The 56,357-nt window shown below is 70.3% G+C and carries 51 protein-coding genes and 2 pseudogenes (2 of these 53 cut by a window edge); 20 read left to right on the plus strand and 33 right to left on the minus strand.

The window, feature by feature from the left end:
- Positions 1–305, plus strand: partial view of a TetR family transcriptional regulator gene (locus L3Q65_RS05965; RefSeq protein WP_182891967.1) — the final stretch only. Its footprint begins 433 nt before the window's first position; the window shows 305 of its 738 coding nt (coding positions 434–738); its start codon lies off the left edge, out of view; it ends in the stop codon at positions 303–305.
- 278 nt (positions 306–583) lie between these two features.
- On the opposite strand, the gene L3Q65_RS05970 is transcribed toward L3Q65_RS05965, so the two are convergent.
- Positions 584–1,477 (minus strand): NAD(P)H-binding protein, encoded by an 894-nt coding sequence (locus tag L3Q65_RS05970; RefSeq protein ID WP_237598983.1) that lies wholly within the window; start codon positions 1,475–1,477, stop codon positions 584–586.
- A gap of 80 nt (positions 1,478–1,557) precedes the next feature.
- On the opposite strand from L3Q65_RS05970, the gene L3Q65_RS05975 reads away from it, so the two are divergent.
- Positions 1,558–2,193 (plus strand): TetR/AcrR family transcriptional regulator, encoded by a 636-nt coding sequence (locus L3Q65_RS05975; RefSeq protein ID WP_182891965.1) that lies wholly within the window; start codon positions 1,558–1,560, stop codon positions 2,191–2,193.
- Positions 2,190–2,321, plus strand: coding sequence for a hypothetical protein (locus tag L3Q65_RS47305; protein WP_255751339.1), 132 nt, complete (start codon positions 2,190–2,192; stop codon positions 2,319–2,321). The genes L3Q65_RS05975 and L3Q65_RS47305 overlap by 4 nt, the downstream gene beginning before the upstream one ends.
- 79 nt (positions 2,322–2,400) lie before the next feature.
- Here L3Q65_RS47305 and L3Q65_RS05980 read toward each other — a convergent pair whose 3' ends face one another.
- From L3Q65_RS05980 to L3Q65_RS05995, 4 genes and pseudogenes are all read right to left on the minus strand, one after another.
- Complete coding sequence (locus tag L3Q65_RS05980; RefSeq protein WP_182891964.1) at positions 2,401–3,573, minus strand: glycoside hydrolase family 64 protein; 1,173 nt, start codon at positions 3,571–3,573, stop codon at positions 2,401–2,403.
- A gap of 188 nt (positions 3,574–3,761) precedes the next feature.
- Complete coding sequence (locus L3Q65_RS05985; RefSeq protein WP_182891963.1) at positions 3,762–4,280, minus strand: lytic polysaccharide monooxygenase auxiliary activity family 9 protein; 519 nt, start codon at positions 4,278–4,280, stop codon at positions 3,762–3,764.
- 796 nt (positions 4,281–5,076) lie between these two features.
- A pseudogene (locus L3Q65_RS47560) lies at positions 5,077–5,643 on the minus strand (aldo/keto reductase); the annotation flags it as partial.
- 94 nt (positions 5,644–5,737) lie between these two features.
- Positions 5,738–6,307: an ABATE domain-containing protein gene (locus L3Q65_RS05995; RefSeq protein ID WP_182891962.1), complete on the minus strand. Its 570-nt coding sequence runs from the start codon at positions 6,305–6,307 to the stop codon at positions 5,738–5,740.
- Between the two features lie 285 nt (positions 6,308–6,592).
- Between L3Q65_RS05995 and L3Q65_RS06000 the strand changes: the two genes are divergently transcribed.
- Positions 6,593–7,018 (plus strand): Ohr family peroxiredoxin, encoded by a 426-nt coding sequence (locus L3Q65_RS06000; protein ID WP_237598984.1) that lies wholly within the window; start codon positions 6,593–6,595, stop codon positions 7,016–7,018.
- Positions 7,019–7,135: 117 nt separating this feature from the next.
- Here L3Q65_RS06000 and L3Q65_RS06005 read toward each other — a convergent pair whose 3' ends face one another.
- Positions 7,136–8,068, minus strand: a complete 933-nt coding sequence (locus L3Q65_RS06005; RefSeq protein WP_182891960.1) for a LysR family transcriptional regulator — start codon at positions 8,066–8,068, stop codon at positions 7,136–7,138.
- 84 nt (positions 8,069–8,152) lie between these two features.
- Here L3Q65_RS06005 and L3Q65_RS06010 point away from each other — a divergent pair, with 84 nt between their 5' ends.
- Together L3Q65_RS06010 and L3Q65_RS06015 are read left to right on the plus strand one after the other, a co-directional pair.
- Positions 8,153–9,364 carry an MFS transporter gene (locus tag L3Q65_RS06010; RefSeq protein ID WP_370648175.1) on the plus strand — a complete coding sequence of 404 codons (1,212 nt, stop codon included), beginning with the start codon at positions 8,153–8,155 and terminating at the stop codon, positions 9,362–9,364.
- Entirely contained in the window at positions 9,361–9,783 is a 423-nt protein-coding gene (locus L3Q65_RS06015; RefSeq protein WP_237598986.1) for a PPOX class F420-dependent oxidoreductase, read from the plus strand. Before L3Q65_RS06010 ends, L3Q65_RS06015 begins: the two co-directional genes overlap by 4 nt.
- A gap of 3 nt (positions 9,784–9,786) precedes the next feature.
- Here L3Q65_RS06015 and L3Q65_RS06020 read toward each other — a convergent pair whose 3' ends face one another.
- The 9 genes from L3Q65_RS06020 to hpnC all read right to left on the minus strand — a co-directional run bounded on the left by L3Q65_RS06020 (position 9,787) and on the right by hpnC (position 21,332).
- Positions 9,787–11,568 carry a hypothetical protein gene (locus L3Q65_RS06020; protein WP_182891957.1) on the minus strand — a complete coding sequence of 594 codons (1,782 nt, stop codon included), beginning with the start codon at positions 11,566–11,568 and terminating at the stop codon, positions 9,787–9,789.
- Between the two features lie 13 nt (positions 11,569–11,581).
- Positions 11,582–12,607: a phenylalanine--tRNA ligase subunit alpha gene (locus tag L3Q65_RS06025; RefSeq protein ID WP_220507319.1), complete on the minus strand. Its 1,026-nt coding sequence runs from the start codon at positions 12,605–12,607 to the stop codon at positions 11,582–11,584.
- 249 nt (positions 12,608–12,856) lie between these two features.
- The gene (gene hpnH, locus L3Q65_RS06030; RefSeq protein WP_009076658.1) at positions 12,857–13,858 is read right to left on the minus strand and encodes an adenosyl-hopene transferase HpnH; all 1,002 of its coding nucleotides are present in this window, start codon (positions 13,856–13,858) and stop codon (positions 12,857–12,859) included.
- Between the two features lie 3 nt (positions 13,859–13,861).
- Positions 13,862–15,331, minus strand: a complete 1,470-nt coding sequence (gene ispH, locus L3Q65_RS06035; RefSeq protein ID WP_237598987.1) for a 4-hydroxy-3-methylbut-2-enyl diphosphate reductase — start codon at positions 15,329–15,331, stop codon at positions 13,862–13,864.
- Entirely contained in the window at positions 15,328–17,238 is a 1,911-nt protein-coding gene (gene shc / locus L3Q65_RS06040; protein ID WP_237598988.1) for a squalene--hopene cyclase, read from the minus strand. Before shc ends, ispH begins: the two co-directional genes overlap by 4 nt.
- Positions 17,238–18,269 (minus strand): polyprenyl synthetase family protein, encoded by a 1,032-nt coding sequence (locus tag L3Q65_RS06045; RefSeq protein ID WP_237598989.1) that lies wholly within the window; start codon positions 18,267–18,269, stop codon positions 17,238–17,240. Before L3Q65_RS06045 ends, shc begins: the two co-directional genes overlap by 1 nt.
- Entirely contained in the window at positions 18,266–19,603 is a 1,338-nt protein-coding gene (hpnE, locus tag L3Q65_RS06050; protein WP_237598990.1) for a hydroxysqualene dehydroxylase HpnE, read from the minus strand. Before hpnE ends, L3Q65_RS06045 begins: the two co-directional genes overlap by 4 nt.
- Entirely contained in the window at positions 19,600–20,469 is an 870-nt protein-coding gene (gene hpnD / locus L3Q65_RS06055; protein WP_182891952.1) for a presqualene diphosphate synthase HpnD, read from the minus strand. The genes hpnE and hpnD overlap by 4 nt, the downstream gene beginning before the upstream one ends.
- The gene (hpnC, locus tag L3Q65_RS06060; RefSeq protein ID WP_237598991.1) at positions 20,466–21,332 is read right to left on the minus strand and encodes a squalene synthase HpnC; all 867 of its coding nucleotides are present in this window, start codon (positions 21,330–21,332) and stop codon (positions 20,466–20,468) included. Before hpnC ends, hpnD begins: the two co-directional genes overlap by 4 nt.
- A gap of 150 nt (positions 21,333–21,482) precedes the next feature.
- Between hpnC and L3Q65_RS06065 the strand changes: the two genes are divergently transcribed.
- Positions 21,483–22,679, plus strand: a complete 1,197-nt coding sequence (locus tag L3Q65_RS06065; protein WP_182891951.1) for a CdaR family transcriptional regulator — start codon at positions 21,483–21,485, stop codon at positions 22,677–22,679.
- Positions 22,680–22,769: 90 nt separating this feature from the next.
- Here the strand turns inward: L3Q65_RS06065 and L3Q65_RS06070 are convergent, their stop codons facing one another.
- The gene (locus tag L3Q65_RS06070; RefSeq protein ID WP_237598992.1) at positions 22,770–23,519 is read right to left on the minus strand and encodes an SDR family oxidoreductase; all 750 of its coding nucleotides are present in this window, start codon (positions 23,517–23,519) and stop codon (positions 22,770–22,772) included.
- Positions 23,519–24,184, minus strand: coding sequence for a VC0807 family protein (locus L3Q65_RS06075; protein ID WP_237598993.1), 666 nt, complete (start codon positions 24,182–24,184; stop codon positions 23,519–23,521). The genes L3Q65_RS06070 and L3Q65_RS06075 overlap by 1 nt, the downstream gene beginning before the upstream one ends.
- A gap of 98 nt (positions 24,185–24,282) precedes the next feature.
- On the opposite strand from L3Q65_RS06075, the gene L3Q65_RS06080 reads away from it, so the two are divergent.
- Positions 24,283–25,263 carry a DMT family transporter gene (locus tag L3Q65_RS06080; RefSeq protein ID WP_237598994.1) on the plus strand — a complete coding sequence of 327 codons (981 nt, stop codon included), beginning with the start codon at positions 24,283–24,285 and terminating at the stop codon, positions 25,261–25,263.
- 26 nt (positions 25,264–25,289) lie between these two features.
- The gene (locus tag L3Q65_RS06085) at positions 25,290–27,884 is read left to right on the plus strand and encodes a WS/DGAT domain-containing protein (RefSeq protein WP_237600854.1); all 2,595 of its coding nucleotides are present in this window, start codon (positions 25,290–25,292) and stop codon (positions 27,882–27,884) included.
- Here the strand turns inward: L3Q65_RS06085 and L3Q65_RS06090 are convergent, their stop codons facing one another.
- From L3Q65_RS06090 to L3Q65_RS06100, 3 genes are all read right to left on the minus strand, one after another.
- Positions 27,885–28,616: a DUF427 domain-containing protein gene (locus L3Q65_RS06090; RefSeq protein WP_237598995.1), complete on the minus strand. Its 732-nt coding sequence runs from the start codon at positions 28,614–28,616 to the stop codon at positions 27,885–27,887.
- A gap of 3 nt (positions 28,617–28,619) precedes the next feature.
- Complete coding sequence (msrA, locus tag L3Q65_RS06095) at positions 28,620–29,117, minus strand: peptide-methionine (S)-S-oxide reductase MsrA (protein ID WP_237600855.1); 498 nt, start codon at positions 29,115–29,117, stop codon at positions 28,620–28,622.
- Positions 29,118–29,196: 79 nt separating this feature from the next.
- The gene (locus tag L3Q65_RS06100; RefSeq protein WP_237598996.1) at positions 29,197–30,102 is read right to left on the minus strand and encodes a LysR family transcriptional regulator; all 906 of its coding nucleotides are present in this window, start codon (positions 30,100–30,102) and stop codon (positions 29,197–29,199) included.
- 107 nt (positions 30,103–30,209) lie between these two features.
- Between L3Q65_RS06100 and L3Q65_RS06105 the strand changes: the two genes are divergently transcribed.
- Positions 30,210–31,433, plus strand: coding sequence for an MFS transporter (locus L3Q65_RS06105; protein ID WP_237598997.1), 1,224 nt, complete (start codon positions 30,210–30,212; stop codon positions 31,431–31,433).
- A gap of 108 nt (positions 31,434–31,541) precedes the next feature.
- Here L3Q65_RS06105 and L3Q65_RS06110 read toward each other — a convergent pair whose 3' ends face one another.
- Positions 31,542–32,348: an ABC transporter ATP-binding protein gene (locus tag L3Q65_RS06110; protein WP_237598998.1), complete on the minus strand. Its 807-nt coding sequence runs from the start codon at positions 32,346–32,348 to the stop codon at positions 31,542–31,544.
- Positions 32,345–33,016 (minus strand): FadR/GntR family transcriptional regulator, encoded by a 672-nt coding sequence (locus L3Q65_RS06115; protein WP_182891944.1) that lies wholly within the window; start codon positions 33,014–33,016, stop codon positions 32,345–32,347. Before L3Q65_RS06115 ends, L3Q65_RS06110 begins: the two co-directional genes overlap by 4 nt.
- Positions 33,017–33,201: 185 nt before the next feature.
- Between L3Q65_RS06115 and L3Q65_RS06120 the strand changes: the two genes are divergently transcribed.
- Positions 33,202–34,821: a choice-of-anchor A family protein gene (locus tag L3Q65_RS06120; RefSeq protein ID WP_237598999.1), complete on the plus strand. Its 1,620-nt coding sequence runs from the start codon at positions 33,202–33,204 to the stop codon at positions 34,819–34,821.
- A 236-nt stretch (positions 34,822–35,057) separates the two neighbouring features.
- Here the strand turns inward: L3Q65_RS06120 and L3Q65_RS06125 are convergent, their stop codons facing one another.
- Both L3Q65_RS06125 and L3Q65_RS06130 read right to left on the minus strand, forming a co-directional pair.
- Positions 35,058–36,260 (minus strand): NAD(P)/FAD-dependent oxidoreductase, encoded by a 1,203-nt coding sequence (locus L3Q65_RS06125; protein ID WP_237599000.1) that lies wholly within the window; start codon positions 36,258–36,260, stop codon positions 35,058–35,060.
- Positions 36,261–36,342: 82 nt separating this feature from the next.
- Positions 36,343–36,960 carry a TetR/AcrR family transcriptional regulator C-terminal domain-containing protein gene (locus tag L3Q65_RS06130; RefSeq protein ID WP_237599001.1) on the minus strand — a complete coding sequence of 206 codons (618 nt, stop codon included), beginning with the start codon at positions 36,958–36,960 and terminating at the stop codon, positions 36,343–36,345.
- A 59-nt stretch (positions 36,961–37,019) separates the two neighbouring features.
- Between L3Q65_RS06130 and L3Q65_RS06135 the strand changes: the two genes are divergently transcribed.
- Positions 37,020–38,429: an FAD-dependent monooxygenase gene (locus tag L3Q65_RS06135; RefSeq protein WP_182891941.1), complete on the plus strand. Its 1,410-nt coding sequence runs from the start codon at positions 37,020–37,022 to the stop codon at positions 38,427–38,429.
- Here the strand turns inward: L3Q65_RS06135 and L3Q65_RS06140 are convergent.
- The 3 genes from L3Q65_RS06140 to L3Q65_RS06150 are packed head-to-tail and all read right to left on the minus strand — an operon-like array spanning position 38,426 to position 42,403.
- Positions 38,426–40,528 carry an iron ABC transporter permease gene (locus tag L3Q65_RS06140; RefSeq protein WP_237599002.1) on the minus strand — a complete coding sequence of 701 codons (2,103 nt, stop codon included), beginning with the start codon at positions 40,526–40,528 and terminating at the stop codon, positions 38,426–38,428. The two genes, L3Q65_RS06135 and L3Q65_RS06140, sit on opposite strands and share 4 nt — an antisense overlap.
- Positions 40,529–40,532: 4 nt before the next feature.
- A complete protein-coding gene (locus L3Q65_RS06145; RefSeq protein ID WP_237599003.1) occupies positions 40,533–41,543 on the minus strand; it encodes an iron-siderophore ABC transporter substrate-binding protein in 1,011 nt (336 codons plus the stop codon).
- Between the two features lie 29 nt (positions 41,544–41,572).
- On the minus strand, positions 41,573–42,403 hold the full coding sequence (locus L3Q65_RS06150) for an ABC transporter ATP-binding protein (RefSeq protein ID WP_237599004.1): 831 nt from the start codon (positions 42,401–42,403) through the stop codon (positions 41,573–41,575).
- Positions 42,404–42,591: 188 nt separating this feature from the next.
- Between L3Q65_RS06150 and L3Q65_RS06155 the strand changes: the two genes are divergently transcribed.
- Positions 42,592–43,941: an aminotransferase class I/II-fold pyridoxal phosphate-dependent enzyme gene (locus tag L3Q65_RS06155; protein WP_237599005.1), complete on the plus strand. Its 1,350-nt coding sequence runs from the start codon at positions 42,592–42,594 to the stop codon at positions 43,939–43,941.
- Positions 43,941–44,609 (plus strand): annotated as a pseudogene (locus tag L3Q65_RS06160) (GNAT family N-acetyltransferase); the annotation flags it as partial. The gene L3Q65_RS06155 and the pseudogene L3Q65_RS06160, both read left to right, overlap by 1 nt.
- A gap of 260 nt (positions 44,610–44,869) precedes the next feature.
- On the opposite strand, the gene L3Q65_RS06165 reads toward L3Q65_RS06160, so the two are convergent.
- From L3Q65_RS06165 to L3Q65_RS06180, 4 genes are all read right to left on the minus strand, one after another.
- Entirely contained in the window at positions 44,870–45,859 is a 990-nt protein-coding gene (locus tag L3Q65_RS06165; RefSeq protein ID WP_237599006.1) for a transporter substrate-binding domain-containing protein, read from the minus strand.
- Positions 45,856–46,641 carry an amino acid ABC transporter ATP-binding protein gene (locus L3Q65_RS06170; protein WP_237599008.1) on the minus strand — a complete coding sequence of 262 codons (786 nt, stop codon included), beginning with the start codon at positions 46,639–46,641 and terminating at the stop codon, positions 45,856–45,858. The genes L3Q65_RS06165 and L3Q65_RS06170 overlap by 4 nt, the downstream gene beginning before the upstream one ends.
- Positions 46,638–47,612, minus strand: coding sequence for an amino acid ABC transporter permease (locus tag L3Q65_RS06175; RefSeq protein ID WP_182891933.1), 975 nt, complete (start codon positions 47,610–47,612; stop codon positions 46,638–46,640). Before L3Q65_RS06175 ends, L3Q65_RS06170 begins: the two co-directional genes overlap by 4 nt.
- A 151-nt stretch (positions 47,613–47,763) precedes the next feature.
- Positions 47,764–48,999, minus strand: coding sequence for an FAD-binding protein (locus L3Q65_RS06180; protein WP_237599009.1), 1,236 nt, complete (start codon positions 48,997–48,999; stop codon positions 47,764–47,766).
- A gap of 64 nt (positions 49,000–49,063) precedes the next feature.
- Between L3Q65_RS06180 and L3Q65_RS06185 the strand changes: the two genes are divergently transcribed.
- From L3Q65_RS06185 to L3Q65_RS06210, 6 genes are all read left to right on the plus strand, one after another.
- Complete coding sequence (locus L3Q65_RS06185) at positions 49,064–49,921, plus strand: NAD(+)/NADH kinase (RefSeq protein WP_237599010.1); 858 nt, start codon at positions 49,064–49,066, stop codon at positions 49,919–49,921.
- A 149-nt stretch (positions 49,922–50,070) separates the two neighbouring features.
- A complete protein-coding gene (locus tag L3Q65_RS06190) occupies positions 50,071–50,727 on the plus strand; it encodes a hypothetical protein (RefSeq protein ID WP_237599011.1) in 657 nt (218 codons plus the stop codon).
- Positions 50,728–50,837: 110 nt separating this feature from the next.
- Positions 50,838–52,151 carry a M14 family zinc carboxypeptidase gene (locus L3Q65_RS06195; RefSeq protein ID WP_237599012.1) on the plus strand — a complete coding sequence of 438 codons (1,314 nt, stop codon included), beginning with the start codon at positions 50,838–50,840 and terminating at the stop codon, positions 52,149–52,151.
- Between the two features lie 62 nt (positions 52,152–52,213).
- The gene (locus L3Q65_RS06200) at positions 52,214–52,762 is read left to right on the plus strand and encodes an SMI1/KNR4 family protein (protein WP_237599013.1); all 549 of its coding nucleotides are present in this window, start codon (positions 52,214–52,216) and stop codon (positions 52,760–52,762) included.
- Positions 52,763–52,903: 141 nt separating this feature from the next.
- On the plus strand, positions 52,904–54,262 hold the full coding sequence (locus tag L3Q65_RS06205) for an MFS transporter (protein WP_182891927.1): 1,359 nt from the start codon (positions 52,904–52,906) through the stop codon (positions 54,260–54,262).
- Complete coding sequence (locus tag L3Q65_RS06210) at positions 54,259–54,717, plus strand: MarR family winged helix-turn-helix transcriptional regulator (RefSeq protein ID WP_182891926.1); 459 nt, start codon at positions 54,259–54,261, stop codon at positions 54,715–54,717. The genes L3Q65_RS06205 and L3Q65_RS06210 overlap by 4 nt, the downstream gene beginning before the upstream one ends.
- 316 nt (positions 54,718–55,033) lie before the next feature.
- Here the strand turns inward: L3Q65_RS06210 and L3Q65_RS06215 are convergent, their stop codons facing one another.
- Together L3Q65_RS06215 and L3Q65_RS06220 are read right to left on the minus strand one after the other, a co-directional pair.
- The gene (locus L3Q65_RS06215) at positions 55,034–55,891 is read right to left on the minus strand and encodes an LLM class flavin-dependent oxidoreductase (protein ID WP_237599014.1); all 858 of its coding nucleotides are present in this window, start codon (positions 55,889–55,891) and stop codon (positions 55,034–55,036) included.
- 32 nt (positions 55,892–55,923) lie between these two features.
- Positions 55,924–56,357: the end of an amidohydrolase gene (locus L3Q65_RS06220; RefSeq protein WP_182891924.1), read on the minus strand. 1,159 nt of this gene lie beyond the right edge of the window; only the last 434 of its 1,593 coding nucleotides appear in the window; the start codon falls outside the window, past its right edge; its stop codon occupies positions 55,924–55,926.

Here is a 56,357-nt window from a genome sequence, read left to right on the forward strand (position 1 = left end):
AGGACCGCTTCGCCGCCGCTGGGGACGAGTCCGCGACGCTCCGGGCCGCCGTGGCCGCGGCGGCGATCGCGGCGGCCAACAACCATGTCCTGCGGCGCTGGCTGCGCAGCGGCGGCCGGGACGACATCGAGGCTGCGGCGACGGAGGCGTTCACCCTGGTCGCGGACGCTTTCCGGACGTCCGGCGGGAAGTCCCCCGCCGAAGCGGAGCCGGGCACGGTGGTGGCGGTGCTCAGCACCGCGACACCGTTGCACGAGGTGGTGACCCGGATCGGCGCCGCGCTGCGCGACGCCGATCCCCGGTGAGATGCTTGCCGGTCGGCAAGTGAAGTGCACTGAGTGCCATTGAAGGTGAAGTGCGGCGGGCGCGGGGGAGGCGCGTTGCCGACCGCCAGTGGCGCGATTCGAGTCAGGCTCGCACCGGCGCTCAGATGCGGATGGCCGCCGCTGTCGTTGATCAAATCGCCGTACTGCGCCTGCGTTGCCGACCACGGTCGACGAAGCATCGCACGGGGGCGTGCTGACCCCGATCTGGGCTGGGACCGCGTCCTGGCCGGGCTGGCGCGCAGCGAGCGATAGGAGAATCAGGCCTTGTCCACCGCGGGCTTGAGGACTTCTTCGCACCACTGCCGGAAAGTCGTCGGCGTTTCCACGGCATTCTGCGGAGTGCGGACCACGCCCTCGTCCAGATGGTTCAGCTTCGCGGTCGCCATGTCCATCATGGACTGTGCCATCGCCTCGGAGTGGCCGTGTGCGAGCACCTGTTCGCCGAGTGCGGAGACCGGGATTTGCTGATACTTGACCGAAATCCCCAGCACCTCGCTCAGCATCTCAGCTTCCTGGTCGGGCGACAGATCTTCCGGTCCGAGCACGGGGACCTCCTCCCGGCCGGTCCACAATGGATCGAGCAGCAGCCGGGAAGTGACCGCGGCGATGTCGCGCGTGCAGGCGGTCGGGGCGGCGTAATCGGGGGGCAGGACGTCGTAGAAAGTGCCTTGTTCTTTGATCGCCGAGGTTTGGCGCAGCAGATTGTCCATAAAGGTCGGATTTGCCAGTGCGCGGAAGGCGACGCCGGTGTCGGCGATGAGGTCGTCCATCGCCAGGGTGGCGGTCACGTGTCCGGCTCGTTCCGCGGACGCGGTGCCGCGGCCGAGGGCGCTGACTGACACCACCCGGCGGACGCCGTGGGTGCGGATTGCGTCGACGGCGGGGCGGGCGAAACCGGAGTAGGCCTCGTCGACGCTCGCGGCTCGCCGGTCGGGCGGGACTAGCCAGAAGACGGTGTCGGCGCCGTCGAAGGCGCGGGCTAGTACTTCGGGATCGCTGTGTGAACCAACGTGGATGTCGACGCGTTCACGCAGGTCAGCGGGTATTTTCGCGGGGTCGCGGACGATCGCGCGGACGGGACGCGCACCGTCGGCGATCTCGGCGAGGACGCGGCTGCCGATGTTCCCGGTGGGGGCGGTGACGACGATCATGCGGGCACTCCAGGAGACTGTCGCAGAGGTGGAGCAGGAAGTAAACTCCACCGTACCGTTTACTTTTGGCGGAGGCAAGGATGGCGCGTGAAGGCGGTTCGCAGCTGAGGGGTGCGGAGCTGCGCAACCACATCCTGCTGGCGGCGAAGAACGTGTTCCTCGAAACCGGCTTCGAGCGGGCGTCGATGGATGCGGTCGCGGCCAGCGCGGGGACGTCCAAGCGGTCGCTGTACGCGCACTTCGAGAGCAAGGACAAGCTGTTCCTCGCGGTGCTCGACCTGGTCCGCGAGCTGTACCTCGGCAAGCTGATGACCCCGGACGCGTACGCGGACGACCCGGTCGAGGCGGTCGCGCTGTACTGCGGGCGGTTCCAGCAGTTGCTGACCTGGGAGTCGCAGGCGCGGACGTGCCGGCTCTGCATCTCGGCTGCCGAACGGTTGCCGGACAGCGCGAAGGCGTACTACGACGCGATGTTCGCGGTGATGTACACGCGGCTCGCCGGGTATCTGGCCGCGCAGTACACAATGGACAATTCGGAGGCGGCTGCGCTCGCGGAGGATCTCGTCGGGCGGACGGTGTTGCCGCGGGTGTTTCGGGTGTTGCTGAACGCTGAACCGGCGATCGAGGAAATGCCGGGGGCTGACGCGGTGGTGGAAAACGTTGACCTGGAACCGATTCGGCTGGTTGTTTCGGCGGCGTTGCGGCCGCGGGCATGAAGATCGCGCGGGAGCTGGGGAGCGCGTTGCCGAAGGTCGGGTTGCGGGTCGATCCCAATGCCGCGTCGTCGGTGCCGGCCGGGCCGGGACTTGGGGTGGAAGCGGACGAGGAGAAGCTGGCTTTCTAGGCGGCGAAGAACGAACGGGAAGGCGATCTCACCGCATGACAGTGCCGCGGTCCGAAATGGACCGCGGCACGTCGTTGGCTCAGCGCAAGGCGTTTACCGTGATGGTGAGCGTGTCCGGGTCGCCTGCCTGGACCGCGCCGCTGAAATCGGGGCCGGGGGAGACGTCGTCGTACGGGAAGGCGTATCCGCGGTTGTCCGGCAGTTTGCTGTGCACGATTCGCGCGTAGTGGTTGGTTTCCGGGTTCTGGTAGAACTTCGCCGGGTCCTCGCCGGTCGGCTGTTTCGGATTGTCGCGCAGGGTGGTGCGGTTCAATGCCGCTGCCAGCCGGGGGATGATCGCCTTGCGGGCGTCGCTGTCGCCTTGTTTGATGGCGAACGGTCCGCTGTCGCAGCTCCATACGTCCGGTGTGGCGGGCTTGCCGAAGCGTTCGCCGTTGTTGAAGGCGAGCACGCCGTCCGCGCCGACCTGGCCGGTGAACGCGCCGAGGCCGGGCACCTGGGTGTCGACGGTGAGTGTCTCGCCGGCGTATTTCTTCCACACCTCGTCGATGTAGCCGTCGAGGTATCCGCCGAATTGGTCGGCGCGGTAATGCGCGGACAGTGCGCGCAGCGGCTTTCCGTCGCCCCCGGTTTCGATGAGCGTGCCCCATTTGCCGCCCTGGGCGTTGAGGGCGTCGCAGATCGGGTCCAGCGAGCGCGCGGGCAGTCCTGGCACGGTCTGGTCGCCGGAGCCGGTCGTGGTGAGGTGCAGGCCGATCGGGATCGCGACGAAGTCGACGTAGCTGATGTTGGCGAAGAGCACGTCGTTGTTGAAGGTGAATTCGCAGAACGACCAGTTCCGGTTGTAGTTCGGGTCGTCGGCGGCGAGGAAGCTCGGGTGCACCAGCGCCGGGCCCTTGTTGACGAAAAAGTCCAGTTTGCTGTCGAGCGCGACATAGATCCGGGCCGCGTACATTTTCGGGACGGTGACCTGGGAAAGCGACTTCAGCGGGATCGCGCAGTCCTCGCCGAGCGGCGTGTGGTCGCTGCCGGGGGACGGCGGATAGTAAGGCGTGCCGTCGGCTTTCAGGATGACGAGCCGGTTGTCCAGCGTCGTTCCGGTGATGTACGCGTAGGTCTGGCCTGCCCCGGACTTGTCGTCGAAAGCGACCTTCGCGGTATCGGGGGTGGTCGCGGAGGCGAACGCGGAGTTCCAGAGTGGAAATGTCGCGGCTGCCGCGGATGCGCCGAGGAATGCCCGCCGGGAAATCAAGGAAAACCGCCTCCTGGAGTCGTGCCCTTTTCCGGTGACCGGCACGCTAGTCACGGCCGGGAAAGCGGGTCAACGAATGCGGGGGAAATTGGCTGGTTTTGTCATTTCCGGCTGATGCCCTGGACGCGCGCTGAGGCACGGGCCGCCGCCACGGCCCGTGCCTCAGTGTCTGGTGCGGACTTCCCGGGTCAGCTCACTTGCAGGTCGATGCAGGCGTAGAAGGCGTTCGCGGTGTCCGCGATGTTCCAGACGGCGAGCACCGTCTGCCTTCCGGTGTGCCCCTTGAGGTTCACGTTGTGGGTGACCGTCGCCGGGGGCTGCTGGCCGCCGCCGTCCACGGTGGCGATCTTGTCGTTGCCGATCCAGTACTCGTAGTTGGACGTGCGGTGCCGGGCGGTGAACTTCCAGGTGAAGGCCACCGAAGAGCCGACCGAGGTCGCCTTCCAGCCCTTGTTGTTGTCGTTCAGCTCGGCGAACTGGGCGTTGCCGCCGCTGCAGCTGTGCAGCCCCTTCGGTCCTTCGACGCTCTGCGGTTCCCACTTGATCTGCCCGCAGGGAACGACTCCCTGCGCGCATTGGGCCTGCCGGCTCGCCGGCGCGTTGACGTACCCGTGCGCGCTGGCGATGCCTGCCGGGCTGATCAGCACGAGCACCGGGGCGATCGCCGTGCCGACCGCGGCCGCGACGAGTTTCCGGTTCGCTTTCATGGACAGCTCCTTCGGGGAATGCTCGTTTCCCGGTGCGGGTACGACAAAGCGACGCACCGGCTTTCCGGGAGCCGGCCCGCACGGGGGGTGAGCGAAGGGGGTGGGCTTCTTGGTCTAGACCATACGCCCGAGATTCGGGAAAGGTCAACAGCTGGCAAAGAAAGGCGGGGGCGGGGTTATCCGTCAACGTTGTCACACAAGACCACTGTCGCTTGTGGTGCTTGCCGGACAGCTTCCTTGGATTGCGCCGGACGGGTGGCCCGGCGCGGATCAGGGTCGCCCAGCGTGATTTCGTCTGCTCTGGACTGTCTATAGTGGACGGTGAGAAGCTGCGCGGGCGCACGGAATGCGGCCGGTCCGGGTGGTCTGGTGCAGCGATTCTGCCCGGTCTCCGAAATCCCCGACTTCCGGAGGGTTGAACGGATTCGATCGGAAATGCTGAACTGGACGGTTCGGGTGTTCGCGCTTTCGCAGTGCCGGCCGCGCTATTTCGCGCAGCCGGCAGCGGCCGGACGGTCAGCGGCGGTCCTCGATGGCTGGATCGCCCCGGGCCGCCGTGCGGATGCGGTCGCTGGCGAGCAGGCCGTGCGGGATGCCGAGCTGGATCGTGCTGGCCGCGGCGAGCCGGGCCAGGTGCGGGTCGGCGAACTCGACGCTCAGCGCGGCCAGATCGTCTTCCAGTTGCTCCGGCGTGCGGGCCCCGACGATCGGCGGGGTTTCGCGGCACCCGGGCGAGTCCGGCTTGGGCAGGAGTGCAGCCGATTTCCCTGGCGACGCCGGCCAGAATCTCGGCGATGCCGGGATTGCGTTCGGTGACCGCGCCGAGGGCGAGGTTGAAGCACTTGCGGGCGCTCTTGCCGGGGGCGGGCCCGGCCGCGGTCAGGTCGGCTCGGGTGTACTTGCCGGTCAGGACGCCGCCGGCCAGCGGAGAGCAGGGGACCATGCCGAGGCCCATCTCGCGGCCGATCGGGGGCGGATCGCGTTCGCCGGTGCACTCGACGAGGTCGTGCTCGGCCTGCAACGCGGCCTGCGGCGCCCATCCGCACAGGTCGGCGATGGCTTGCATGCACGAGATCTGCCAGGCCGGGGCGCTGGACATCGCGACGTAGTGGATTTTGCCCTGCCGGGCGAGGCTGTCCATCCCGCGCGGGATCTCCTCGACCGGCGTCGTGAAATCCCAGACGCGCAGGTCGAGATAGTCCGTGTTCAGCGGCCCGCAGGCTGGCGTCCGCCGAGGCGAACAGCCTTTCGCGGTGCGGCCCGCCGGAGTTCGGGTCGCCGGGACGGCGCAGGTTCGTGTATTTCGACGCGAGGACAAGGCTTTCGCGGCGGGGCGGGCGACCTTGCCGAGCAGGCGCTCGGCGGTGCCGTCGGCGCAGGCCGGCGCGGTGTCCGCGAAGTTGCCGCCGCCGACGACAGCCGGACGGCGCTGAACCGCTTGTTCGCTCGCTGAACGCTCAGGATTGCCGGGAAGGGGTCAGCGGCGGATTTCCTCGCCGTCGTGCCCGGTAAGCCGCTGCCTTCATTTTGTTTCCGCAGGTGGCCATCGCGCACCATTCGCGTCGTGATCCTCGCGAATGGTCCAGGTAAACCTGCGTGCATTCCGGCCGTCCGCATTCCTTCAGCAGATCGGCGTCCGGTCCGCCCAGGATCGTGATCGCGGCCCGGGCCACGGTGGACAACGCCTGTGCCGCGGTCGCCCGGACTTGCCGTCCGGTGCGGGTCAGCTGCGGGACCGCGTCCGGCTGCGCGGCTGCCTCGTTGAGCAGCGTCAATGCCTCCGGGTCGTACTCGTGGCCGACGAGCCGGGCCGCGACCAGGGCGTAAATCGCCTCCCGGACCGCGATCGCCCCCGCCAGGTCCGCTGCCGTGCTCGCCGGATCGGCGCCGGTGACCCCCGACTCGCGGAACCAGGCGTCCAGGCTGCGCGGCGACCCCAGCATCTCGGCCGGCTCGTCGTTGCGGCGGGCCCGCAGCGTGCCGACGAAGTCCAGCGCCGGGTTTCCGCAAGGGAAGGCGTGCTCCATGCGCACCAGTCTGACAGGTGATGAATCGCAACGCAAGGAACTCTAACCGGCCTAGCGGGTTATGAGTAGCGGATCACATAAATACGTAACCTCCTTGACTGGTGACGAATGTGCGTGCGAAGGTTCTCTCGTCGCCGAGACCGGAGGACAGCGGCCCGGTCGCCTGCCGAAAGGCCAAGTCCCATGGACGCGATCACGATGGTGTTCCGCGATGTTCTCGGCGCACTGGCGGCGCTGACCGGCACCGTCCTCAGCGGATTCTGAAAATTTCCGGAAAGGAAAGTCATGTCTGAAACCACTTACACCGCCGTCGTCACCACTACCGGCGAAGGCCGCAACGGGGGACGCGCGGTTTCGTCCGACGGTGCGCTCGACCTGAACTTCGCCATCCCGAAGGAACTGGGCGGCAACGGCGGGGCGACGAACCCGGAGCAGTTGCTCGCGGCCGGGTGGTCGTCGTGCTTCATGGGCGCGGTGCGGATCGCGGCGGCGCAGCGGAAGGTGAAACTGGCCGACCTGGCGGTGGTCGCGGATGTGACGCTGCACCACGACGAGGCGAACTTCTGGCTCAGCGCCGCGCTGCACCTGGAGTTGACGGGGATCGATCAGGAGACCGCGGACGCCCTGGCCGCGGCCGCGCACCAGAACTGCCCGTATTCGAAGGCGCTCGGCGGGAGCATCGAGGTCACGGTGGACGCGACGGTCGCCTGATCCGATCGGGTGGTCGAGGGGGTGATGGGTGCCCTCGACCCGGCGGGATCGCGCGGGATTTCGGTGCTGCCCGCCGCCGCGGGCCACGGCCGGGTCGGCGGGCGGCTGGTGCGCTGGTCAGGGCAGAGCGGGCGGGGCCTGCTGCGCCAGTTCCCGCGCCACTTCGACAGCCACCTCGACGGTCCGCGCCACGAGAGGGGACTCGGCGGCCCGGCCGCGCGGCCAGTGGAGGCAGATCGAGCGCGCCGGGGCCGGGTCGAGGTCGTGGACCTGCAGATCCGGCCATCCCTCCGGTCCGTGGATCGCGCCGCAGTCGCGGCAGACGACCTGGTGGATCGCCAGCCAGGGCAGGACCGCGAGGCCCATTCCGGCGCGCACCATCGACAGGATCGTTTCGCTGCCCGCGGAGCGGAACACGATGCGCGGGCGGGCTCCGGCGTCCGCGAGGGATTGTTCGAGGCGGGGCTGGTCGAAGGTTGACGGCCAGGCCACCATCGCCTTGCCGTCCAGTTCGCGGGCGGGCACCGGGCCCGCCGGCAGGGCGCCGGGCGGGGCGACGGCCAGGTAGGGGTCTTGCATCAGCCGGACATGCTCCGTGTCGTCGCTGATCAGGCCGTCGTGGAACAGCAGGTCGAGTTCGCCCAGCCGAGGCTCGTCGGGTTCGGAGAGCCGGATCTCGCAGCGGGGGTGTTCCTCGCGGAGCAGACGCAGCACGGTCGGCAGGATCGCGTGCGAGACGCTTTGCAGGGTGCCGACGTCGATGCGGCCTTCACCGGCTTTGAACCGGTCGACTGCCTGGCCCAGCGCTTCGGCTTTCGCCAGTACCTCCCGGCCGTGTTCGAGCACGACGGCACCGAGGGGAGTGATCCGCACGGGGCGCGGGCCGCCCGGCCGGTCGAAGACCGCGCCGCCGACGGAGCGTTCCAAGGCCGCGATGTGCTGGCTCACGCTCGATTGCGTGTAGCCCAGCCTCGTCGCTGCCCGGGAGAACGTTCCTTCTTCGGCGATCGCGAGCATCGTCGTCAGCTGCCGCAGGTCGAGGTCGGCCATGAGCGCAGTATATTACTGATCGCGATGGATTCGATCGTAAACAATCGCTTTTCTTAATCTCGCGGCGCTCTTAGCGTCATTGCCATGACAGTCGCGACGATCACCGCCGGGAGAACTCCCGCTCGCAGGCTGCCGTGGGCGCTCGGGGCATGTCACCTCGTCGCTCGCGGCGGCGCGTTCGTGCAGCCGATGCTGGTGCTGTACCTGACGCAGGAACAACAGATGTACCCGACGGCGGCGGGGGCAGTGGTGGCGGCGGTGGGCATCGGCGACTTCGGGTCGCAACTGCTCGGAGGCTGGCTCGGGGACCGGATCGGGCGGCGGAAGACGATGCTGCTCGGGTTCCTTGGGACGGCGATCGCGTTGGCCGCGTTGGGATCCGCTGCGGTGACGCCGGTCATCTGGGCAACGGCAGTGGGTTACGGTCTCGCTGCGGGGCTCTTCCGGCCGGCGGGATCGGCGGCGGTGGCGGATCTTCCGCCGGACGAGCGAGTGCGGGCGTACAGCCTGCTCTATTGGGCGGCGAATCTCGGATATGCCGTTGCGGCAACGGTTTCCGGAGTGTTGGCAAGTCGCGGCTACGGGCTGCTGTTCTGGTTGAACGCGGTCGCGATGCTGCTCGCGGCGTTGATCGTGGTGGCCGCGGTGCCGGAGACCCATCCAGGAACGAGCCGCCAGCGACGCGCGCTGCTGCCAGCGTTGCGAGCAGATCGTTTGATGCGCACTATGACGCTGATCCACGCCGGTTGCTTCACGTTGCTGATGCAGGCGTTCGCCACGCTGCCGTTGTTGATGACTGCGCAGCAGTTCAGTTCCGCAACGTACGGTGGCGTGCTTGCGCTCAACGGGTTCGCCATCGTTGTCCTGCAACCGTTGGCTGTCGCAGTGTTGGCGAATCGCGACCGGGCGACGGTGCTTGCTGCCTCGATGTTGCTGGCTGGCGTTGGCGGCGGTCTCGCCGCCGTGTCACAGGGCATTGTCGGCTATGCCGTCGCGGTTCTCGTTCTCAGCCTCGGACAGATCGGGTTGGCGGTCCAGTTCGGTGCGACGTTCGCTGCTCTCGCGCCGCCTGAACTGCGCAGCGGGTACCTGGGCGTGGCGTCGAGTGCGTGGAGTCTCGGCGCGGTCCTCGGCCCGGTGCTCGGTACGGCGTTGCTGGAGCGCGCTGGCCGAACTTGGCTTGGCCTAGTGGCTTTCGCCGCTGGAATTCTGCTTTTCCTTGCACAGCAAGCCGTCGCTGGACATCTTCGTGAGCGGCAGGACGGCCAATACACCGAGAAGGGGATCAACCAATGACCACCATGACCAACAACGAATGGCGCGCTTTCCTTGCCGAGGGAACGAGGCTTGCCCACTTGGCTCTCACTCGCGCCGACGGGCGTCCGCACGTCACGCCGATCTGTTTCCTTCTCGACGGTGATGAACTTGCCTTCGCGTTGTCGCCGGGAAGCGTCAAAGGCAAAAGCCTTGCCCGGGACGGACGTGTCGCGGTTTGCGTCAGTGACGAGCGGCAGCCGTACAGCTTCGTGACCGTCGAAGGACGGGCCCGGATTTCCGCCGAGCCGGACCAGATCAGGAGGGTCGCGGCGGGGATCGCCGATCGTTACTACCCCGGTCAGTCCGCAGCGGACCTCGCGGAATCGTTCGTCCACGGCGGATTCGCCGCGGTGCGGATCAGCATCGCGCACGTCATCGCCCAATCTGGTCTCGGCTGAGCCTCACCGCAACCGCGCCCCCGCCCGCTCTAGCGCAGTCAGCACTTCGGAGCGGGCTGTGGCGATTTCGCCCGCGGTCAGCGTCGCGGACCTCGGGCGGAGGGTGACTCGCAAGGTGAGCGAACGGTGGCCTGGCGGAATTCTCGAACCGCGGTACTCGCCGACGTACGCCACCCGCTGCACCAAGGCGTGGGCCTGGGTCGCGGTGTCGGCGACCAGCGACCACGGCACGGTGTCGGCCGCGAGGACGGACAGGTCGAAGTCCGATTCGGGCAGGTCGCCGACGGGGGTGTAGCGGTTCTGGCGGGACGGGTGCGTCCGCAGCGCGTCGAGGTCCAGTTCGACGCAGGCGATCGCGCCCCGCTCGATGCCCGCCGCCCGGAGCACCGGCGGCCGGACCAGCGCCAGTGCCCCGGCCGGGCGGATCGCGAGCCGGGCCGACGGGTCGGTCCAGGCCAGGCCGGGGACACCGGACAGGTCCAGTGCGGTGAGACGGCAGTACCGGCGGAGCACGTCGACCAGCCCCTTGGCCCGGCGGAACAGGCCGGCCCCGTCCGGTCCGGCGAGCAGGATCCCGGCGGACGTCCGCTCGCCCGCGGCGAAGACGGTGCCGACCTCGAAGAGGCTGAACTCGTCGTGGCAGCGCAGGTTGGCGGCCGCGGCTTCGAGCAGGTTCGGGATCAGCGACGGGCGCAGCCGGGCGCGATCCGGGGCCGGCGGACGGGCGATGGCGAGAGCGGGGTCGAGGCCGCACGCGGCGAGCAGATGGTCGGCGGACCACGGGTAGGTCAGCACTTCCGTTGCCCCGCCGCGCGCCGCCAGCACCTCCCGGACCTGGCGGCTCAAGGGGAGCCGAGGGGGCGGGGCCAGTCGCACGACGGGCCGCGGCGCGGGCAGTGCGTCGAAGCCGTGGATGCGGGCCAGCTCCTCGACGATGTCCACGGGCAGCGAGAGATCACCGGTGGAACGCCACGACGGAGCGACGACCCGCAGCAGCTCTCCGACGACCTCGGCGGTGCAGCCGAGGGCGCGGAGGATGCGCAGGATTTCGTCCGGGGGCAGCGGGAGGCCGATCCGGCGTTCGATTTCCCCGAGGGTGATCTCGATCTCGGCGCGTTGGGTGGCGGCGAGGACGATGTCTTCCGCTCCGAGCGCCGCGGCTGAGGGATCCGCCTCGGTCAGGAGGCGGAGGAACAGGCCGGCGGCTTCGTCGGCGCGTTGAGTGTCCAAGCCTTTTTCTTGGCGCACTGAAGCTTCGGTCCGGGCGCTGCGCCGGGCGTGGCTGGGGATCAGCGTCGGTATCTCCAGCACGAGCGAGTCGCCCGAGGCACGGACGTCGCTTGGTTGTCCGACGGCGAACATCACGTAAGCGCTCAGGTCGGCGCACAAGTCCTGGACCGGTTGGCCGATTCGCCGGAGCCGGTCGCGAATGAAGGCCGGCGCCGGCACGGAACTGTCCACTGTGCACTGCAGAGCCAGCATCCGCTGATGCCGAGCGGGGTCGGCCAGTGCGAGGCCGGTAGTGCCCGGCGGCCGCGCGATACGGGGAAGCGGAGCCAGCGGGAGTCCATAGAGGACGGACAGCTCGCGCGCGATTCCGTAGTGTCCCCACAGATCGGGGCGATTGGTGAGCGATTTGTTGTCGACCTCGAAAACAACGTCGTCGTCGACGAGGTCGTACCCCTCGACTTCGACGGTCTTCAAGGTCAGCTCGTGCGCCAGCTGGTCCGGCGGACAGCGGGGCAGGGGCACGTAGTCGGCGAGCCAGTCCCGGGAAATCTTCACGGCAGCGGGCCTTTCAGGAGAATTGGGAGAGGAAGCGCAGGTCGGCGCTGTGCATCAGCCGGACGTCGTCGATGCCGTAGCGCATCATCGCCAGCCGGTCCAGGCCGGCGTTCAGGTAGCAGCCGGACCATCGCGCCGGGTCGAGTCCGGCGGCGCTCAGCACGTGCGGATGCGGGCTGCCGCCGGGCATCACCTCGAGCCAGCCGGTCCGTCCGCAGATGCGGCAGCCGCGGCCCGAGCACACCTGGCAGACCATGTCGATCTCGAAACCTGGTTCTACGAAGGGGAAGTACCCGGCGCGCATCCGCGTTCGCACCGGTTCGCCGAACACCGTGCCGAGGATGGTGTCGACGAGGAACCGGGCGCTGGCGAGCGGGATGTTCTCGTCGACCACCAGCACCTCGTACTGGAAGAACGCGCGTTCGTGCCGGGCGTCGGTGCTTTCGTTGCGGTAAACGCGTCCCGGGTAGGCGATCCGGATCGGTGGTTCGTGCGTGCTCAGGTACCGGACGCTCGTGCCGGTCAGGTGCGGACGCAGGCAGCGGCCGTCGGCCAGCCAGTAGGTGTCCATGCTCGTCCGCGCCGGATGGTCGGCGGGGAAGTTCAGCCGGTCGAATTCCATTTCCGCGGAGCTGATTTCCGGGCTCTCGACGACCGCGAAGTTGAGCGCGCGGAAGGCGTCGTCGAGGTCGTATCTCAGCTGGGTGACCGGGTGCAGTCCGGCGGTCGGCGGCGGAAGGCCGGGCACGGTCGGGTCGAGCGGGCGGTCCAGTGCGGTTTCCGCGGCGCGTTTTTCCTCCAGCGCGGCGGTAATGCGCTGGTGTGCCTTGGAAAGCGCGAGGCCGAGCTGTTTTCGGCAGGCCGGGTCGCAGCGGCCGAGGTCGCGGCGGACGGCGGCGAGCGGGCTGGACTTGCCGAGCACGGAACGGCGCACGTCAGCGACAGCGGCGGGCGTGCTGGCCTGGGCGAGATCGGCGAGTGCGGCCTCGGTCAGCGCGGCGATCCGGCGCAGCGCCGAGGCGGGTTCGAGAGGGTCCACGGGTTCCTCGCTTCGGGTCGTGAAGTGCTGGACTTCACCCCCGGGCAGTGCGGGAACACGCGGACGTCAGCGGGCGGAACCCGGCGCGCACGCGCAGCCCCCGGGCACTCCCCGGGGGCGAAGAAATCGCTGCGCACGCATGCGCCCATCATGGCACGCCCCGCTCGCGCTGAGCAAACCCGTTGTGCGGACGTGCGGGGAACCCTCAGGGAATCAGAGTCCCGCAGGGTTCCCCGCACGGCAGGCGGGTCAGTGGCCGACGGCGGCCCGGACGGACTCCTTGAGCGAGCCGAGAGTGGCGATCACCGCGGTGGGTTCGTAGCCGCAGTGCGCCATGCAGTTCGAGCAGCGCGGGTCCTTGCCGCGGCCGAAGTTCTCCCATTCGGTGGTTTCGATGAGCTCCCGGTAGGTCTTCGCGTAGCCGTCGTCCAGCAGGTAGCACGGGCGCTGCCAGCCGAGCAGCGAATACGACGGGATGCCCCACGGCGTGCATTCCAGGTCGCGTTTGCCCTCGAGGAAATCGAGGAACACCGGCGAATGGTTGAGCCGCCAGCGTTTCCGGTTGCCGCCGCCGAAGGCCTTGGCGAACAGTTCGCGGGTCTGCTGCACGCCGAGCCAGTGGTCCTGGTCCGGCGCCTTCTCGTACGCGTATCCCGGCGAGATCTGCATGTTGTCGACGCCGAGGTCGTTGAGGTAGTCGAGCACGTCGATGACGTCCTGCGGGGTGTCCCCGGTGAAGAACGTCGTGTTCGTCATGACGCGGAAGCCCTTTTCCTTGGCGAGCTTGATCGCGTCGACCGCCGCCTGGAAACCGCCCTCCTTGCGCACCGACGCGTCGTGCCGTTCTTCGAGGCCGTCGATGTGCACCATCCACGCGAAATTGCGGTGCGGCTTGAACTTGTGGATGTGCTTGGGCAGCAGCAGCGCGTTGGTGCAGAGAAAAATGATCTTGTTGCGGGCGAGCAGCTGCCGGGTGATCTCGTCGATCTGCGGGTGCATCAGCGGTTCGCCGCCCGCGATCGACACCATCGGCGCGCCGCTCTCCTCGATCGCCCCGACCGCCTGCTCCACCGGCATCCGCTGTTTCAGCAGGGTGTGCGGCTGCGCGATCTTGCCGCATCCGCCGCATTTGAGATTGCACGCGAAGAGCGGTTCCAGCTCGACCAGGAGCGGGAACTTCTCCTTGCGCAGCAGCTTCTGCTTCATCAGATAACCGCCCAGCCGAAGAGACTGGCGCAACGGCATGGCCATCGCTCAGAGCACCTCCCGAGGTAGGGTGAACGTCATTTCTTCCTCCGTCAGCGTGTTTTCCGCGACGCTGACTGGCCCCAATCCGCGCAGGGCCCCGACTGTTTCGGACACCAGGCGCGGCGGAGCCGAAGCTCCCGCGGTGAGCCCGATCCGGCCGATCCCGGCGAGCCGGCGCAGGTCGACGTCGCCGCAGCCGTCCACCAGAACCGCCGGGGTTCCCTCGCGTTCGGAGACCTCCACCAGCCGCCGCGAGTTGGACGAATTCCCGGAACCCACGACCAGCACCAGATCCACTTCGCGGGCGATCGCGCGCAAAGCCTGCTGCCGATTGGTGGTGGCGTAACAGATGTCGTCCTTGCGCGGCGCGGAAAGCCCGGGGAATCGTTCGCGCAGCACGGAAGCGATCTCTTCAGCCTCGTCGAGTGCCAGCGTGGTCTGCATGGTGTAGGCGGTCCGCGACGGGTCGCGCACGGTGACCGTCCGAGCGGCCGCGACATCGCCGACGACCACCACATTGTCGGGCGCTTCTCCGACGGTGCCTTCCACTTCCTCGTGCTCGGCATGCCCAATGAGGAACACTGTCTCGCCGCGACCGGTGTAACGGCGGACTTCGTTGTGCACCTTGGTAACCAACGGACACGTCGCGTCCACTACGGACAGTCCGCGGTCCGCTGCGGCTCGCCGAACCGCCGGGGAGACGCCGTGGGCTGCGAAGACGAGCATCGCGCCTTCCGGAACTTCCTCCACCTCGTCCACGAACACCGCGCCGCGCCCCTGCAACTGGCGCACGACGTGGGTGTTGTGCACGATCTGCCGACGCACGTACACCGGCGCGCCGTGCTTCTCGAGCGCGCGTTCGACGATCTCGATCGCCCGCTCCACTCCAGCGCAGAACGATCGCGGACTGGCCAGCAGCACCTTTCGCGGTCCTATGGCTTCAGCCCACGCAGTGATCGCGGGAGCGGCCCGGCGCAGACTCCGCAACCCGGTGAGGCCATTAGCGACCGTCGAAGGATGGAACAGCGGCGCTCCGGCAGTGTCCACAATGGCTCGAACCACAGCGAACGGTTCACCGTCGGCCGCCAGCCAGGCAGACTCCATGTCGACCGCCAGCGCACCACTGGCGGCCAGCGAAGCCCGTTCCCGTTCCCGCACCACGTGCGAACTGCCGGCCACGGGCCCGAGATGGACAGTGAGGCCAAGCCCGCGCAACGCACCCGCCAGCAACGGAGCGGACGGCACCGGCACCACGCCGGAAGGACCGCGCACCTCAGTGGCGACCACCACGTCTCCCGGCCGTACGGCAGGGGTGAGCCCGCCGCCGACCCCCGCGACGATCCGCGGTCCGGACGGGAGCCGGGCCGCAGCGGCGGCGGCCCGGCGAGGCCCGAGTCCGGTGTGGACCGTCCGCGGACCGGGGCCGCGCAGCGCGGCCTGCTCGATCCGCAACGGGGTGCAGACGATCGGGGTCATGACCCGCCCCGTGCATACCGGCCGAGCGCGGACAGCGGGAACACCACGCGATACAGGTGGTACGACAGGTAAAAGTCGCCCGGGAAACCGGTTCCGGTGTGCTTGTCCTCGTCCCAGCCGCCGTCCGGCCGCTGCCGTTCGACCAGCCACTCGACGCCCCGGGTGACCACAGTGGACTCCCGTTCCCCGGCGGCGAGCAGTGCCAGCAACGCCCAAGCGGTCTGCGACGGCGTCGAATCGCCGCGTCCGGCCCACGCCCGGTCGTCGTAGGACCGCAGATCCTCGCCCCACCCGCCGTCGTCGTTCTGGTGCTCGGCCAGCCACTTCACCGCACGCCGGATCCGCGGGTCGCTCCCGGGGACCCCGGCCGCGACCAGCGCGGGCACCACCGCGCCCGTCCCGTACACGTAGTTCGCGCCCCAACGGCCGAACCACGAGCCGTCCTCCTCCTGGTTGTCCCACAGCCACCGAATCCCGCGACGGCATTCGCGAGTGCCGGATTTCCCTTCGGCGGCCAGCATTTCGACCACGTGCGCGGTCACGTCCGCCGACGGCGGATCGATCACCGCGCCGAAATCGCAGAACGGCAGGCGAGTGGTCAGCACCTGCGTGTTGTCCGCGTCGAACGCGCCCCATCCGCCGTCGCTGGACTGCATTCCCTCCAGCCACGCGACGCTCCGGTCGACCGCCTCCCGGATCCGCAGGTGATCCGGTTTGCCCATCCGCCGCAGCGCGAGCACCACCTCGGCGGTGTCGTCGGTGTCCGGGTAGCCGTCGTTGGCGAACTCGAACGCGAACCCGCCCGGTTGCAGCGAAGGCCGCCGCACCGCCCAGTCGCCGGGCACCCGGATTTCCTCGCCGAGCATCCAATCCGCGGCGCGGACCAGGGTTTCGTCGCCAGGGGAGACACCAGCGTCGAGCAGCGCGGTCATCGCCAGCGCGGTGTCCCACACCGGCGACTGGCACGCTTCGAGCCGGCGCACCCAGCCCTGGTCGGTCTTCTCCCGGATGGTGAACCCGTCGAGCCCGGCGATCCCGGCCTTGAGCGCGGGATGGTCGAGCGAGTAGCCGAGCAAGTGCAGCGCGAGGATCGAGTACACCCACGGCGGCTGGATCCCGCCCCATGAACCGTCGGCCTCCTGCCGCGCGAGGATCCATTCCGCGGCCTGCTTGACAGCGAGCTTCCGCACCGGGTTGAGCGGCAGTTTCGCGTACGCGTGCAGCGCGGTGTCGAGGTTCTGGAACACGCCGTCCCACGTCCACGGCGCGCGCGTCTTCGGTGGACGCTTGCCGGTGCGCAGTTCGGCGACATCGAACGGCAGCTTCCGCACCGGGCGCAGGGTGCCGACGATGGTGAGCGGCACGATGGTCTGCCGCGCCCAGCAGGCGAAGTCGTAGACGTTGAGCGGGAACCACGACGGCAGGAAGATCAGCTCGGGCGGCAGGCTCGGCAGGTCGTCCCAGGACCACTGGCCGACCATCGCGAGCCAGATCCGGGTGAACACGCGCGTCGCCTCGATCCCGCCGTGCTCGCGGATCCAGTCGGCGGCCGTGGCCAGCCACGGGGCGTCCGCCGGATCGCCGGCCAGCCGGAGCGCGACCCACGCCTCGACCGTCGTGGACAGGTCCGCCGGGCCGTCCGGGAAGTTCGCCCAGGTGCCGTCGGAGCGCTGCTGCGAGCGGATCCAGCGCGCGGACTCCTCGGCGATCTGCGGGGTGAGGATGCCGAGGAAGTGCCGCAGCAGCAGGTCTTCGGCGTCCATCGTGACGTTGGTGGCGAGTTCGCCCTTCCACCATCCGGCGCGGTCCTGCTCGCGGCGCAGGAACTCGACGGCCGCGCCGACGGTCTCGGCGGCGGTGCGGGCGGCGGGCGCGGAGGCGGAGGTCCGGGGGACGGTCTGGGTCATCACGCTTCCCTTCCGGCGATGAAACGGGCGATCGAAACGAGGTCGTCGCGCGGGCCCGGCGGGATGGCGGCCAGCGCTTGTTCCGCGGTGGCGACGTGCCGCGCCGCTTCCGTGGTGGCCCACTCGCGGCCGCCCGCGTCGTCCACCAGCGCGGCGATCCGCGCGAGGTCCGTGTCGTCGTCTCCGGCGAGCCATTCCGCGAGCAGCCGGCCCGCCGCGCCGCCGTGGGTGGTCGCGTAGGTGATCGGCAGCGACTTCTTGCGCGCCCGCAGGTCGGAGTACACCGATTTCCCGGTGACCGCCGGATCGCCCCAGATGCCGAGCACGTCGTCGACGAGCTGGAACGCGAGGCCGATCTCCTCGCCGAACACCGCCAGCGCGTCGACCACCTCGGCGGGCGCACCGGCCAGCACCGCCCCGATCGCGGCGCTGGCGGACAGCAGCGCACCGGTTTTCCCGGCGGCCATCGTCACGCATTCGGCGAGCACGACGTCGTCGCGCTGTTCGAACGCGACGTCCAGGAACTGGCCGTGGATGAGCCGCCGCGTGGTCTGGGCGATCAGCCGCCCGGCCGCGACCGCGTGCGGGGAACCGCTGTCCAGCACCACTTCCTGGGCGAGCGCGAGCATCGCGTCCCCGGTCAGGATCGCGCTCGCGGACCCCCACAGCGCCCACACCGTCGGCCGGTGCCTGCGTTCGGTGTCGCCGTCCATCAGATCGTCGTGGACGAGCGAGAAGTTGTGCACCAGTTCCACCGCGACCGCACCGGGAACGCCGACCTCGACCGGCGCGCCCGCGGCCTGCGCGGACACCACGGCGAGCGCCGACCGCACGGCCTTGCCGCCGTTGCCCCGCACCGGCACGCCGTTCGGGTCGGTCCAGCCGAGGTGGTAGGCGCTGATCGCGCGGCTGCTGTCGTCCAGCCGGTCGACGGCGGCGCGCAACGCCGGCTGCACGGCGTCCCGGGCGCTGCCGAGCACCGGCGGCACCGCTGAACGCGTCTTTTCGGCAGAAAACAGATTGGCGGTCATGCTCCGACTCCCTCCCTCTTACCGTTGTGCTGAAGGAGGGCGGCGGCCGCGGCCGCGCCGCTGCGCGCGGCGCCCTCCATCGTCGCGGGCCATCCGGTCGCGGTCCACGCACCCGCCAGGTACAGCCCGGGCAGCGCGGTGCGCGCGGGCGGGCGCAGCGAGGCGGTGCCGGGGCCGGGCCGGAACGTCGCGTGCCGCTCGCGGGTGACGAAAAAGTCGAGCACCCGCGCGCCGCGTGCTTCGGGCAGCAGCGCCAGCAGTTCGGGCAGCAGCTGTTCGCGGAGTTTCGCGGTGGGCAGGTCGATCTGCGCGTCCGCGGCGGACAGCGACATCGCGAGGTACTGCCCGGAGTCCAACCCGGACTGCCGCGTCCGGTCGAACACCCACTGCACCGGCGTGCGCACGCCGGCGACGAACGGTTCGTCGAGGACCTTCCGGTCGAGCACCACGTGCACGTTCACGATCGGCGAGCTGCCGAGGCCGCCGGACCAGCCCGGCGGCAGCCCGATCGCCCCGGGCGGCGCGAGCTGTTCGGTCACCGGCGGGGGAGTGGCGAGGACGACCTGGCTGAACTCCTCCTCGCCGCGATCGGTGACGACCCGCCAGCCTTCGCTGATCGCGCGCACCTTCGTGCCGGCCCGGACGTCCGCGCCGGCCTCGAGCAGCCGTTCGCGCGCCGGGTCGCCGTGCAGTTCCCGCAACGGCACCAGCGACCATCCGATGTCGGCGGCGGCCGGATCGGTGAGCAGGCCCTCCTGAAACACCGTCGCGGCGAGACTGAGCGACGCGTCGTCGGCCGTCGCGTTCAGCGTTGCCACGCCGACCAAATCCCACAACGCTTCGATCGCCGCCGCGCTCTGTCCGTGCCGCCGCAGCCATTCCCCGAAGGACTGACGATCCGTGCGGTCGGCCTTCGGATCCACCCGGCGCAACGCGAGCGCGGCGAGTGCGAACCGGGCCCGGTCGAGCGGGCGCAGCGGGTCGTAACGCAGCAACGAGGTGGCCAGGTGCAGCGGCGCGGGGAGGTCGTCGCGGCGCAGCCAGGTCGGCTCCGTCGCGCCCGGCAGACGGATCGGGATTTCCAGCCGCGGCTGCAAAGTCACCCGATCGGCGACGCCGAGCCGGTCGAGCAGCGCGCGATAAGCGGTGCAGCAGCGGAGAAACACGTGCTGTCCATTGTCGACCCGCAGCTCGCCGCGAGTGAACGAATGCGTGAGCCCGCCCAGATACGGCCGCGCCTCGAAGAGCGTCACCGCACGTCCGGCGTCGGCGCAAGCGAGCGCGGCGGCGATGCCCGCGAGCCCGCCGCCGACCACCGCGACCGGGGCGGTCATCGCCCGATCCCGGTCAGCGCCCGGAACGCGACCACCGCCTTTTCCCGGCCGGACAACGAAAGCCGCCGGTCGAACACGCGCGCGGGCTGTTCGTCGATCCGGTCCAGCAGGGTGCGGTAGATGCCCGACATCGCGGTGCAGCACGCGGCGCTGCGACCGTCCAAAGAGGGCACCAGGCGGAGACCGCGGGAGTACCAGTCGCGGGCCCGCGCGGCGCTGTCGTGGATCAGCGCGGTGAGCCCGCCTTCGGGATCGGCGAGCTTCCCGTCGGGGCCGACGGACAGTTCGACGCCGAACCGGTCGAGGTCCTCTTTGGGCAGATACACCCGGCCGCCCAGCAGGTCCTCGCGGATGTCGCGCAGAATATTGGTCTGCTGCAAGGCAATCCCCAGCTCGTCGGCGTACACCGGCGCGTTCGGCTCCGGACGGCTGCCGAACACGCCGAGGCACAGCCGCCCGACCGAACCCGCCACGCACCGGCAGTACTCGACCAGTTCCTCGAACCGCACGTACTCGCGGCCGGTCACGTCCATCTCGACGCCGTCGAGCAATTCCTCGAACGCGCCGAGCGGAATCGGGTACCGGCGCGCCGCGTCGGCGACCGCGACGTACACCGGATCGGCGGTCGCGGACAGGTCGCCGAGCGATTTCCGGACCCCGGCGAGCCCCTGCAGCTTCGCCTCGGCGGAGGCTTCGGTGTCGTCGCCGATGTCGTCGATGATCCGGGCCAGCGCGTACACCGCGCACAGCGCCGCGCGTTTGTCCGGCGGCAGCAACCGGATTCCGTAGTAGAAGTTACGAGCTTGTTTCCTGGTGACTTCCGCGCAGTGCGCGTAGGCCTCGTCCACTGTGCCCAGTGCCGTCATCCGGACCGCCTCCTCGTGCCGACTTGCAGCCACCCCAGCCAACTCAGCAGCCCGGCCCGGCTCGGCCGGACCGGTGCGGACAGCACGTCGCCGCCGCTCGCGCGCAGCGCGTCGACCGTCGCGAGCCCGCCGGCGAGGAAGCCGCTCACCGCGAACCGCCCCCAGCCCGACAGGCGCCCCAGCAGATCCGCGCCGCCGCCAAGGAGGGCGGCGGCGCGGTCGGTTTCCCACCGCATCAGCGCTTTCATCTCCGGCGACGCGTGCGCGGCGCCCAATTCCTCCTCGGCGACGCCGAACTCGGCGAGATCCTCCTGCGGCAGGTACACCCGCCCGTTGCGGTAGTCCTCGCCGACGTCCTGCCAGTGCTCCACGAGCTGCAGCCCGGTGCAGATCCGGTCGGACAGCTCCGCCGCGCGCGGATCGCGGACGCCGAGCAGGTCGAGCACGATCCGCCCGACCGGGTCCGCGGAAAGCCGGCAGTACGCCAGCAGGTCCGCGAAGACCGGATAACGGTGCACCCGCTGGTCCTGGATGTTCGCCTGGACGAGCCGCTGGAACGGTTCCTCGGTCAGCCGTCCGGCGCGGATCGCGGGGAGAAGTCCACGGACAGCGGGATCTTCCGGTTCCCCGTTGCCGAACGCCGCGGACAGGTCCGCCGAGAACGCCTCGAGCTGCGCGATCCGGTCGCCCTCGGCCTCGTCGCCCAGATCGTCCACAGTGCGCGCGACGGAATAGACCGCGACGAGGTCGGCGCGCAGCTGTTCCGGCAGCACCCGCAGGGCCACCGGGAAGTTTTCCGCGCGCCGTTTCTCTCGCAGCCCCGACGCGTCCGGGGCGTGCCGGACACCCGCTGTGGATCTCATCCCCGCCAGTGTCGCGCCCCCGGACGGGCGGCTTCTGCCGCCGGAAAGCGAATTTCGGTGGCTTCGACTTGGCACGAGAGGCCAAAGTGGGGACAGGATGTCCCGAGGCGACCCGAGACCGCTGCCTGCGACGGAAGGACTCCCGGACACATGGGACCAGATCAGGTGACCCGGCTTGACGAACTGGAGACGGTGGTGGCCCGCCGGCTGCCCGCCATGCTCAACGAGGTCCGCGACCAGCTCGCGGACGAACATCCCGACTACGCGGAGTTCCTGACCGAAGAACTCGCCGACCTCGTCGCCGCCAGCGCGGGATTCGTCCGGCGGCTGATCGACATGGCGGCCGAACCCGACGAGCGGCTGCCGGAACTGGGGTCCGGCGTCGAGCAGACGGTGTTCGAGGAAATCGGGCGGGCGCAATACCAGCAGGGCAGGCGCGTCACGAGCCTGCTGTCGGCTTACCGGGTCGGCGCGCGCGTGGCGTGGCGGCACGTTTCGGAAGCGGCGCTCGATCTCGAGGTGCCCGCCGAACTGTTCGCCTCGCTCGCCACCACCGTGTTCGCTCTGGTGGACCAGCTTTCGGAATCGTCGCTGCGCGGTTACTTGCAGGAGCAGTCGGACGCGGTGCGCGCGCGGGAACGGCTGCGCGACGAACTGACCGCGCTGCTGCTGTCCGACCGCGCGGACAAGGCCGCGGTGCGCGCCGCGGCGGCGCGCGCGGACTGGCGGTTGCCGAAGCACGCCGCGGTCGTGCTGGTGGAGGACGACAACGAGCTGGGCCGGGAATTGGTGTTCCGCCTCGAAGACAGCTGCCTGCGGCTGCGCAGGCCCGGCGTGGTCGTGGCGATCGTGCCGGACCCGGGCGGTCCCGGCAGGCGCGCGTGGCTGGCCCGTGCGCTGCGCGGCGGCGGCGCGGTGGTCGGCGCGACGGTGCCGCTCGACCGGCTCCCGGCCAGCCTGCGCATCGCCGAGGTGACCGCCCGGCTGCGGCGGGACCACCTGCTCAGCGACGATCCGGTGTTCGCCGACGAGCATCTCGACGCGATCATCGTGCACCGCGACGACCGGCTGCTCGACGTGCTGCGAAGACAAGCCCTTGCCCCGCTTGACGAGCTGAACGAATCCGCGCGGGAACGGCTCTCCACCACGCTCACGTCGTGGCTGCTGCATCTGGGGGACCGCAAGGCGGTCGCGGAGGACCTGCACATCCATCCGCAGACGGTGTCCTACCGGCTCGGCCGCCTGCACGACCTGTTCGGGCCGTCGCTGGACGACCCGGCCGTGCGCGCGACGCTCGTGCTGGCGCTCGCTTGGGGGCCGCCCGGGGAAGCGGACGAAATCGCCTGATCGGGGAATTTCCCTGATGCGGCAGCACAGTGGACGTGCTTGGCTCGCGGAAGCGGGGGCGTCCCGGGGGAGGAGGTGTGCGTGGACCCGTCAGCTTTCGGCGCCGAACCGCGCCGCGAGCGCGCGGTAAAGGCCGGGTGCCGCGCCGCGCAGCGCGACGGGGATTCGCAGCCAGCGCGGCACGTAGTAGTCGCCCGGCCGCGCGGCGGCGCGCACCACGGCGGCGGCCACGCGTTCGGCGCTCACCGGACGGGGCGTGCTGCGGGTGAACGGACGGCCGCGACGCTCGAAGAATTCCGTGCGCACCACGCCGGGAACTACGGTTCCGACGGTTACTCCAGTGCCGTGCAACTCGAATCGAAGGCTGTCGGCGAAAGCGTCTACACCGGACTTTGCCGCGGCGTACACCGCTTCCCCGGCGACGCCGGTGCGTCCGGCGATCGACGACACGAAAACGATCTGCCCGCGGTCGTGTTCCAGCATCGCGGGCAGGAGTGCGCGAGTCAGGTCGAGCGGCGCGGTCAGGTTCACCGCGACGAGGTGCCGCAGCCGTTCCCCGGACAGCTCGGGCAGGGGGCCGGCCCAGCCGAGACCGGCGTTGTTGACCAGCAGATCCACCGATCCGGTGATCGCCAGCGCGCGGTCGGCGAGATCCGCCGCGGACCCGGGGTCCGCGAGGTCGGCGGCGAGCGCGGTGCCGCCGGTTTCCTTCGCGAGGACGGCCAGCCGGTCCTCGTTCCGGCCGTGCAGCAGCACGTGGACGCCGGAGCGGGCGAGCTGCCGCGCGGTGGCGGCTCCGATGCCGGAGGACGCGCCGGTGACCAGCGCGGTGCGGGCCATCAGGCGGCGGGCAGCGCGGCCGGGCGGTGGCCCATGCGCAGCGTGATGCCCGCCGAGCGCAGCGAGCGCCGGAACCACCACAGCGAACCGGCGATGGCCAGCCCGATGATCGAATACGAGCCCGCGGTGCTCACCATGAGGAAGTCGCCGACCGTTTCCCGCGCGAGCATCAGCAGCGTCACGCCGCCGTTCACCGCGAAGACGAGTCCCCACAGCACCGACACGCGCTGGAAGAACCGGCGCATTCCGGGGTGTCCGGAGAGCGTTTCGGGGAATGCGCAGAAATCGCCCGCCAGCCGCGCGAGCAGCGGTTTGTTGAACGGCGCGGAGATCAGGAACAGGCTGGCGACGAGGAAATTCTGTAGAGTCGGCTGCAGGAAGTACAGGAAAGCGCTGCCGGTGGCCAGGCCCAGCACAGTGCGCGCGACCAGCAGAGCCGTGGTCAGCAGCAGCACGGCGGGGATCTTCTTGCGCAGCGCCAGCCGGGCGCCCACCACGGCGACCGACCAGCACAGCGCGGCGATGACCCCGCTGTCGAAGCTCACCAGGGTCAGCAGGAGATAGAACAGGCCGGCCGGGACCAGCGTCGACTCCAGCAGGTGCCGGCCCCCGTCCACGACGAGACGGCGGAACGAGGGGAGGTCGATCGTGTGGGGGTGTCGCATGCGGGTTCTGCTGCCTCCGGTGCCAACCGGGCGACTCGGCCTCGGACAAGGCTTGAGCATAAGCACGGCGGATGGGGACGGTGTGAGGTGAAGAGTCCGTGACAGTTACGGGGATGTCGCTGGTCGTGGCTGTCCCCGCCGCCGTCGCCGGCGCGGCGTGCATGGGACTCGCGAGCGCAGCGCAGGCCAGGGCGACCAAAGAGGTGGAAACCGGCAAACCGCTCGACCTGACGCTCTTCAAGCGGCTCGTCGGACGCCCATTGTGGCTCATCGGGATCGCCGCGACCATCCTGGGTCTCGTCCTGCAGCTCGTCGCGCTCGCGTTCGGGCCGTTGCTGCTGGTCCAGCCGCTGCTCGTGACGTCGCTCATGTTCGCGGGCCTCGCGTCCGCGCGGCTGGAGCGCCGCCGCCCGGACCGCACGATGAGTGCCGGCGGCTTGCTGTGCGTGGCCGGGCTCGCCGCGTTCCTCGTCATCGCGCGGCCGAGCGGCAACGGCGAGACGCTCGTCAGCGGCGGCGACCTGCTGCCGCTCGGCATCGCGCTCGCCGCGCTGACCCTGGTCTCGCTTGTTGTTGCCGCGTCAACGAATTCGGGGTCGTGGCGGGTGCTCGGGCTGGCCGTCGCGACGGGCGTGCTGTACGGCCTCACCGCCGGACTGATGAAGGTGGTCGCGGGCCAGTTCCGCGTCGGGATCGACGAGCCGTTCCGGCACTGGACGCTGTATCTGGTGTGCGTCGTGGGGCCGCTGGGGTTCCTGTTGAGCCAGAACACGTTCCAGCAGGGCCGGTTCCTGACGCCCGCGCTCGCCGTCATCACCGCGCTGGACCCGCTGGTCGGCGTCGCGATCGGGCTGTCGTGGATGGGCGAATCGGCCGACGGGCGGCCGCTCGCGCTGTTCGGCGAGGCGCTGGCCGGGCTGGTGATCGTGGTCGGGATCGCGCTGATGTCCACCCGCGCGTCGCATTTGTCGGCGGAATCGGAAACGCCGTCCGCTGAATCACCGGAAGAGCAAGAACCCGGCGAACGGCCTGATTCGGACCCGGACGACGGGTACGGCCTCGCCGGGACCGCCTGTTAGCCGAAAAGGGGGCAGCGTTGGAGCGCGTGCTGATCGTGTCCGCGAACATGGGGCAAGGGCACAACGCCACGGGACGCGCGCTCGAGGACGCGATCCGGCAGCGCTGGCCGGACGCGACCGTGCGGTGGGTCAACGCGCTGGAACGGCTCGGTCCCGGTTTCGAGGGGCTTTTCCAGCGGATTTACGTCGCCAACGTGGAAAGCGTACCGTGGCTTTACGAGTTCTTTTACGCCGCGATCTGGCGGATTCCGTGGTTCGCCGCCGCGTCGCGCTGGTTCACCGCGTCGTGGTGCGGCAGGCGGCTCGCGAAGCCGGTCGCCGAATTCGCGCCGGACCTGGTGCTGTCGACGTATCCGATGGGTACCGCGGGACTGGCCTGGCTGCGCCGCAAGGGAAAACTGCCCGTGCCGATCGGTGCGTGGGTTTCGGACTTCGCGCCGCATCCGTTCTGGGTTTACGGCGCGGCGGATCTCACCATGGTGATGCACGACGTCGCGGTCGCGCCCGCGCTGCGCTCGTCGCCGTCGGCGCACGTCGGGGTGTCCGCGCCGCCGGTGCGCGCGGTGTTCCGCCCTGGCGACCAGACGGCGGCGCGGCAGGAACTGGGCTTGCCGCCCGACGCGTTCGTCCCGCTGGTTTCGTGCGGCTCGTTGGGTTTCGGCGAGATCGAAACGACGGTGCGGGAGCTGCTGGCGGCCGATCCGTCGGTGGCGCCGATCGCGATCTGCGGCCGCAACGACGCGGCGGCCGCCCGGCTGCGCGCGCTGGGCGAACCGCGGTTGCACGTGGTCGGGTGGACGGACCAGCCGGAGCGGTACACGCTGGCGGCCGACGTCGTCGTGACGAACGCCGGCGGGGCGACCTCGCTGGAGGCGCTGGCGTGCGGGCGTCCGGTGCTGATGCATCACCCGATCGCCGCGCACGGCAAGGCGAATGCCCGGTTGATGGCCGCGGCCGGGCTCGCCCTCGTGTCCGCAAAGGACGGCGAGCTGGCCGAGACGGTGCGGGGCCTGCTGGCGGAACCGGAACGGCTCAAGGAGATGGCGGAAGCGGTCGCGCGGCATTGCGAAACCGCTGCTCCGCTGGTGGAGGCGCTGGAATCGCTCGTCTCCGCGCCGTTGAACCCGCCGACGCAGCGGCTGCGGCCGGAGGACGCGCTGTTCGTGCACGTGGCCACGCCGGAGGTGCCGCAGCAGGTCGGGGCGGTGTTGCTGTTCAATCCCAAGGCGGACGGCACGCCGGTCACCCGCGCGGACGCTGAGCATCTGCTTTCCGCGACGCCGGGCTTGCGGACGCGATTGCTGCCGGGCAGCGGGTTGTGGCGCGCGCGATGGCAGGAGGATCCGGGGCGGACGTCGGCGGATGTGCTGACTTCCGTGCGGGTCGGCCCGGACGCGCCGTTGGACGAGGCGTTGACGCGGGAGATGGACGCGTTCTTCTCGGAGCCGGTGTCGCCGGAACATCCGGTGCGGGCGCGGCTGGTGACCGGGATCGAGGGGGAGCAGGGGGCGTTGCTGATCGCGCTGCACCACGCGGCCAGCGACGGGATCGCGGTGATCAGCGCGCTGGTGGGGCAGGCGCGCGGGAAGGAGCCGTTGGCGCCGGTGGCGGTGCCTCGGCGGCGGGGGCGGCGGGACCGCCCCAATGCCACATTGGGTGCGTCTGGCGCACCGAACGCCACTTTGGGTGCGTCGGATGCACCCAATGCCACATTGGGGCGCAGCGAGTCTCACCCCGAGCGGAGTGCGGTGCGGGCCGGGCTTGCCGCCCTGACGGCACCGGTCCGCGGGGTGCTCGCGCGCGCGGCGGGGCCGGTGTGGCACGGACTCGAGCGACCGGCGGGATCGCCCGGCGGCTCCCGGCCCGAGCCCGCGCGTTCGAAGGCCGCCTCGCACCATCAAGCCGCCGAGTTGGCGCGCGGGGTCTGGACTCTCGCCCGAGCCGGTGCCGCACCCCGGGTCGGCTGGGACAAGCGGATCGACAGCCCACGGCGGCACTTCGCCCGGGCCCACCTCTCCGCCCCCGAAGTCCGGAAGGCCGCGCGGCGAACCGGGGTGCCGACGACCAACCTCGTCCTCGCGCTCGTCGCCGAGGCGCTGCATCGCGAACTCGGCGGGGCCGCGCCGGAGCAGCTTCGGGTGTTGATCCCGATGTCGGTCCGCGACACCGGGACCTTCCGTCAGCTCGGCAACCACACCGGCGCGGCTTCGGTGGATCTGCCGACGGGCGCGATGTCGCTGTCGGAGCGGGTACTGGCGACGGACCGGATGCTGTCCGCCCAAGTCGGCCGCGGCGCGCCCCGGGCGGGCAACGCTGTCGTGCGCGTGCTCGGGGTTCTGCCTCCGGCGCTGCACCGCCGGGCGGCCAAGCTCGTCTACCGCGGCACGTGGTTCAGCGTCATCGCCTCGGTGCTTCCCGGCGCGCGGTCGCCGGTGGTGCTCAACGGGGCCCTCGTCCGCACGGTGTACCCGGTTTTGTCGCTGGCTCCCGGCGTCCCGGTCGCGGTCGGCATCATGACGTGGGCGGACCGGTTCACCGTCTGCATCACCGTGCCCGCCGGGCAAGAGAAGCGCGGGGACCGGCTGGCGGCCGCGGTCGTGGAGGCGTTCGGGCGGGTGTGATTACCGCGAGAAGTGCGTCCGGGGGCGGGGGAGAAGTTCGCCGTCTACTTCGATGTCCACCATCTCGTTGTAGAACGCCACGAGGCCGGCGATGGGCTGGACCGCCGCGGCCGGGTAGGCGTACGTCCAGGCGAGGTGTTCGTGCCGGACGTCGCCGACGCGGACGGACCAGTAGCCGGACGTCTCGCCCTTGTACGGGCAGGCGGTGACCATGCCGGGTTCGGCGACGAGGTGCGTGAAGTCGACTTCGGTGCGGTTGAAGTAATACCGCGTCGGGAGGCCGGTTTCGAACAGCAGCACCGGTGACGACGACTCCGCCAGCGTCGCGCCGTTCAACTGCACTCGGACGTGTCGTGTGGAGCGCAAAGCGTCCACCCGCGTGTACGGGTTGCGCGGGTGGACGAAAATCTGTTCGTCCTCTTCGAACCAGGCGTCAAGCGCGTCCCATTCGAACCGGACATGTCCAGGCAGGACAGAGTCGTTTACCCAAGCGGCAGCAGGCTTTTCGACCTCGCCGACGCGCAGCGAGAGGCGCCCGTCGTCTGCCGGGAGCAGCGTGCCGGGGAGAACGTCGTCGAGCGGGAAGTAGAACTGCGGGTAATAGGGCCGTTCCCAGACGTATTTGGCCCGGATGCTGTCCACGATGGTCTTCCCGGCGAGCACTCCGCGCACTCGCCGGGGGACCGGTTCGACGTGTCCGGTTTCGACTGCTGCCGCTGGATAGTCGGTCATCGGTCAGCCGCGCTTCGGGAGTTTCCAGCCGGGGCGCGGGAAGTGGCAGGTGTAGCCGTGCGGGTAGCGCTGGAGGTAGTCCTGGTGCTCCGGCTCCGCCTCCCAGAAGTCGCCCGCCGCGGTGACCTCGGTGACGACCTTGCCGGGCCAGAGGCCGGAGGCGTCGACGTCGGCGATGGTGTCTTCGGCGATCTGCTTCTGCTCGTCGGTGGTGTAGAAGATGGCGGAGCGGTAGCTGGTGCCGATGTCGTTGCCTTGGCGGTTTTTGGTGCTGGGGTCGTGGACCTGGAAGAAGAACTCCAGGAGGGTGCGGAAGTCGGTTTGCGCGGGGTCGTAGGCGACCTCGATGGTTTCGGCGTGGGTGCCGTGGTTGCGGTAGGTGGCGTGGGGGACGTCGCCGCCGCTGTAGCCGACGCGGGTCGCGGTCACGCCGGGCTGGTGGCGGAACAGCTCCTCCATGCCCCAGAAACACCCGCCGGCCAGGATCGCTTTTTCCGTCATTTCCTTCTCTCCCATCGGGGAATCCGTGTACAGGATGACGCCGCGGCGGCGGTCGCTATTCCGCTCGCCGGGGGCCCGGTCAGAACTCCGTAATATCTCCCTCCGCCGCGGCCGAGACGAACAGCTCCAGCAGCGTGCGCAGAGCCTGCGACGGCGGGCGCTTCGCGGAGACGACGACGGTGAGCGGCCAGGTCAGGGAAGTGTCGGCGAGCGGGATCGACACGACGTCCGGGAGGTCCAGCCGGGCGGTGCCGGGCAGGACCGCGACGCCGAGCCCGGCGGAAACGTAGCGCGGCACCGTCCGCAGGTCGGCGACCTCGGCGGCCACCCGGCGCGAAAGCCCGAGCGAGGCGAACTCCCGGTCGACGGCCAGCCGGTTCCCGAAGCCGCGCGGACAGTCGACGAACAGCTCGCCGTCCAGTTCCGGCAGCCGGACCGACTCGCGGGCGGCGAGCGGATGGCTGTCCGGCAGCACGGCGTAGTACGGCACGCTGGCCAGCTGCGTCGCGTCGAGGCCGCCCAGCTCTGCCCGGGAAAGGCCGAGCAGTGCGACGTCGAGCCTGCCGTGGCGGACGTCGTCGGCGAGACCGGACGAACCGGTGAGGGACACCGTCAGATGCAGGTCGACCAGCGGGTGCCTGCGGTGGAACGCGCCGAGCAGCACCGGCAGATCGAACGCGTTCATGCTGGTCAGCGTGCCGATCCGGAGGCTCCCGCGCAGACCGGCGGACGCCTGCTGCACTACGTCGCGGGCCCGCTCCACCGAGTCCAGCGCCGCCTTCGCCTCGGGCAGGAAGAGCGCGCCCGCGGTGGACAGTGCGACCCGGCGGGTAGACCGGTCGAACAGTGTCGCGCCGAGGTCGGTCTCCAGCGCGCGGATCGTCGCCGAGACCGTGGACTGCGTGGCGAACAGCCGCCGGGCCGCCCGCGTGAAGCTCAGCTCCTCGGCGACCGCCACGAAGTACTCCAGCTGCCGCGTCTCCATGCTCTGATTATCGCGGATCCCGATAACTGTGACCAACACTTTTCGTTGGACTTGATGAGTGGAGCGGGGGATCGTTTCAGGGGTAGGTTCCCGCTTGGAAGGTCGACATGGTCACCACAGCTCCGCCCGCTCTCACCGCCCCGGCCGGATGGCGCGTCAGCCACGGCTGGGGATTCCGGGTCATCGCTTTCGCGTTCGCCGCGTGCCTCGCCTTCTCCACCGTGCCCACCCCGCTGTACGCGATTTACCAGCAGCGGGACGGGTTTCCGACGTTCCTGGTCACTGTCATCTTCGCGGCGTACGCGGTCGGTGTGATGGCCAGCCTCTACCTCGCCGGGCACGTCAGCGACTGGCTGGGCCGCCGCCGCGTGATCCTCGCTTCGACGCTCGCCGAGGCCCTGTCGGCGGTGTTGTTCCTGCTCTGGCCGGAGGTTCCCGGCCTGCTGATCGCGCGGTTCGTGTGCGGCGCGGGCATCGGCGCGCTGACCGCCACCGCCACCGCGCACCTGTCGGAACTGCGGGCCGTGACCCGGCCGGACCAGGATCTCGGCCGCTCCGGCTTGATCGCCACCGTGGTGAACATGGGCGGCCTCGGGCTCGGCCCGGTGGTCGGCGGCGTCTTCGCGCAGTACATCGGCAGCCCGCTGACCAGTACGTTCGTCGTGTTCCTGGTGGTGTTGCTGGTGGCGGCGTTCGCGGTGTGCCTGGTGCCGGAGACCGTCGAACGCCGTGAGGAACGTCCGGCTTACCGGCCGCAGCGGGTGTCGCTGCCCGCCGGGGCACGGCCGGCGTTCGTGGGCGCGGCGATCGGGGTGTTCGCCGCGTTCGCGATCACCGGGCTGTTCATGTCGCTCGCGCCGACCCTGCTCGCCGAAGGCCTGCACGAGCACAGCCGGATGCTCGCCGGGGTCACCGCGGGCTCGATGCTGGGCGCGGCGGCGGTGGCGCAGGTGGTCTTCGCTTCGATGGCGGCACGGTCGCAGCTGCGGCTGGGGTTCGTGCTGATGCCGATCGGGCTGGCGGTGCTTTCGGCGGCCGCGTTGTTGCCCTCGCTGGCGCTGTTCCTGGCGGGTTCGGTGATCGCCGGGAGCGGGATGGGCCTCGGCTTCCGCGCCGCGGTCGGGACGGTCGCCGCGCTGGCCGATCCGCTGTCCCGCGGCGAGGTGCTGGCTGGGATCTTCCTCGCGGCCTATGCCGGGCTGGTGGTGCCGGTGCTGGCGGTCGGGATGACGCTGCTGTGGGTGCCGAGCCCGCTCGCGCTGGTCGGCTTCTCGGCGGCGGAGCTGGTGCTGCTGGGGTTCTCGGCCTGGCGGGTGCTGCGGACCGCGTGAGCTCGGGCGGTGCCGGTCCATGGCCGCCGGAAGTCCGTGAAGGACTCCTTGAGGGAACCAGATTCCCTCAAGGAGTCCTTCACGGACAGCGGGTGGTGGCGGCCCTCGTCAGGCGACCTCGGTGGATCGGGTCCGGGCGGCGCGGGCGCTCCATCGTCCGTCGTGGCGGTCCACGCGGATCGGGTGGCCGAATGCCCGGCTGATGCTGGCCGTCGTCACCGCCTGGTCGATCGGCCCCGACGACACCACCGAACCGTCCGCGACGAGCAACGCGTGCGTGGTCGTTTCGGGCAGTTCCTCCAGGTGGTGGGTGACCACGATGGAGGCGAGCCGGGGATGGGTCCGGGTCAGCAGGTCGATGGTTTCGAGCAACTGCTCGCGAGCCGCGACGTCCAGGCCGGTGGACGGTTCGTCGAGCAGCAGCAGCCGGGGGTCGCTGATCAGGGCGCGAGCGATCAGGGCGCGGCCGCGTTCGCCTTGGGACAGCGTCGGCCAGCGTTCCTCGGCCTTGCCGTTCAGGCCGAGGAGAGCGACCAGTTCGTCGGCCTGGGCGACCTGCGCGGCGGTGGGCCGCCAGCGCGGCGGCGTGTCGATGCTCCCGGTGGCGCCGGTCAGCACGACCTCCCGGATGGTGAGCGGCGAACGCAGCGGATGCCGCGGGTCGACGTGTCCGATGCTGCGGCGCAGCGCCTGCAGTTCGACCCGGCCGAGCCGCCCGCCGAGGACGTCCACGGTACCGGCGGTCGGGTGCGTGACCGCGCCGCAGAAACCGAGGATCGTGCTTTTCCCGGCTCCGTTCGGGCCGAGCAGCGCCCAGTGTTCGCCCGCCCGCACGGTCAGGGTCACGCCGTGCAGGATCTCCTTGCCCTGCCTGCGGAACACGACGTCGGTCAGCTGCAGCACGACCTCGCTCACGAAAGTGCCTCCTTCAAGGCGGTCAGGTGGCCCCGGCTCAGTTCCGCGGCGGCGGACGCGTCCTTGTCCGCGATCGCGTCGACGAGCGCCAGATGCGCGGCTTGGTCTTCCTCGGGGGAGGTGATCGGCCGGGCGCGCAGCAGGTCCGTCATCGCGCGGTGGACCCGCGGGACGAAACTGTCGAACAGTTCGATCAGCACGTCGTTGTGCGCGGCGACGAGCACTGTGCGGTGGAACGCGGTGTCGGTGTCCACCAGGAATTCGACGTCCGGGTCGCCGATCGCGCGGGCGGCGAGCGCGCGGCGGATCGCGCGCAGGTCGGTCGGCGTGCGCCGGTGCGCGGCGAGTGCGGCGGCCTCCGCTTCGATGGCGATGCGCGCCTCGATCACCGCGCCGATGGTGGCGCGGCGCAGCACCGCGTCCCAATCCTCGGCGACGTCGAGCGCGGTCACGAAAACCCCGGAACCCTGACGGGAATCCAGCACGCCTTTGCCCGCCAATTCGCGGATCGCCTCGCGCAGCGTCGAACGGCCGACGCCCAGTTGCGCGGCCAAAGTCGTTTCCCCGGGCAATTTGTGACCCAGCGCCCATTCGCCGGAGCGAATGCGCGCCAAAAGGACTTCGGCGGCCTGCGCGGCGAGCGGGTGCCGGTGCACGAGAGGGGGCATCGGAGGGCTTTCCGGTCGGGGAAGTGCGGGAGCGAGGCTACTGCGAAACATTCTTCCGGCGGGGCGTCGAGTGTGGAGCGTCACTAGTCTACTTGTCTGAGGAGTGCGCGAATTTCTGACCCGTTCGGGTGGGTTACGGTGTTTCGACTGCGGTATTCCGGGCGGTCCGGGTGAGGATCGGCCGCATGCGTGCCAGGAAAATGGCCGTCGTGGGCGGAGCGATCGCCGCGGCGGTGTGTGCGGTGGCGTTCGTGGCCGGTCCGGGCGCGAGCGCCGCTCCGTTGCCCGGGGGTCTGGGCCCGTGCGTCGGCGACGCCTGCCCGGGCAAGTACCCGCCGGTCAACAACGGGCCGTTCGCGGGACGGGACAACGGCATCAACGTCTTCGCGGGCGGCGATTTCCTCGTGCGCGAGGGCGCGGCCGAGGCCGAGGGACGCGTCGTCGTGCTCGGCGGGTTCGACATGGCGAAGCGGGCCGGGGCGTCCGCGGTCTACAACGTCGGCATCGCGGGCGTCGGCTCGCGCGTGCCCCCGCCGGACGGCGCCGATTTCCTCACCACCGGCAAGAACGTCACCGTCGCGCCGAACCAGCGGCTGCTCGCGGACGGCGGCGTCGTGCGCTACGGCGGCACCGTCACCGGGACCGTGACCGGCACGCTGAAGCAGGACCCGAACGCGGCGGACCCGTACCGGCAGCTCCGGCCGCAGCTGCAGGAAGCCAGCACCTGCTACGGCAAGTCCGCGGCCACCGGGACGGCGAAGAACGAGGGCTACCGCACGCTGTTCACCGGCGACGGGAAGTCCGCGCTGCAGGTGTTCAACGTCGATTTCGACCTCACCGGCCCCGGCGGCGGCATGCAGGGCCTGGAGTTCGCCAGCATCCCGGCGGGCGCGACCGTCCTGGTGAACCTCGTCGGCGGCAACCGGGTGATCAACACCTACACCGGCGACCTCGCCGACCAGGACCCGATCAACCATCTGCGCGAGAAGCTGCTGTGGAACTTCCCGGACGCGTCGAAGGTGAAGATCGCCGGGCAGGCGCAGTTCCAGGGCAGCGTGCTGGTCGGCAACCCGGCCAGCGACACGACGGTCACCGCGTCCGGGACGAACGGCCGGTTCTTCACCGCGGGCAACCTGCTGCACACGTCCGAGGGCGCGGCGGGCGGGCAGGAGTTCCACGCCTATCCGTTCACCGGGGACCTGCCGGACTGCACGGTCCCGACGACGACGTCCACGGCGCCGACCAGCACGACGTCCACCTCGGCCAGCTCCAGCACCACGACGCCGACCGAGCCGACGAGCTCGACCAGCACCACGACGTCGAGCACGGAGCCGACGAGTTCGACCACGTCGAGTTCTTCCGCGACGTCGACCACGACGACTGGGCCGACGAGCACGACATCGTCCGCCACGACCTCGTCGAGCGCCACCTCGGCCACGAGTTCGACGACGTCCTCGACAAGCTCCACGACACCGAGCGGTCCGTCGGAGACCTCCGGCTCGACCGCGCCGACGTCGTCCTCGGAGACCTCGTCCAGCGCGACGTCCTCGAGTTCGCAGCCGACGTCCTCGGCCAGCACCACGAGCCCGACGACGTCCAGTTCGTCCTCTTCGCAGGCCCCGGCCCCGATCACGACGACGAGCGACAACTCCGGCGGCGTGGCCCCCGGAACCGGCCCGTCTGACCAAGGCCCGCTCGCGTCGACCGGCGCGGACATCCGCGGCTACCTGATCGGCGGCGGCGCGTTGCTGCTCGTCGGCGGTGCGCTGGTGGCGGCAGTGGCGGTGCGCCGCAAGCGCTCCTGACGAAAGCCGTGAAGGGCTCCTTCCGGGAACCAGATTCCCGGAAGGAGCCCCTCACGGACTTGAAGAGGCGATCATCCTGGCATCAATCGGGCATTTCGCTGACGCGAGTGTCCTTTATGGATGGTCGGCAGGCTGAGGCCGCCCGCTGAAGTCTCTGGCGGCGGCGAAGTTCGTGAGGGGAACCCTGAGGGAGTCTGAGTCCGTGAAGGTGGCAGCCCTCGCGGACCTCGCCGCGGCTAGCGGGCGGCGGGCGTGCGTGCGGCGCGGTACTCGGCAGCCCGGGCCTCGTAGGCGCGGAGTTCTTCCTCCCGGTCCGGAACCTCGTGCGGGACACCGTCCGGCTGGTCGGCGAAGAAACCGCGCAGCGCGGCGTTCGCGTCGGCGGCGAGGTGGCCGGTGCGGGCGAACATCGCTGTCTCGTAGCGGGTCAACGCGGCTTCGACGCTCGGCTCCTCGTGCAGCGCGTGCGCCAATTCCGCACCGTCGAGCAGAGCCAGGTTCGCGCCGTGCCCGCCGAACGGGGCCATCGCGTGCGCGGCGTCGCCGAGGACGGTGATGCCGGGGACGCGTTCCCAGGTCAGGGGGGCGGGCAGTGCGGTGAACGCGCGCGCCACGTAGTCGCCGTCGTTGTCGGTCAACAGCGGACGCATTGTCTCGCTCCAGCCGCTGAACTCGCGCAGCAGGAATTCCCGCACCGAGCTGCGGTCGGTCAGGTCGACGCCTTTCCGCGCGGCCCAGTCCTCTTCGGCGCGGAAAGCCACGTAGCCGCGGATCACGCCGTTGCTGTTGCGCTGCACGATCACCGCGCGGCCGTTGCCGTCAGTGGTGAACAACTGTCCGTTGCCGACCAAGGCCGCGATCTCCGGATGCCGGGTTTCGACGTCGTCGAATCGGACGTCCAAAAAGGACACCCCGAGGTACTCCGGCATCGCCTCGGTGAGCCGGCGGCGCACCTTCGACCAGGTGCCGTCCGCGCCGATCACGACCTCGGCGTCCACTGTGGATCCGTTGGCGAAGTGCAAGCGGTGGACGTCGTTTTCGGTCGTCAGGTCGGTGAGTTTGTGTCCCCAGCGGACGGTGCCGGGTGCGAGCCGTTCGTGCAGCATGATGCGCAGCTGGCCGCGGTCGATTTCCGGGGCGGCGGTGTCGTCGTCGGCGGGGGCGAATTCCTTCAGCAGGGTGCCGTGGTGGTCGCGTCTGGTCACGGCTTGGCCTTCGGCGCGGGCCAGTGCGTGGAAGGCGGCCAGCAGCCCGGCGTCTTCCAGGGCGATCTGGCCGCTGTCGGCGTGCAGGTCGAGCGTGCCGCCGGGATCTCGTGCGTCCACGGCGGTGTCGGCGTCGTACACGGTCGCGGCGATGCCGTGGCCGTGCAGGACGTGCGCGGCGAGCAGCCCGCCCGGGCCGCCGCCGACGATGGCGATGCGCGGTGTCTCGTTCATGGTCTTCCCCTCTCCTGCCGGTGCGGTCTGCTCCGAGCATAAGTGGAACCATGCAAAAAGTGCAACAGTGCAACTTAGTGAGTCATTGCACCTTGGCTGGACGCTTCGCCTCCAGTCCGGCGAGCACGATGCCGAGTGCGTAGCCGAAGCTGTCCTCGACCGTGCTCCCGGCTGCCTGCCGTTCCCGCATTCCCTGCGCCATCAAGGGAAACGGGATGCTTTCGATGGTCGCTTCCAGGTCGTCCGGCCAGGTCTGGTCCTCGACGGCGCGGCCGAGAACGAAGTGCACGTACACCCCGGCGCACCGGGTCGCGTCGGCGAGCGGGAACCCGGCGCGGTGCAGCACGTCGACTGCTCGCTCGGCGAATTCGCCCAGCGAGCGGGCGGTCCGGAGGTCTGCGCCGAGTGCCACGCGCGCGCCGTCCCGGTGGCCGAGGAGGGCGGCGTGCAAGGCGGTGCCTGCTTGTTCCAGCCACGACAGCCAGGGGGTGTCGAGAGGCGGGAGGTCGTCCAGGGCCGGGGCGACGAGGGCGTCGGCGAGGTGGTCGAGCAAGGCCCGTTTGCTGCTGAAATGCCAGTACAGCGCGGGTGCTTTGACGCCGAGTTCGGCGGCGAGGCGGCGCACGGTCAGTTTGTCGAGGCCGTCGGCGTCGACCAAGGCGAGCGCGGTCCGGACCGCGGCGGGGATCTCGATCGGCAAGGCGGTTGCCTCCTTAACTAGTTCAAGGCAGTCTAGTCTTTAACAAGTTAAGGAGAGTCATGGACGCAGATGTGGTGGTCGTCGGAGCGGGGCCGGTCGGGTTGTTCCTCGCGGCCGAACTCCGGCTCGGCGGCATCCGGCCCGTGGTGGTGGAGCGGCTCGAGCAGCCCGCGGCGGAACGGAAGGCGCGCGGTATCGGCGTGCTCGCGACGGAGGCGCTGACCCGCCGCGGTCTCGGGCCGCAGCTGGCCGCCGCGCACGAGGAGGGAATGCGCGACTTCGCTCGCGATCACGGCAGTTCGCTCGGGCACTTCGCGAACATCCACAAGATCCTCCCGGACGAAGACCGTCCGCGCACGCACATCTGGCAGCCGGAGCTGGAACGCCTGCTGGCCGACCACGCGGTCGGCGTCCCGGTGCACCGGGCGCATCGGGTGAGCGCGATCGAGTCTGAGGTGGACGGAGTGACGGCGATTGTCGACACCCCGCAAGGAGAACAGCGGTTCAGTGCGGCTTACCTGGTGGGGTGTGACGGCGGCCGGGGGAAGGTGCGGAGCCTCGCCGGGTTCGGTTTCCCTGGCACGCCGCCCTTGCTGCGGACGATCGCGGGCCAGGTCCGTTTCGAAGGGCCGGTGCCGCCCGCCGGACGCTACCCCGGCGGGACGTTCCTGCATGGCGGCAGCATGGCCGGCGTCACCGAATCAGCCCGCGACGGCGAGCCCGGGGGCCCGGTCACTCCGGCGGAGCTGGCGGCGGCGATCCGGCGGGTGACCGGCGAGGACGTTGTCGTGGCGCAGGTGCGCGATTCCCGTCGGTTCGCCGACCAAGCACGCCAGGCCGACGACTACCGGCGCGGACGCGTCCTGCTCGCGGGCGACGCGGCCCACGTGCACTCGCCGAGCGGCGGGCAAGGGCTCAACCTCGGCCTCCTGGACGCGGCGAACCTCGGCTGGAAGCTTGCCGCGGTCGTGCGCGGGGAGATGCCGGAAACGTTGCTGGACAGCTACTTCCGCGAACGCGGTCCGGCCGGTGCGGCGGTGCTGCGCAATACGCGGGCGCAATCGGCGTTGCTCGCGCCGGGGCCGCACGTCGACGCGCTGCGCGAGATTGTCGGGGAGCTGATGGACCTTCCGCAGGCGAACCGGTACTTCTCGGATCTGCTGTCCGGGGTGCGGGAACGGTACGAATTCCCCTACCCCGCCGAGGAACCGGTCGGGCTGCACAGTCCAGAGAAGTCCCTTGTGGACGATGACGGCAGGATCACCCGGTTGTCAGACCATACTCGCACTGGACGCGGCGTGCTCGTGCTCGATCCGGAGAGCCGTGATCTCGCGGCGTTGGCACCAAAACGGGTCGAAGTGGTGCCAGTGACCAATACCGAATCGTTCCTGCTGCGCCCGGACGGAGTCATCGCGTGGACCGGCGGGGAAGCCGAGCTGAAGGGCGCGCTCGACACCTGGTTCGGCTAGGCGCTCGCGCGGCTCCGCCACAGCAGCCAGCCGAAGTACGGCGCCCCGATCAGCGCGGTCACCAGGCCTGCCGCGATCTGGGTCGGTGCGAGGACGGTGCGTCCCAGCGTGTCCGCGACGCACACCAGCACCGCTCCCAGCGCGGCAGCCACCGGCAGCGAGCGCGAGTGGCGGGAACCCGCCAAAGCGCGCGCGGCGTGCGGGGCCACGAGCCCGACGAATCCCAGCGCCCCCACCGCACACGCAGCAGCAGCGGTGAGCACCGCGGCGAGCGCGGCGAAGGCGAGCCGAGAGCGGTCCAGCGAAACGCCGAGCACCCTCGGCACGTCCTCGTCCAGCGAGACCAGGTCGAGCGTACGCGCGCTGGACAGGGCGATCGGCAGGGCGATGACCAGGCACAACAGCACCGGCAGGACCTGGTTGAACTCCCGGCCGTAGGTCGATCCGGCGAGCCAGGTGAGCGCGAGATGCGCGTTCCACGGCGAGGTCACCACCACGACCAGCGTCGTGATCGCCTGTGCGCCCGCGCTGACGCCGATGCCGACCAGCACCAGCCGGTCCGAGGACAGTCCGCGGCCGCTCGAACCGCGGCCGGTGGCAAGCCAGTGCACGAGGGCGAACGTCGCGAACGCGGCGACGGTCGCCGCGCCCATCATCGGCCAGATTCCGATGCCAGGAACCAACAGCACGACGCTGATCGCGCCGACGCTCGCACCGGGCGTCACGCCGAGCAGGCTCGGTTCGGCGAGCGGATTGCGGCAGATCGCCTGCACCAGCGCGCCCGCGACGGCCAGCGCCGCCCCGCCGAGCAGCGCGGCGAGCATTCGCGGCCAGCGGAGGTCGAGCGCGAACGAAACCTCGGTGCCGGAGACCCCGCGCAGCCAGTTCAGGACGTCGCCGAGCAGCACGATCCGGTCGCCCAGCAGGAGCGCGGCGATCACCGCGGCGACGAGCGCGACCGCCAGCACGACGCCGGTCCCGGCCACCCAGCGGCGGGACCGGACGGTGCCGTGCGTGCCGCGCGCGGACGGCGTACCGGACGGCTGCCGTCGCGCCAGCCAGACCAGCACGGTCGCGCCGGCGAGGGTCGTCACGACGCCGGTCGGCACCGAAACCGCTTTGTCCGCCGGGACGAGAGCGCGCAGCAGGACGTCGGCGGCCACGACGACCAGCGCCCCGGTCAGCCCGGAGAGCGGCAGCAGCAACGGATGTTTGCCGAGCCCGGGGACGCGGCTGGCCAGCAGTCGCGCGATCACCGGTGCGCACAGGCCGACGAACCCGATCGGCCCGGCGACGGTCACCGCGACCGCCGAAAGCAGCACCGCCACGACGACTGCGAAAGTGCGGGTACGGCGGACGTCGATGCCCAGCACGCGCGCGTGGTCGTCGCCGAGACCGAGGACGTCGAGGCGGTGCGCGAGCAGGAGGGTAGCCGCGATGCCGACCGCGATCACCGGTGCGGCAAGGGAAACCTGCCGAAGTCCGGATTGGACAGTCGTGCCGCTGCCCCAGCCGTACAGGCCCGCGGTCCGTTCCTGGAACAACATCAGCAGCACCGACGTGAGCGCGGTCAGCGCCAGCGCGATCGCGGACCCGGCGAGCACCAGCCGAGCCGCCCCGCCGCTGCTGCTGCGAGCGACGAGCAACACCAGTCCGGCCGCCGCGAGACCGCCGATGAACGCGACGATCCCGTTGACGTAAAAGGGAAGCGAGATCCCGAACGCCGCGACGCCGACCACCGAGACGTACGCACCGGCGTTGACCGCGAGCGTGTCCGGCGAGGTGAGCGGGTTCCGTGCCACCGACTGCAGCACGCAGCCCGCGAACCCGAGCGCCAGCCCCACGAGCAGCGCCGCTGCCAGCCGGGGGAGCCGGCTGGCCACGAGCACCGCCACCGCCTGGCCGCGTGCGTCGTCGTCCGTGCGGGGGAAAACGGCGCGCAGGAGTTCGCCGAGCCCGACGTGCGACGTGCCTTGCAGCAGGTGCACGGCGGACAGGACGAGCAGCGCGACGAGCCCGGTCAGGAAGACGACGGACGCCGTGAGCCGCGGCTTGCGCGCGGAGAGCGGCCGGGCGGGCGCGGGGGCTGGTGCGGTCATCGGATCAGCGCGTCAGAGCGCCGGTGAGCGCGTCCACGTACGCGATCGCGGACTTCGGGCCGCCGAACATCCAGATGCCGTCCGGGATCCGGTGCAGCTTCGCGGCCTTGACGAACGGCAGCTGCTTCCACACCGCGTTGCCCGCGAGGTCCTGGGTGAAGACGTCGGATTCGGCGTCGTTGGCGGCGTAGACGAAGGAGGTGGCCGGGTCGGTGATCTTGGTCAGGCCTTCGACGTCGGTGGGGGAGAGGCCGTAGACCTTGTCGCCCTCGCCGGTCCACTGGTTGGCGGCGCCGAGCTGCTCGGCGATGCTGCCGAGGAACGAGCCCTTCGTGTACATCCGGACGGTGACCGTGCCGGAGGTCGAGTAGCCGTCGGCCATGACGAACTTGGCCCCGGACTTGCCCGCGCCGGCCAGCTTCTTCTTGCCCTCGGCGACCTTGGCGTCGAATTCGGCGAGCAGTTTGCGGCCCTGCTCCTGCGTTCCGGTCGCCTCGGACAGCGTGGTCACGGTCTTGCGCAGGTAGCCGATCGGATCGGCCGAATCGGAGCCGCGCAGCGTCAGCACCTTCGTCTGCTTCGAGAGCTGCGCGATCACGTTCTCCGGCAGGTCGGTGGTGGTGACGACGAGATCCGGGTGCAGCGCGGCGATCGCGTCGAGGCTCGGCTCGCCGCGGGTGCCGACGTCCGGAGTGGACGCGGCGAGCGGCATGACCTTGTCGTAAGTGTTGTAGCCCTTGACATCCGCCGCGCCGATCGGCTTCACGCCCAGCGCCAGCAGGTTCTCGGTGAGGCCCCATTCCAGCGATACGATCTTCGCGGCCGGCGCGGGGAGGTCGACCTTGCCGCGCTCGTCGGTCAGGCGGACCGGGCCGGCCGGTTTCGCGGCGGCGGCCTGGTCCCCGGCGGCGGGGGCTTCGGTGGTGCCGCACGCGGCGAGCGCGAAGGCCGCGAGCATTGCCGCCGCGGTCGTCAGGACCGTCCTGCGGGCAGGACGAGAGAACACACTGGACACGGGGTTTTCCTTCGAACTAGAGGGATGGGTCAGGCTGAGCGGACCGGCCGCGGCCGGGAGGTGTGCCGTCCGACCGGGCGCGTGCGGACGTGCCCCTCGTCGTCGACGTGGACGTCGATGCGCAGGCCGTAGACGTCGCTGAGCAAATCGGCGGTCAGCACGTCGGCCGGGCGGCCGGCGGCGCGGACGGCGCCGCGGCACAGCAGCACCACCTCGTCGGCGACAGCGGCGGCCTGGTCGAGGTCGTGCAGCACGACGCCGACCGCGACGTCGTGCTCGTCGGCGAGATCGCGGACGAGGTCCAGCGTTTCGATCTGGTAGCGCAGGTCGAGGAACGTGGTCGGCTCGTCGAGCAGGACGACGCCGGTGTCCTGGGCGAAGCAGGTGGCGAGCCAGACGCGCTGCAGTTCGCCGCCGGACAGTTCGTCCACCGGGCGCTCGGCCATGCCGTCGACGCCGGTGTGCCGCATGGCCCGCTCGACCAATTCCGGTCCCTCGGGATCGCCGGAGCCGAAGCGGCCGCGGTAGGGATGGCGGCCGTAGGACACGACGTCGCGCACGCGCACGCCGCCGGGCGTGGGGCGCGACTGGGTCAGCAGCGTGACGTGGCGGGCGAACTCCTTGGGGGACAAGGCGAGCGCGTCCTGCCCGGCCAGCGTGACGTCGCCCGCGGCCAGCGGATGCAGCCGGGCGAGCGAGCGCAGCAGCGTCGACTTGCCGGACCCGTTGGGGCCGACCAGTGCGGTGACCGCGCCCGCGCGCAGGACGATCTCCGCGTCCTGGACCACCGGCTTCGCGCCGTAGCCGAGAGCGAGCCCGGTGCCGGCGAGCGCCGGTGCTTCCGGCCAGGAGTGACTCATGAAGGTTAGCCTAACCTGATCGAGTGATATTCCGAAACCGGACACCGCGGCGGTGTCGGACGTCACGGGCGTTTTGTACCGGGCGGGCCCGCCAGGATGTGAAACGCCTTTGCCGCGTGCCGTTGCCGCTCTAGCTTCTGATCGGGTCAGAGGTTTTCGGATTTCCGGGTGACGAGGGGAGCCGGTGCGTGGCCACGGGCGAACTCGCGACGACGACGCTGCCGGTCGGGGCAGGCTGGCTCGGGTCCCGCATCGGCGAGCGCACGGCGCGGGGCGTGGCCGGGACGGTGTCCGGCCTGATCCGCGACGGGGAGGTGCCGCCGGGCACGCGGCTGCCCACCGTGCGGGCGCTGGCCGCGGAGCTTTCGGTCAGCCCCACGACGATCGCCGAGGCGTGGTCGCAGCTGCGCGCGGCCGGGTTGATCGGCACGGGACGGCGGCGCGGCACGATAGTGCTGGAACCGCCGTCGAGCCCGCCGCCGGAACGCGCGTTTTCCGGCTGGCAGACGGTCGACCTGGAACACGGCCTCCCGGATCCTGGACTGCTGCCGCCGCTGGAGGACGCCGTCGCCGCGGGCGTCCACACGGAACGGTTCGGCGGGCCGGTCAAGAACTCGATCACCCCGCAATTGCGCGCCGCGGTGAAGCCGACGTGGCCGTTCGCCGCCGAATCGTGGACCGTCGCGGCAGGCGGGCAGGACGGGATGCTGCTGGCCTGCCAGGCGGTCGCGCGGCCGGGCGACGTGATCGCGCTGGAAGCGCCGACGGCGCCGTGGCTGCGTGAATTGCTGCGCCGGTCGCGAATCCACGTGGTGCCGGTGCGGTGCGACGAAAACGGGCCGTTGCCGTCCTCGCTGGCGGCGGCGTTGGAACATCGGCCGGTCGCCTTCGTCTACCAGCCGCGTGCCCAGTCGCCGCTCGGGCATTCGGTTCCGGCGGACCGGCTCGCGGAACTCGCCGCGGTACTGTCCGAAGAGGACGTCGCGGTGATCGAGGACGACGACTTCGGGCCGTTGGCTTCGGCTCCCGCGTTGAGCCTCGGCACCCGCTTGCCCGGCCGGGTGTTGCTGGTGCGGTCGTATTGCACTGCTTTCGGGCTGGAACTGCGCAGCTGCGTGATCGGCGGTTCGGCGGTGCTGGTGGAGCGGGTGCGGCAGCAGCGCGGACCGGGGTCGGTGTGGTCGAGCCGGATTCTTCAGGACGCGCAGGCGTTTCTGCTGACCGATCCCGGCAGCGCCGAATTGCTGAACCGGGCGCGGCACCGGTACGCCCATCGGCGGGCGGCTTTGACAGAAGCGTTGCGGGAGCACGGGATCTCGGTGCGCGCTCGGGACGGGTTGACGTTGTGGGTGCCGGTTCCGGAGGAGTCGCGGACGTTGATGACACTGGCGGCCAACGGGGTTTCCGCCGGGTCGGGCACGCGTGCGGGCAATCCGGGGACGCCGCACATCCGCGTGGCGACCGGGCAACTGCCGGATGATCCGGCTTTGGTGGCGGATCTGGCCCGGATGATCGCCCGGGCCGCCCGGCGGCCTTGATGTCTGTTTTGGACAATGCGGCCTGGGCTTCGCTGACCGGCCCGCACGCCGGGTTCGCCGAGCGGGCCGGACAGGCCGTGCGCTACCCCGCCGATGTTTCGGTCTTCTCGGCCGTGCCCGACGAGCCGGCTGCCGGCGTGTGGGACGACGTCGCCGCACTCGCCGGTCCGGGGGCGGTGGTGCCGGCCTTTGCGCAGGCCGGGCCGCCGCCTCCGGATTGGGAGCTGCTGGAGGAGATGGCCGGGGTCCAGCTGGTGGACGCCGGGGTCGACGCCGTGTCCGACCCGGAGGCGGTCCGGCTGACGGTGGCTGATGTGCCGGAGATGCTGGACCTGGTCGCCCGGACGAAGCCTGGCCCGTTTTTGCCGCGGACGGTGCTGCTCGGGACGTATCTCGGCATTCGGCACCAGGGCGCGCTGATCGCGATGGCGGGGGAGCGGTTGCACCCGCCGGGGTGGACGGAGATCAGCGCGGTGTGCACGGACCCGGCTTACCGCGACCGGGGTCTTGCGGGGCGATTGGTGCGTGCGGTGGCCGCGGGGATCCGCGATCGGGGCGAGACGCCGTTCATGCACGCGGTGGCGACGAATGCGAACGCTATCCGGCGGTACGAGGGGATGGGGTTCCGGTTGCGGAGGCGGACGGTGTCCGGCCGGGTGCGCATTCCGGAGGACTGGCGGGCCGTTGAGTCAGCTGATTCGGCGGTGCTTGCCTTGTTAGGGCGGATGACGATCGGAGACCTGCCGGAAACCGCTGCGCGGTTCGCCGCCGGACGCTGCGGCGATCGGCACCCAGCCGCCCCGGGCCCGGTGCTCGCAGCACGACACCAGCTGCGTCGGTTCCGGGCAATCGACGCCGAGGGCGAGCCGTTGTCCGGGCATCTGCCCGCTCGGGCAGGTCCCCGGCGGACCGGGGACCTGCCGGGCGGTCAGGAATCGCTCAACGGAAGGCCCGGCGGGTTGACCTCCGCCTTCTTCACCGCTTCATTCTCCAACCCGTACGCGGCAAGCCATTTCGCATACTGCCCGTGCTGAATCAGATAATCGATCGCCGCGGCGACCGGCTTCACCAGACCGTTGTCCTTCTTGGTCGTAGCCGCGATCAGCCCCTGCAACTTGGCCCCAGCTCCGGAGTACGTGCCCGCGCTGCGGGTCGGGTTCGGGGTTTTCGCTGTCTGTGCAACGTGGTACGCGATGCTCGGGTTCGGTGAGAAGTACGCGTCGATCCGGCCGGACGCCAGCGCCAGGTAGGTGCTGTTCTTGTCGGCGAAATTGCGCACGTCGAGTTTCTTGCCCTCGGCGGTCAGCTTCCGCTGCCATTCGCGGAGGATTTTCTCCTGGTTGGTCCCGCTGTCGACGGCGACCGTTTTGCCCGCCAGCACCTGGTAATCCCCGGCGAAGTTCCACGTGCTCGCGCGGCTCGTCTCGAAGCCGAGGTTGTCCTCGCGGTAGGCGGCGAAGTCGAAGCCCTGCTGCTTGCGCTGCTCGGTCACCGTGATGTTCGAGAATCCGGCGTCGAACTGGCCGCTTTGCAGGCGGACGAACAGGTTCTGCCAGGAAGCGTTCTGCACGTCCGGTTCGAGGCCGAGCACCGCGGCGACGAGACGGCCGAGGTCGGGTTCGGCTCCGGTGAGGGTGCGCTGGTCGGTGCCGACGTAGGCGAGCGGCGGGAATCCCGACGGCAGCGCGCCGACGCCGATCGTCAGTTTGCCTCGGTCGAGGAACTTCTTCGGCAGTTGCGCGCGGATCTCGGCGACGACCGGCACGGTCAGCGAAACCGGGTGCGCGTGCGCGGTGTTCGCGGCGACGGAAATGGTCTGCGAGCCGTTCACAGCGGTCGACGCCTGGGTGTTGCCGCCGCATGCGCCGGCGAGGAGTGCGACCGCGGCGAGCAGGGGCAGGATTGTGCGGGTTTTCATGCGTTCTCCGGGGTTTCGAGGCGGGTGACCTTGCCGAGGAAGGCTCGGGTGCGGTCGTGGCGGGGGCGGTCGAGGACGGCGGACGGCGGTCCTTCTTCGATGACGCGGCCTTCGTCGAGGAACACGACATGGTCGGCGATCTCGCGGGCGAAGCCGATCTCGTGCGTCACCACGATCATCGTCGTGCCGGAGCGTGCCAGTTCCCGGATCACCGCCAGCACTTCGCCGACCAGCTCCGGGTCGAGCGCGGAGGTCGGCTCGTCGAGCAGGATCAGCCGCGGTTCGAGTGCGAGCGCACGGGCGATGGCGACCCGCTGCTGCTGACCTCCGGACAGTTGCCGCGGGTACGCGCGAGCCTTGTCTTCGAGACCGACGCGGGCGAGCAATTCCTTCGCCCGCGTTTCCGCCTCGGCACGCGCTAGCCGTTGCGTGACGACCGGGGCTTCCACGACGTTGTCGAGGATCGTGAGATGCGGGAAGAGGTTGAAATTCTGGAATACGAAACCGATCCGGGACCGCTGCCGCAGGATGGCGCGCTCGCTCAGTTCCTTGAAACGGTCGCCGTGCACGCGCACGCCGACGAGTTCGCCGTCGATGCTGACGTAGCCGCTGTCAAGGCGTTCCAGATGGTTGACGGTGCGTAACAAAGTCGATTTGCCGGAACCGGACGGCCCCAGCACCACGGTCACCTGCCCGCTAGGCGCGGTGAGGTCGATGCCGTCGAGGACGCGGATTCCGTCGTAGGACTTGACTGCGCTGCGAACGCGGACTTCAGCGCTCATCGGGCGACCCCCAGCGTGCGCAGCCGGGCGCGGAACCGCTGGAACGGCGTCGGCGGAACGGTGCGCAATGCGCCGCGGGAGAAGAAGCGTTCGACGTAGTACTGGATCACCGACAGGACGCTGGTGAGGATGATGTACCAGACCGTGCCGACGAGCAGCAGCGGAATGATCTGCCCGCTGTTGGTGCTGGCCTGGGTTTCGACCACGCCGAACAGTTCCAGCAGCGAGGTGATGTAGACGACCGAAGTGCCCTTGAGCAGGCCGATCAGCTGGTTCGCGTAGGCGGGCACGATCGCGCGGGTGGCCTGCGGCAGGATGATCCGCCGGTATTGCCGGGAGCGCGGAAGCCCCAGCGCGGCCGCCGCTTCGAGCTGTCCTTGGTCCACCGACAGCACCCCGGCGCGCACGATTTCCGCGGCGTACGCGGCTTCGTTCAGGCTCAGGCCGAGCACCGCGACGACGAAGAAGCTCAGCACGTCGGTGGCGCTGAAGCTGAGAAACGACGGGCCGAACGGAATGCCGAGGCTGAGCGTGCTGTACAGCGCGGTCACGTTGGCCAGGAACAGCAACAGGACGATCAGCGGAATCGAGCGGAAGATCCACACGTACGCCCAGGAAACCGCTTGGAGCAGCGGGTTTTTCGACAGTCGCAGCAGCGCGAGCACGATGCCGCCGACGAGTCCGAACACCGCGGCGAGACCGGTGAGTTCGAGGGTGAGCAGCAGCCCGTCGAGGATCACCGGCCGGAAGAACCAATAGGCGAAAACATCCCATTGGAAGACCGGATTGGTGATCAGCGCGTGTGCTAATTGGGCCAGCAGCACTAGGACGACCGCAGCAGCCGCCCAGCGGCCGGGACGGCGCAACGGCGCGACTTTCTTCGCGGCCAGCTCGCGCAACCGTGCTTCGCCGGGCGGCTCGGGACCTGCGGACGGCACCGGCACGGCACGCAGCGTCGGAGGAGAACTCACAGTGGCTCCTGGGGATCGCGGAGAGGGCGATCGCCACTGTGACCCGCTGGGTTCCCGGCTGTCGAGTGTCCTCTTGGGACTCCCACATGGTGAGCGCGGTGGTGCGGAAGAAGGTTTTGTACCGGCTTTGTTACTGACTGTCCTCTATGGACTAACGAAGCAGGTGCCGGTCCAGGAACGGGTTCCGGAACTTCCCGGCCGGGTCCAGTCCGGCCGCCAGCTCCCGGAACTGCCGCACCCCTCGGTGATCGAGATCCAACGCCGCGCCGTGGAACAGCTTTCCCCAATGGGCGCGAACGCCGAAGGGAGCCAGCTTCTCCTCGATCAGCGGCAGCACCGCTTCCACCTCCGGCTGACGCTGTTGCCAGGTGAAATGCACCGCCACCCGGTCGCCGTCGTACGCCGGGCTCAGCCAATGCCCATCACCGGCGACGGTGCGAATTTCCGATACCACCAGCAGCGGCGCGATCCGGTCGCCGAGGCCGCGCAACGCCTCGAACGCCGCGGCCGCGTGCGCACGCGGCACGAAGTACTCGCTCTGCAATTCCGCACCGACGCTCGGTGCGAATTCCAGCCGGAAATGCGGCAGCCGGTCGTACCACGGTCCGGGTACTCCGCCTTGCACGGTGGTGTTTTCCGCCGAAATGCCCGCTGCGTGGGCGGGGTGGCGCGGGCCGTCGGCGGGGAGCGCGCCGAACAGCGAGCCGGGGATCTCCGCCGGGACGCGGTTCTTGAGCAGGACCTGATCGACGACGTCGCGCGCCCAGTTCGTGAACAGGCTGACGCTGTAGCCCGCGGCTTGGATTTCGTCGAAGTGCTCCAGGGCGGCGGACCACGGGAGAGCGTCGAAAACGTCTTGGCGGACCGAGAATGCCGGCTCCAAGTCGAGAGTGAGCCGGGTGAGGACGCCGAGCGCGCCGACGTTCACCACTGCTCCGCGGAACTCGGCGTCGGTGCGCGAGAAGGTGCGGAGCGAGCCGTCGGCGGTGAGGAGTTCGACTGCGGACACTGCCGAGGCGAGGCCGGGCAGGCGTTGTCCGGAGCCGTGGGTGCCGGTCGCGACGCTGCCGGCGACGGTGATGTGGGGGAGCGACGCCAGGTTGGCCAGCGCGTACCCGGCCTCGTGCACTTGCGCGACCACGTCGCCGTAGCGGGTCGCGCCGCCGATGGTGAGCGTCGCGACGTTGATCTCGGGCGCGATGTCGACGGCGGAAAGGTCGAGTTGGAGGCCGTCCGGGCTGTCGGCGACTGTGGTGAAGCTGTGCCGGCTGCCGAGGGCCTTGATCCGGGTCGCGCCGGCGACGAGCTCTTGCGCTTCGGCCAGGGTGCGCGGGGCGACGACCTCGCGTGCGCGGTAAGTGAGATTGCCAGCCCAGTTTTCGATCACGAGCGCCGAGCCTAACCGGCCCGGGCGCGGCAGACTGGGGACAGGCCGACCGAGGAGACCCCGTATGCATTCCGCTGGACTCGTCCTGCACCCGCGCCGCGATTCGAAAGCCGCGGTCGACGCGGTGCTGGGCTGGGCGGCCGGACGCGGGATCGAGATCCTCGGCATCGCGGACGAGATCGCCAGGGTGGACTGTTCGGCGACCGCCATCCAGCCCGCTGAACTGGGCAAACGCTCGGATCTGGTGGTCAGTCTCGGCGGCGACGGCACCATGCTGCGCGCGATGCGGCTCGCCGACGGGCAGCACGCGCCGGTGCTCGGCGTCAACCTCGGGAAGCTCGGCTTCCTCGCCGAGGTCGACGTGCCGGACCTGCCGCTCGCGCTGTCCGCGATCGACCGCGAGGAGTTCACCGTCGAGCCGCGGCTGGCGGTGGACGCGCGGTTCGGCGGACGGATCGAGACCGCGTTCAACGACGTCGCGGTGGTGCGTGTGCCCGGCGACGGGAGTGCGGTGGTAGCGGTGCTGGTGAACGGCGAGCAGTTCGTGAGTTACGCCGCCGACGCGGTCGTGGTCGCGACGCCGACCGGCTCCACCGCGTACAGCTTCTCCGCCGGCGGGCCGATCACGAGCCCGGCGGTGGAAGCGCTGCTGGTCACGCCCGCCGCGCCGCATTCGGCGTACAGCCGCGGAGTCGTGCTGTCGGTGCACGACACCGTGACGCTGGAGGTGCTGCCGTCGAGCGGGCGGCTCGCGGTGGAGGTCGACGGCCAGGTGGCGGGGTACGTCGGGCCCGGCGAAACGATCGACCTGCACGCCCGGCCGAACGCGGCCCGCGTGGTCCGGCTCGGCATGACGACGTTCTACCAGCGCGCCCGGCGCAAGCTGCGGCTCACCGATTCGGCGGAAATTCCGCTGTCCTGAACAGGCCCGGCGTTCTCCTGGTAATCGCGCGCTGACCTGCGGTGATCTCGTTCGTGCTGTGCTCGCTGTCACTTGTCGGTGACATTGCCGTGTCCTATTCGTAATGTCGTGGCGGCTTGGCGACCCGAACGAGGAGATGGTGGTGCGAGGTGTCCGGTAGACATCGGGACGGATCGAAGTCGTGGCGGTTGCCGACCGCGGCGGGCGCGCTGGCCGTCGGCGCGCTGGCGGTGCCGGTGTGGCTGGCTGCGAGCTCGGTCGAGCCGGAGCAGTTCCCGGCCGCTGCGGCGGAGATGCACGCGTTCAGTGCGCCGCGGCCGTCGAGCAGCGTTCCGTCCGCCGCCTCGACCCCGCCCGCGACGTCTTCCAGCGCTGCCCCGACGACGACGTCCTCGTCTTCGCCGACGAGCAAGAAGACTGCGAGCGCTTCGGCGACCCCGGCGGCGAAAGCGTGTTCGTCCACTTTGGCCGGCACGCAGCCCGCGGTGGCCCAGGCGGGCAATTTCCTCAAGGAGAAGTTTTCGGTGGATTCGGTCGGCGGCCGGGCCGGACGGTCCGGCGCGAGCGACCATCCGGCCGGTCTCGCGCTCGACTTCATGGTCGATCCGAAGACCGGAAACGCTTTGGCCGCTTATGTTCTCGAGCATCAGGACGAACTCGGCGCGAAGTACGTGATCTGGCAGCAGCGCTACAACGACGGCAGCGGCTGGTCGGCGATGGAGGACCGCGGCGGCGAAACCGCGAACCATTACGACCACGTCCACGTTTCGTTCGAGCGCGGCGCGAAGGTTTCGGTCACCTGCTGACACCCGACTTTCGGAGGTGGGCCGGATTCGTCCCGAAGAGCACACTGTGCGCTGCCGAGTGGTCACCGTCCGCACGGGGTGACCTTTTCTTCGCTGCGTGAGGAGCTCCGATGGCGGGCAAGTTCTCGATCCGGCTCACTCTCAGCGTCGTCGGAGTGCTGGTCGCACTCGGCGGCACCACGACCGTCGCGGCCGCCGCCGCGCCGGACGATCCGGTTTCGTGGCGCGTACCCGCTACGCCCGCCGAGGCTGCTTCCTTGGCGCGCGCCGGGTTCGACGTCGCGGGAACCAGCCCAGGCGTGGCTTACGTGATCGGGAACCAGGCGGTCGCCGGGCAATTGCGGAACCGCGGCTATGCGCCGGAATTTTTCGACACCGTCTACAAAGGAGTGCCGCAGCGCGCCGCGGCCGACACGTTCTACGGCGGCTACCGCACGGTTCCGGCGCAGGAAGCGCATCTCGCGAAAGTCGCGGCGGCGCATCCGGATCTGGCGACGGAGTACGCGATCGGCGAGTCGTGGCTCAAGACCCAGGGCAGGGGCGGCCACGACATCAACGCGATCTGCCTGACCAAGAAACAGGACGGCGACTGCACGCTGTCCACGAAATCGCCGAAGCCGAAATTCGTGCTGATGGCGCAGATCCACGCCAGGGAGATCTCGACCGGCGAAGTGGCCTGGCGCTGGATCGACTACCTCGCCGACGGGTACGGCAGCGATGCCACCGCGACGTCCATTTTGGACAGCACCGAGGTGTGGGTGGTGCCGATCGCGAACCCGGACGGCGTCGACATCGTCGCCTCCGGCGGCAATTCGCCGAAACTGCAGCGCAAGAACGCGGACACCGGCAACGGCACCTGCGGCGGCACGAACAACGGCATCGACCTGAACCGCAACTCGACCTTCCGCTGGGGTGCGGACTCGAACTCGCCGTGCGCGGAGACCTACCAGGGACCCGAGGCCGGGTCGGAACCCGAAGTCCAGGCGCTGGAAAAGCTCTTCCGCTCGATCTACCCCGAACAACGCGGCAGCGGCGACAACGACCCGGCTCCCGACACCGCGCGGGGCACGATGATCACGTTGCACAGCTACGGAAACGACATCATCGTCCCGTGGGGCTTCACCTCCGACCCCGCGCCGAACGACGCCGCGTTGCGCAAGCTCGGCGCGAAGTTCAGCGAGTCGAACGGGTATCTGGTGGGGACCAACACCGAAACCGTGGGCTATTCGACCAGCGGCACGACGGACGACTTCACTTACGGCGCGCTCGGGGTCGCGAGCTTCACGTTCGAGATGGGCGGGCAGAGCGGCAGTTGCGGCGGGTTCCTGCCGCGGTACTCGTGCGTGGACAGCACGTTCTGGCCGAAGAACAAGGGTGCGCTGATCACGGCGGCGCAGTCGGCGGCCGCTCCGTACCAGCAGTGAGGCACGGTTGAGCACGGTGCACCCAGGCGCAGCACGCCTGGGTGCACCGTAGCGTGTCCGGAGTGGACTACCTGCGGTGGCGCGACGACATGCGCCAAGCGATCGACGGCTATCTGCCCCGTATTCAGGCCGTCTTCGCCCGTTTCCGCCAGCTTGAGCCGGACACGGTGACAGACGAGGGCGATCCGGCTGCGCTGCGGAAAGCCGAGGAAGCCGATCCGCCGTTGCCGCGGTCGCTGCTTGAGCTGTACGCGTCCATCCGGGAAGCCAGCTTCGAGCACCTCTGCAACGCTTACTTCATTCACTCCCTTGCCTGGATCTTGGACAGCCTGCACCGCTCCGACATTCCCGCATGGGCGCCCGAAGCCACCGATGAGCGGTTGGCCGTCTTCGCCTCGGACGGCGGCGGACGCCTGTTCGCGGTCGGGTACACCAGCGGAACCGTCTTCCGGCTTCCTGTCGGCGCCGTGGCGAACCAGGTCTACGCCGGCTCGATCGACTCGATCGGGCCGGGCGAGATCGCGAAGGACCTCGCGGATTTCCTGGACCGGCTGCTGCGCCTCGCGCGAGCCTTCAGCGACGAGGACTACGACGAGCGCCTCGTCCTGTGATGGCCCGTCACCTCCAGTTAACTCGTTGGGCGACCTATCTCACCCCGCCGCTCAGGTAAATGCCACCATCCCGGGGCTGCCATATGTACGTACATCCCGTACAGTAGTTCTGTAGCAGAACTAATCGAGCGGGAGGCGGCAGTGACGATCGGGCTGGAGCGGGCTCGGCCGGCGGTCGTGCGGGATCATCCGAAGGCTGGGTGGTTCGCGGTCGGCGCGGTGTGTTTCGGGGCGTTCATGGGGCAGCTCGACGCCAGCATCGTCACGCTCACCTTTCCCGCACTGCAGCACGAGTACGGCGCTCCGCTGGCGGCCGTCCAGTGGGTGTCGCTGGCGTACCTGCTCGCGCTGGTGGGGTTGCTGGCCGCGGTCGGGCGAGTAGCCGACGCGGTCGGGCGGAAGCTCACCTATGTGCAGGGGTTCGGCGTCTTCACCGTCGCGTCGGTGGCGTGCGGGCTCGCACCGACGCTCGGCTGGCTGGTCGCGTTCCGGGTCGTCCAGGCGATCGGGGCGGCGATGTTGCAGGCCAACAGCGTCGCGCTGGTGGTGCGCAGCGTGCGCGAGGACCGGGCGCGCGCCGCGCTCGGGGTGCAGGCGGCGGCGCAGGCGCTGGGGCTCGCGCTCGGGCCCGCGGTGGGCGGTCTGCTGGTCGACACCGTCGGCTGGCGGTGGGTGTTCCTCGTCAACGCGCCGGTCGGGCTGGCCGGGCTGATCGCCGGGCGCTACCTGCTGCCGCGCACTCGCGAGCGCACGCCGCTGGGCCGCTTCGACGGGGCAGGTGTCGGATTGCTGGCGACCGCGTCGACGGCGTTGCTGCTGGTGATTTCCGGGGTGTCCGGGCTGGAGATGCCGGGTTGGCTGCTCATCGCGCTGGCCGCGGCGACGGTCTGTGCGGCGATCGGGTTCGTGCTGCGGGAAAAGGCGGCGAGCAGCCCGATCCTGCAGTTGTCGGTGCTGCGGCCGCCGGTGGTTTCGCTGGGGCTGGCCGGGGCGCTGTGCGGATACCTCGTGCTGTTCGGGCCGCTGACGTTGCTGCCGCAGGTCCTCGGCACGGCGGGCGGAACCGGTGCGGTGCTGACGTGTCTGCCCGCCGGGTTCGCGGTGGCGGCGGTGCTGGCCGACCGGGTGCTGCCCGCTCGGCTCGGGTCCCGCGGGCGCACCGTGCTGGGCGCGCTCGTCGCGGCGGCCGGATGCGCGGCGCTGGGACCGGCGTCCGCTCCTTGGGAGGTGGGCGTGTCGCTGGTGGTGGCCGGGCTCGGTCTGGGAGTGTTCATTCCGGCCAACAACTCGGCTGTCATGAGCGCGATCCCGGCGCGGATGTCGGCCACCGGAGGAGGACTGGTGAACATGGCGCGCGGACTGGGGACGGCGCTCGGCGTGGCGCTGGTGACACTGTGCCTGCACACCGGCGGCGAACCGGCCGCGCTCGCGGTGCTGGCCGGGGCGGGCGTCCTGGCCGCGGCGACCGGGCTGGCGGCACGCCCGGAGCGGGCCCGGTGACCGCGCCCGAACCCGCCCTCGCCGACGTCGTCGCCCGGCTCCGGCGCGCCATGCGACGGGCCGCGCGCACCGCCGATCCGGACAACACGCTGTCGGTCGCGCAGCTGGAATTGCTGTCTTGCCTGTTCGAAAACCCCGGTGCGCGGCCGAGCCGGATCGCGCAATTGCTGAAGCTCGCGCCGAATTCGGTGACGACGATGGTGACCGGGCTGCGTTCGCGCGACCTCGTCACCCGCACCAGCGGCGGGGACGACCGGCGGACGGTCGCGCTCGAACTCACCGACACCGGGCGCGCCGCGGTGGAGCGGTGGCAGGGGCACAACGCCGCGATTCTGGCCGCGGCGCTGGACGGGGTGCATCCGGCGTGGCGGCATCTGATCGCGGCGGCGGTGCCCGCGTTGAACGAGCTGGTGGGGGCGATCGACGCGTTGGCGGAGTCGGGGCAGCCGCACTGAGCCGGCGGGGTTTCCGCTCGGCGGGTCGCTCCGCTTCGGGGCGGTCGGGCGATGGTGCGGCGGCGGCCGGGCATCGTGCGGGCGCGGCTCGGCAAGCGGCGGCACGCCGGACGCATGCGCGACGAGCCGGGATCGCCGGGACTGTCCTCGCCGAGCAGGGCCACCGAGTCGGCGGTGCGGCGGCCACCTCGTCCAGCTCGCCATCCGATCGCGCTGAACCGGCGGGGCTCAGCCAAACCCGGTTTCCGCCGTCGAGCAATGGCGCGGCGTCGAATACCGGGCACGAGCGCAGTGCCGCCCGCATCGGCACCCGGGCCTACAGCGCAGGCGGCCCGGCCTCCACCCGGCGCAACACCGGCTCCAGCTTGTCCTCCTCCGCACTCCCGAACGGCAGGCTTTCCTCCCACCACGTCACCCCGGCCTCGGCCAGCGGTTCGACGACGCCTCGCGCCTGGGCCGGGTCGTTCGGGCTCATTCCGCCGACCACCACGTCGAACGGGGCGTCGGTCTGCCGCTCGCTCCGGACGTAGGCGATCAGGTCCCGCACCTCGGCGATCTCCGGCAGTCCCGCGGTACCGGCGGATTCGAAGATCGGCACCACCCCGTCCCAGCGGGCCGCGCGGCGCATCGGCCGGCGGTTGGGCCACCGGCCCGCCACCCAGACCGGCGGGCGCGGGCGCTGCACCGGCGGCGGCAGCAGTGTGATGTCGCGGGCGGTGAAGTGCTTGCCGGAGAACGTGACCGGTTCGCCGGTCCAGAAGCGGGAGATCAGGTCGACGCCCTCGTCCAGCTTCTCGGCGATCACCTTCGGGTCGGCGGATTCGCCGAAATCGGCGTACTCCGCGTCCAGCGGCGCGCCCAGCCCGACGCCGAACACGACCCGGCCGCCGGTGAGCTGGTCCAAAGTGGACACCAGACGGGCGAGCTGCTGCGGGCGGCGCCGCGCGACGGGGGTGACCATCGGGCCGAGCCGGACCCGGCTGGTGGCCAGAGCCGCGGCGGCGAGCAGGATCCATGGATCGCCGAAAGGGCGGCCGGGACGTTTGTCCAGCACCACGTGGTCCCAGACGAACAGGCCGTCCCAGCCCGCCTCTTCCGCCGCCGAGGCGACCTTGGCCACCGCGCGCGGGTCGGCGAAATCGCCGAAGTTGGGGATGCAGACCGAAAACCGCATGATCACCACCCTGCCCAGCCCCGGCGGGCACGTCAAACGGATTTGCCTGCCACGAACGTCTGCCGCACCCGGGCTCGCAGCAGTGCGTCCGGCGCTTCGGCGAACGGATCGACGTCCAGCACCACGAAATCCGCGGCCAAACCCGGCGCGAGCTGTCCGGTCAGACCGTCCCATCGGCACGCGTACGCGGCGTCGCGGGTGCCGTGTGCGAGGGCTTCGGCCAACGGCAGGGCGTACTTCGGCAGGTTGGGTTCCAGACCGGGGTTCAGCGCGGAGCGGCGGGTCGTCGCGATGTACATGTTCGGCAACGGGGGATGGGGCGCGGTCGGAGCGTCGGAGCCGAACGCGAGGACGGCGCCGGCGGCGGTCATTTCCGGCCACGGGTAGCCGCGCTCGACGCGGTCGTCGCCCAGCATCGCACGCCAGTTGTCCTGGATCGCCGGGTCCGCGTGCACTGGCTGCATCG

Source organism: Amycolatopsis sp. FU40 (assembly GCF_021903635.1).
Lineage (GTDB): Bacteria > Actinomycetota > Actinomycetes > Mycobacteriales > Pseudonocardiaceae > Amycolatopsis > Amycolatopsis dendrobii.

Bases quoted from the DNA above. Each gene is read 5' to 3' on its own strand.
- L3Q65_RS06000 (WP_237598984.1), top strand. From the start codon at position 6,593: ATGTCTGAAACCACTTACACCGCCGTCGTCACCACTACCGGCGAAGGC.
- L3Q65_RS06120 (WP_237598999.1), top strand. From the start codon at position 33,202: ATGCGTGCCAGGAAAATGGCCGTCGTGGGCGGAGCGATCGCCGCGGCG.
- L3Q65_RS06090 (WP_237598995.1), bottom strand. From the start codon at position 28,616: ATGACCGACTATCCAGCGGCAGCAGTCGAAACCGGACACGTCGAACCG.
- L3Q65_RS06070 (WP_237598992.1), bottom strand. From the start codon at position 23,519: ATGGCCCGCACCGCGCTGGTCACCGGCGCGTCCTCCGGCATCGGAGCC.
- L3Q65_RS06015 (WP_237598986.1), top strand. From the start codon at position 9,361: ATGACCACCATGACCAACAACGAATGGCGCGCTTTCCTTGCCGAGGGA.
- L3Q65_RS06215 (WP_237599014.1), bottom strand. From the start codon at position 55,891: ATGCGGTTTTCGGTCTGCATCCCCAACTTCGGCGATTTCGCCGACCCG.
- L3Q65_RS06125 (WP_237599000.1), bottom strand. From the start codon at position 36,260: ATGAACGAGACACCGCGCATCGCCATCGTCGGCGGCGGCCCGGGCGGG.
- shc (WP_237598988.1), bottom strand. From the start codon at position 17,238: ATGACCCAGACCGTCCCCCGGACCTCCGCCTCCGCGCCCGCCGCCCGC.
- L3Q65_RS05995 (WP_182891962.1), bottom strand. From the start codon at position 6,307: ATGGAGCACGCCTTCCCTTGCGGAAACCCGGCGCTGGACTTCGTCGGC.
- L3Q65_RS05985 (WP_182891963.1), bottom strand. From the start codon at position 4,280: ATGAAAGCGAACCGGAAACTCGTCGCGGCCGCGGTCGGCACGGCGATC.
- L3Q65_RS06105 (WP_237598997.1), top strand. From the start codon at position 30,210: ATGGTCACCACAGCTCCGCCCGCTCTCACCGCCCCGGCCGGATGGCGC.
- L3Q65_RS06115 (WP_182891944.1), bottom strand. From the start codon at position 33,016: ATGCCCCCTCTCGTGCACCGGCACCCGCTCGCCGCGCAGGCCGCCGAA.
- L3Q65_RS05970 (WP_237598983.1), bottom strand. From the start codon at position 1,477: ATGATCGTCGTCACCGCCCCCACCGGGAACATCGGCAGCCGCGTCCTC.
- L3Q65_RS06185 (WP_237599010.1), top strand. From the start codon at position 49,064: ATGCATTCCGCTGGACTCGTCCTGCACCCGCGCCGCGATTCGAAAGCC.
- L3Q65_RS06005 (WP_182891960.1), bottom strand. From the start codon at position 8,068: ATGGCCGACCTCGACCTGCGGCAGCTGACGACGATGCTCGCGATCGCC.
- ispH (WP_237598987.1), bottom strand. From the start codon at position 15,331: ATGACCCCGATCGTCTGCACCCCGTTGCGGATCGAGCAGGCCGCGCTG.
- L3Q65_RS06010 (WP_370648175.1), top strand. From the start codon at position 8,153: ATGACAGTCGCGACGATCACCGCCGGGAGAACTCCCGCTCGCAGGCTG.
- L3Q65_RS05975 (WP_182891965.1), top strand. From the start codon at position 1,558: ATGGCGCGTGAAGGCGGTTCGCAGCTGAGGGGTGCGGAGCTGCGCAAC.
- msrA (WP_237600855.1), bottom strand. From the start codon at position 29,117: ATGACGGAAAAAGCGATCCTGGCCGGCGGGTGTTTCTGGGGCATGGAG.
- L3Q65_RS06100 (WP_237598996.1), bottom strand. From the start codon at position 30,102: ATGGAGACGCGGCAGCTGGAGTACTTCGTGGCGGTCGCCGAGGAGCTG.
- L3Q65_RS47305 (WP_255751339.1), top strand. From the start codon at position 2,190: ATGAAGATCGCGCGGGAGCTGGGGAGCGCGTTGCCGAAGGTCGGGTTG.
- L3Q65_RS06170 (WP_237599008.1), bottom strand. From the start codon at position 46,641: ATGAGCGCTGAAGTCCGCGTTCGCAGCGCAGTCAAGTCCTACGACGGA.
- L3Q65_RS06065 (WP_182891951.1), top strand. From the start codon at position 21,483: ATGGGACCAGATCAGGTGACCCGGCTTGACGAACTGGAGACGGTGGTG.
- hpnC (WP_237598991.1), bottom strand. From the start codon at position 21,332: ATGAGATCCACAGCGGGTGTCCGGCACGCCCCGGACGCGTCGGGGCTG.
- hpnH (WP_009076658.1), bottom strand. From the start codon at position 13,858: ATGGCCATGCCGTTGCGCCAGTCTCTTCGGCTGGGCGGTTATCTGATG.
- L3Q65_RS06140 (WP_237599002.1), bottom strand. From the start codon at position 40,528: ATGACCGCACCAGCCCCCGCGCCCGCCCGGCCGCTCTCCGCGCGCAAG.
- L3Q65_RS06165 (WP_237599006.1), bottom strand. From the start codon at position 45,859: ATGAAAACCCGCACAATCCTGCCCCTGCTCGCCGCGGTCGCACTCCTC.
- L3Q65_RS06045 (WP_237598989.1), bottom strand. From the start codon at position 18,269: ATGACCGCCAATCTGTTTTCTGCCGAAAAGACGCGTTCAGCGGTGCCG.
- hpnD (WP_182891952.1), bottom strand. From the start codon at position 20,469: ATGACGGCACTGGGCACAGTGGACGAGGCCTACGCGCACTGCGCGGAA.
- L3Q65_RS06150 (WP_237599004.1), bottom strand. From the start codon at position 42,403: ATGAGTCACTCCTGGCCGGAAGCACCGGCGCTCGCCGGCACCGGGCTC.
- L3Q65_RS06195 (WP_237599012.1), top strand. From the start codon at position 50,838: ATGGCGGGCAAGTTCTCGATCCGGCTCACTCTCAGCGTCGTCGGAGTG.
- L3Q65_RS06075 (WP_237598993.1), bottom strand. From the start codon at position 24,184: ATGCGACACCCCCACACGATCGACCTCCCCTCGTTCCGCCGTCTCGTC.
- L3Q65_RS06135 (WP_182891941.1), top strand. From the start codon at position 37,020: ATGGACGCAGATGTGGTGGTCGTCGGAGCGGGGCCGGTCGGGTTGTTC.
- hpnE (WP_237598990.1), bottom strand. From the start codon at position 19,603: ATGACCGCCCCGGTCGCGGTGGTCGGCGGCGGGCTCGCGGGCATCGCC.